This is a genomic window from Streptomyces sp. NPDC022910 (assembly GCF_055561075.1).
This window is the reverse complement of sequence record NZ_JBVHHL010000006.1, coordinates 1-55463: the sequence shown is the minus strand read 5'-3', so window position 1 is coordinate 55463 and position 55463 is coordinate 1. Positions and strand designations below refer to the sequence as shown.

The window sequence follows — 55463 nt, the reverse complement described above, 5'->3', positions numbered from 1 at the left end:
CGCCGTCGTGGTCCGAGGGCTGGAGGCCGTGTTCGAGGCTCGCCGGGAAGCGGGGGCCGGCATCGTGCAGCTGCTGGTCCAGCCGGCCGGTGAGGAACCCGTCCAGCTCGACCACGGCGGCCACCCCGACGGCGGCGCAGCTGAGTGCCAACAGCACGACGAGCCCGGCGGTGAGCCGCGCGCGCAAAGTGCGCGGCCGGGGCAGACGCCGCACCCACCGCACCGCTCGACGCAGCCCCGTCCTCACCGGGCCACCGGCTTGAGCACGTACCCGGCCCCGCGCACCGTGTGGATCATGGGCTCCCGGCCCGCGTCCACCTTCTTGCGCAGATACGAGATGTACAGCTCGACGACGTGGGCCTGGCCGCCGAAGTCGTACGACCACACCCTGTCGAGGATCTGCGCCTTGCTGAGCACGCGCCGGGGGTTGCGCATCAGAAACCGCAGGAGTTCGAACTCGGTGGGCGACAGCTCGACCAGCTCGCCGTCCCGGGTCACCTCGCGGGCCTCCTCGTCCATCACCAGGTCGCCGACGGCCAGCCGCGGCCCCTCCTCCAGCTGCCGCGCCATGCCTGCGCGGCGCAGCAGTCCGCGCAGCCGGGCGACGACCTCCTCCAGGCTGAACGGCTTGGTCACATAGTCGTCGCCGCCCGCCGTGATCCCGGCGATGCGGTCCTCGACGGCGTCCCGTGCGGTGAGGAAGAGCACACACACGTCGGGCTTCACGGCATGCAGGGAGCGCAGCACGGCGAAGCCGTCCGTGTCCGGGAGCATCACGTCCAGGACGACGGCGTCCGGCATCAGGTCCTGGGCCTCGGCGACGGCCGTGGCCCCGTCGCCGGCGGTGCGCACCTCCCAGCCCTCGTAGCGCAGGGCCCCGGACAGCACCTCGGCGAGGTCCGGGTCGTCGTCGACCACGAGGACGCGCAGGGGTGTGCCGTCGGGGCGGGCGAGGGCGGGGCGGCCGGAGCGGGGTGTGTCCATGGCACTTACCAGGATCCCCCGTCCCGGGAGCGCTCGGCGACGCCCGTCCCTCTGAGTTCGCTATGAGTGCCGCGGCACGTCCGTCGCGAGCTCCCTGCGCGGAGTCCCCTTCCTCCGCCTTCTTCAGAACCGGCTCAGATTCCTCAGAGCCGCCTCAGAAGTTCCGCCTGCACAGTTGCGTCCTCGACGCCGGAAAGGAACGGACCATGACCACGGTGTACCAGCAGCAGGCGCCGCCCGTGCCGCCGCTCGTCAGGCGCTCCCCGGCGGTCCCGGTGCTGGCTCTCCTGTGGGCCGGGGCGGCCGCCGTCATCGCCCTGTGGTGGCAGGACACCGGCTCGGTCGTGGGCACGGCCGGCTGGCTCATCGGCGCGGGGCGGATCGCCGGGCTGCTGAGCGGCTACTCCTGCGCCGTGCTGGTCGGGCTGATGGCCCGCGTGCCGATGCTGGAGCGGCGGATCGGCTCCGACCGGGTGTCGCGCTGGCACGCGATGGCCGGGCGGTACACGATCTGCCTGCTGGTCGCGCACATCGTGCTCATCCTGACCGCGTACGCCGCCCAGGACCACGCCTCGGTCGTGCACGAGGCGCTCACGGTGGTCTTTGACTACCCGGAGATGATCAAGGCCTCCCTGGGCACGATCGTCCTGTTCGCCGTCGGGATCACCTCGATGCGCGCCGTCCGCCGACGTACCCGTCACGAGTTCTGGTACTACGTGCACCTCCTCACCTACGCCGCAGTCTTCCTGGCCTTCGGCCACCAGCTCGCGCTGGGCGCGGAGTTCGCCGGGAACGCCGTCGCGAAGGCAGCCTGGTACGTGCTGTACCTGGGCGTCGCCGCCCTGGTGGTGTGGTTCCGGATCCTCACGCCGGTACGGCTCAACCTGCGCCACCGGCTGCGGGTGGAGGCGGTGCACCAGGAGGCCCCGGGGGTGTGGTCCGTCGTCATGCGCGGACGGCGCCTGGACGAGTTGGGGGCCGAGCCCGGCCAGTTCTTCCGCTGGCGGTTCCTGACGGAGGGCCTGCGCTGGACGTCCACGCCGTACTCGCTGTCCGCGCCACCGCGCCGGAAGCAACTGCGCATCACGGTCAAGACGCTCGGCGACCACAGCGCGTCCGTGGCCCTGCTGCGGCCGGGCACCCGGGTCTGGGCGGAGGGGCCCTACGGTTCGCTGACCGCCGACCGACGGAGCTCCGGCAGGTCCCTGCTGATCGCCGGCGGCGTCGGAGTCACCCCGCTGCGGGCCCTGTTCGAGACGCTGCCGGGTGAGGTGACACTGCTGTACCGGGCGCGCTCGGCCGAGGACCTGGCACTGGGCGCCGAACTGGAGGCGATAGCCCGCTGGCGCGGCTCCCGGGTGCTGTACGCCCTCAACGGTGAGGACGGCTCGCGCCCACGCCTCACGCCCGGCGCACTGCACGGCGCCGTGCCCGACCTCGCCGACCACGACGTCTTTCTGTGCGGCCCGCCCGGATTCGCCGAGGACATGTACGAGGCGCTGCGCGCGGCCGGGGTCCTCGACCGCCGTATCCACCACGAGTCTTTCGAGCTGTGAGGCCGTCATGCACGCGTTGAAGAGGAAGAGCCCGCTGCGCCGCATCGTGCTGGCGAGCGCCGCCACCGTCTCCGGGTTGGTGCTGCTGCTGTCGCTGAAGCCGCACACCACACCCGATGTCGCCGTGGCCGCACCCTCGTCCGCACCATCGAGCAGCGCGAGCGTGTCGAGCGGATCAGGTGGATCGAGCGGATCGAGCTCCAGCGGATCCAGCAAGTCCACCGGGACCAAGACCGTCACCGGAGATTCGGTCCAGACCCGCTGGGGGCCCGTCCAGGTCCGGATCACGGTGAAGAACGGCAAGCTCACCGACGTCACGGCGGTGACGTATCCGCAGGAGAACCCGAGGGACCAGGAGATCAACAGCTACGCCATCCCGCAGCTGAACCGGGAGGCGCTCGCCGCGCAGAGCGCGAACATCGACGGCGTCTCCGGAGCCACTTACACAAGCCAGGGTTACCAGCAGTCACTTCAGTCGGCACTGGACTCCGCGAACAGCTGAACGCACCGCGGTTTCGCCACGTACCTCTGGGCCAAGGGGCCACTGGCCTCACCCCGTCCCACGAGGACCACGGAGGAGACCGTGTCCACGATCGCCGGTGGCCGCGCCGCGCGGCGCCAGACGATGCGCGCCATTCGCCCACGCCGCTCCCCTGCCGTCCCGCTGCTGGTCGCCGTATGGGCGGGCGCGGCGGGCGTCATCTGGCTGTGGTGGATGAACACCCCGTCCATCGCCGACAACAACAGCAGGATCCTCAACGCGGGGCGGATCACCGGCCTGCTGGCCGGCTATCTGATGGCACTGGTCGTGCTGCAGATGGCGCGGGTGCCCGCGCTGGAGCGCCGGGTCGGCTCCGACCGGGTCGCGCGCTGGCACGCGATGACCGGCCGGTACACCGTCTGCCTCGTCCTCGCCCATCTCTTCCTGACCATGTGGGGCTACGCCCTCCAGGCGGGCAAGGGGCTCGGCGGCATCGTGCAGCAGACCATCGACTCGGTCAACCAGTTGCCGGACGTGGGCAAGGCCGCCGTCGGCACGGGTCTGCTGGTGCTCATCGCGCTGATCTCGATCGGCCCGATCCGCCGCAGGCTCTCGTACGACCTCTGGTACCACGTCCATCTGCTCACCTACGCGGCCACCTACCTGTCTTTCTGGCACCAACTGTCGACCGGCAACGAGTTCACCGCCCAGCCTGAGGCCAAGACCGCCTGGTACGCGCTGTACGGGTCGGTGACCGCGCTGGTGATCTGGTACCGGATCATCACCCCGATCCGCCTGAACATGCGCCACCGGCTGCGGGTCGAGGCGGTCATCGAGGAGACGCCCGGGATCGTCTCGGTGCTGATGACCGGACGGAAGCTGCACCGGATGGGCGCGGCGGCCGGGCAGTTCTTCCGGTGGCGGTTCCTCGCGCCCGGCATGCGCTTCAGCTCGCACCCGTACTCACTGTCTGCGGCGCCCCGCCCCAACATGCTCCGTATCACGGTCAAGGCGATCGGCGACCACAGCTCCGCGCTGCGTGACCTGGAGCCCGGCACCCGGGTGTGGGCCGAGGGACCGTACGGGGCGCTCACCGCCGACCGGCGCAGCCGCGGCAAGGTGCTGCTGGTGGCCGGGGGCGTCGGTATCACGCCGATGCGGGCGTTGTTCGAGACCCTGCCCGGCGCCGCGGGCGACCTGACGCTGCTGTACCGGGCCAACAGCACCCAGGACCTCGCCCTGTGGGACGAGCTGGCCCAGATCGCCGAGGAACGCGGCGCCCGGCTGATGTACGCGGTCAACAGCCCGGACGGGGAACGCCCGGACATCTCCGCGGACACCCTGCGCCGGAAGCTGCCGGACATCGAGCGCCACGACGTCTTCATGTGCGGGCCGCCCGGCTTCGCGCAGCAGGTGTACGAGGCACTGCGCGGCGCGGGGGTCCCTGCCCGCCGCATCCATCACGAGTCGTTCGAGATGTGAGCGACGGGAAATCAGGAGCTCAGGAACGATGAGGAAGAGCCACCCCATTCGGCGTGCCGTGCTCGCCGGCGCCGCCACCGTGTCCGGGATCGTGCTGCTGCTGACGCTGAAGCCGGCGTCGGACCCGTCCTCGGCCCAGGCGGCGGGCGGGGCCGCGCCACAACAGACCGCGGCAGCCCAGGAGTCGCCGCAGGGCGGCAGCTCGCAGCAGGCGGGCGCGCAGACCGTCACCGGCGACGTGGCCCAGACGCAGTACGGCAACGTCCAGGTCCGCCTGACCCTCGAGGGCAGCAAGATCACCAAAGTCGAAGCCGTCCAGGCACCCAAGGGCGGCGTCAGCGACCAGAAGACCGCCCTGGCCGTACCCAGACTCAACCAGGGGGCCGTGGCCGCGCAGAGCGCGCAGATCGACGCGGTCTCCGGCGCGACGTACACCAGCACCGGGTACAAGCAGTCCCTGCAGTCGGCGATCGACAAGGCGAAGTCCACGTCCGGCGGCAGCGGTTCTTCAGGGTCCGCCGACAGGTCCGGTTCGTCTGGGTCGTCGGGATCGGTGGCCCAGGCACGCACGGTGACGGGTAACGTGACCCAGACGCAGTACGGCCCCGTCCAGGTCCGCCTCACCCTCGAAGGCGGCAAGATCACCAAGGCCGAGGCCGTCCAGGCGCCCGAGGGCGGCGTCAGCGACGAGAAGACCGCCCTGGCCGTACCCAGACTCAACCAGGAGGCGGTGAGTGCTCAGAGTGCGAACATCGACGCGGTCTCCGGCGCGACGTACACCAGCGCCGGGTACAAGGAGTCACTGCAGTCGGCCCTCGACAAGGCCGGTGGCTGAGTGGTCGATCAGGTGACCGACCCCGCCGGGGCACCGCCCGCGCTGCGGCACGCGGAGGAGGTGATGGGCACCGTCGTGTCCTTCGACGTGCGCGGCGGTGAACCCGGAGCCGTGCGGACCGCGCTGGAGGAGGCGATCACGGGGCTCCACCGCGTGAACGAGGTGTTCAGCACGTACCGGGAGGACAGCCAGGTCTCCCGACTGTCCCGCGGCGAGCTGACCGTGCAGGACTGCGACCCGGAGGTCGCGGAGGTGCTCTTTCTGGGCGCCGAGGCGGAGCGGCACAGCGACGGCTGGTTCAGCACGAGGTACCAAGGGCGGATCGACCCGACCGGGATCGTGAAGGGCTGGGCGGTCGAACGGGCGGCCCGGCACCTGGCGGCGTCCGGGGCGAGCGGGGTGAGCGTCAACGGCGGCGGGGATGTGCAGATGTACGGCGTGCCCGGGCCGCACCGCCCCTGGCGGGTCGGCGTGTCGGATCCGCTGCGCCCCGGCGGGCTCGCTGCGGTGATCTCCGCGGCGGGCGCCCACGAGCTGGCCGTTGCCACGTCGGGGACCGCGGAGCGCGGCGCGCACATCGTGGACCCGCGTACCGGCAGGTCGGCGGTCACCGATCTGGTGGCGGTGACCGTGGTGGGCCCCCGGCTGACCTGGGCCGACTGCTGGGCGACGGCCGCGTTCGCGATGGGCTCGCGACAGGCGCTGGACTGGCTGGAGTCCCTGCCGGACGTGGAGGCCCTGCTGATCACGGCCGGCGACGAGGTGCGCTGCACGGGAGGACTGGCGGCGCGCCTGGGGTGACCCCGCGAAGGAGGGGCGTACCGGCTCCGGTACGCCCCTCCTTCGCGTGTCTCAGTGGTTGTTCTGCGCCAGCCGCAGCAGGTGGTCCGCCAGCGCCTGGCCGCCGCTCGGGTCGCGGCTGATCAGCAGCAGGGTGTCGTCGCCCGCGATCGTGCCCAGGATGTCGTGCAGTTCCGCCTGGTCGATCGCCGAGGCCAGGAACTGGGCCGCACCCGGCGGTGTGCGAAGGACCACGAGGTTGGCGGAGGCCTCCGCGGAGATCAGCAGCTCCTGGGACAGACGCCGCATCCGCTCCTCCTTGGCCGACTCGCCCAGCGGTGCGCGCGGGGTGCGGAAGCCGCCCTCGCTCGGGACCGCGTAGATGAGGTCGCCGTCGGTGTTGCGGATCTTCACCGCGTTCAGCTCGTCGAGGTCCCGGGAGAGCGTCGCCTGCGTGACGTTCAGCCCGTCGTCGGCGAGGAGCTTCGCCAACTGGCTCTGGGAGCGCACCGGTTGCCGGTTGAGGATGTCCACGATCCGTCGGTGGCGTGCGGTGCGGGTCTGCGGCACGGAGGGCCCCGCGTGCTCCTGGTCGTGCGCCTCACTCATCGTCGTCTCATTCCCCGGATCGTCCGTCCCCGTTCACTGCGTCGAGGACACCGGGAAGCGCCCGGACAAACGCCTCCACTTCGTCATCGCCGAGGTTCAGCGGCGGCATCAGCCGTACGACGTTCGGGGCGGGCGCGTTCACCAGGAGACCGGCGTCCTGAGCCGCCTGCTGCGCATGCTGCGCGAGCGGCTCGGTGAGCACGATACCGAGGAGCAGGCCGGAGCCCCGGACATGGCGGATGAGGGGGTGCCCCAGCGACTCGATTCCGTCGCGCAGCTTCTCGCTCTGCCGCTTGACGTTCTCCAGGAGGCCCTCGGCCGCGATGGTGTCGAGGACGGCGAGCCCGGCGGCGCACGCGACGGGGTTGCCGCCGAAGGTGGTGCCGTGCTGTCCCGGCTGGAGCAGCTCGGCGGCCCGGCCGAAGGCGACGGTGGCGCCGAGCGGCAGCCCTCCGCCGAGCCCCTTGGCGAGCGTGACCACGTCCGGCAGGACACCCTCATGGGCCTGGTACTCGAACCAGTGCCCGGTGCGGCCGACACCGGTCTGCACCTCGTCGAGGACGAGCAGCGCCCCGGTGGCGGCGGTGATCGCGCGGGCCGCCTTCAGGTAGCCGGCGGGCGGGACGACCACTCCGTTCTCGCCCTGGATGGGCTCGATGACGACGAGGGCGGTCTCCTCGGTGACCGCGGCGGCCAGGGCCTGGGCGTCGCCGTACGGCACATGCGTGACATCACCGGGCAGCGGCAGGAACGGCTCCTGCTTGCCGGGCTGGCCGGTCAGCGCGAGGGCGCCCATGGTGCGGCCGTGGAAGCCGCCCTGAGCGGCGACCATGTGGGTGCGCCCGGTCAGCCGGCCGATCTTGAAGGCTCCCTCGTTGGCCTCGGCGCCGGAATTGCAGAAGAAGACCTTGCCGTCCCGGCCGAAGAGCTCCAGCAGCCGTTCGGCGAGGGCGACGGGGGGCTCGGCGATGAACAGGTTGGAGACGTGGCCGAGGGAGGCGATCTGCTTGCTCACGGCCTCGACGACGGCCGGGTGGGCATGGCCGAGCGCGTTGACCGCGATACCGCCGACGAAGTCGAGGTATTCCTTGCCGTCGGCGTCCCACAGCTTCGTGCCCTCACCGCGGACGAGGGGCAGCCTCGGGGTGCCGTAGTTGTTCATGAGCGCGCCCTGCCACCGCTGGGTGAGCTCCTCGTTGCCCGAGACGGCGGTCATTCCGGTCGTTCCGGTCATTCGGCGGCCCCCTGATCGCATGCATCGGGCACGACCATGGTGCCGATGCCCTCGTCGGTGAAGATCTCCAGCAGGATCGAGTGCTGGACCCGGCCGTCGATGACGCGGGCTGTGTTGACGCCGTTGCGCACGGCGTGCAGGCAGCCCTCCATCTTCGGCACCATGCCGGAGGACAGCTCCGGCAGCAGCTTCTCCAGTTGGGAAGCGGTGAGGCGGCTGATCACCTCGTCGGAGTGGGGCCAGTCCTCGTAGAGGCCCTCGACGTCCGTGAGGACCATGAGGGTTTCGGCGCCCAGTGCCGCAGCAAGTGCCGCAGCCGCCGTATCAGCATTGACGTTGTAGACATGTCCGTCGTCCTGACTGCGGGCGATGGAGGAGACGACCGGGATGCGGCCGTCGGCGAGCAGGGCCTCGATCGCGCCCGTGTCGATCTCGGTGATCTCGCCCACCCGCCCGATGTCGACCAGTTCGCCGTCGATCTCGGGCTGGTGCTTGGTGGCGGTGATGGTGTGCGCGTCCTCACCGGTGAGGCCGACGGCGAGCGGGCCGTGCTGGTTGAGCAGCCCGACCAGCTCGCGCTGCACCTGGCCGGCCAGCACCATGCGGACGACGTCCATGGCGTCCTCGGTCGTCACCCGCAGGCCCGCCTTGAACTCGCTGACGATGCCGTGCCGGTCGAGGGCGGCGCTGATCTGGGGGCCGCCGCCGTGGACGACGACGGGCCTGAGCCCCGCGTGCCGCAGGAAGACGACGTCCTGGGCGAACGCGGCCTTCAGCTCCTCGTTCACCATGGCGTTGCCGCCGAACTTGATGACGACCGTCTTGCCGTGGTGCCGGGTCAGCCAGGGCAGCGCCTCGATGAGGATCTGCGCCTTGGGCAGCGCGGTGTGCTTACGGGTCGTTGCGTTGCTCATGAGGAGTAGGCGCTGTTCTCGTGGACGTAGTCGGCGGTGAGGTCGTTGGTCCAGATGGTGGCGGTCTCGGAGCCGGCGACAAGGTCCGCGACGATGTGCACCTCGCGGTAGCGCATGTCGACGAGCTCCCGGTCCTCGCCCACGGAGCCGTTCTTGCAGACCCACACGCCGTTGATGGCGACGTTGAGCTGCTCGGGCTCGAAGGCGGCCTTCGTGGTGCCGATCGCCGACAGGACGCGGCCCCAGTTGGGGTCCTCGCCGTGGATCGCGCACTTGAGGAGGTTGTTGCGGGCGATGGAGCGGCCCACCTCGACGGCGTCGTCCTCGGTCGCGGCGTTGATCACCTCGACCTTGATGTCCTTGCTCGCACCCTCGGCGTCGCCGATGAGCTGCCGGCCGAGGTCCGCGCAAACCTCGCGTACGGACTCGGCGAAGTCGTCGTAGTCCGGGGTGATCCCGGACGCGCCCGAGGCGAGCAACAGCACGGTGTCGTTGGTGGACATGCAGCCGTCCGAGTCGACCCGGTCGAAGGTGACCTTGGTGGCGGCGCGCAGCGCCTTGTCCAGCGTCTCGCTGTCGACATCGGCGTCCGTGGTGAGGACCACGAGCATGGTGGCCAGGCCCGGCGCGAGCATGCCGGCGCCCTTGGCCATGCCACCGACGGTCCAGCCTCCGCCAGTCACGACGGACGTCTTGTGAACGGTGTCGGTGGTCTTGATGGCGATGGCGGCCTTCTCGCCACCGTGCTCGGACAGCTGGGCGGCGGCCGTCTCGACACCGGGGAGCAGCTTGTCCATCGGGAGCAGGACGCCGATGAGCCCGGTGGAGCAGACGGCGACCTCGATCGCGCCCCGGCCGAGGACGTCGGCCGCCTTTTCGGCGGTGGCGTGCGTGTCCTGGAATCCCTTGGGACCCGTACACGCGTTGGCGCCACCGGAGTTGAGGACGACCGCGGAGAGCTGACCGGCCTTGAGGACCTGTTCGGACCACAGCACCGGCGCGGCCTTCACACGGTTGGAGGTGAAGACGCCCGCGGCGGCACGGCGGGGCCCGTTGTTGACCACGAGGGCCAGGTCCGGGCTGCCGTTCCCCTTGATCCCGGCGGCGATGCCCGCAGCCTGGAACCCTTTTGCTGCCGTGACGCTCACGGTGCGACTCCGATCGTGGAAAGCCCGGTGGTCTCGTCGAGCCCGAGGGCGATGTTCATGCTCTGGACGGCACCGCCCGCGGTGCCCTTGGTCAGGTTGTCGATGGCACTGATCGCGATGATGCGGTGCGCGGCGGCGTCGTACGCGACCTGCAGCTGAACGGCGTTGGAACCGTAGACGGACGCGGTGGCGGGCCACTGCCCCTCGGGGAGGAGGTGGACGAAGGGTTCGTCGGCGAAGGCCTTCTCGTAGGCGGCGCGGACGGACTCGGCCCTCACGCCGGGCTTCGCCTTCGCGCTGCAGGTGGCAAGGATGCCGCGCGGCATCGGCGCGAGGGTCGGCGTGAAGGACACGCAGACCCCCTCTCCGGCGGCCGCGCTCAGGTTCTGGATCATCTCGGGGGTGTGCCGGTGGACTCCGCCGACGCCGTACGGGGACATCGACCCCATGACCTCGCTGCCCAGCAGGTGCGGTTTGGGCGCCTTGCCCGCGCCGGAGGTGCCGGAGGCCGCGACGATCACGGCCTCGTTCTCGGCGAGCCCGGCGGCGTACGCGGGGAAGAGCGCGAGCGAGGCGGCGGTCGGGTAGCAACCGGGCACCGCGATGCGCTTGGACCCCGTAAGCCGAGTGCGGGCACCTGGCAGTTCGGGAAGGCCGTAGGGCCACGTCCCGGCGTGCGGGGAGGAGTAGAACCGCTCCCAGTCGGCCGCGTCCTCCAGCCGGAAGTCGGCACCCATGTCGATCACGAGCACGTCCGGCCCGAGCTGCTCGGCGACGGCGGCGGACTGCCCGTGGGGCAGGGCGAGGAACACGACATCGTGCCCGGCGAGGACGTCGGGCGTGGTCTCCTGGAGTGTCTGGTCGGCCAGCGGCAGAAGGTGCGGCTGGAGCGCGCCGAGCTTCTGACCCGCGTTGGAGTTCCCGGTCAGGGCACCGATCTCGACCTCGGGGTGCGCCAGTAGCAGACGCAGCAGCTCCCCACCCGCGTACCCGCTCGCTCCGGCCACCGCCGCACGTACCGCCATGGAACCCTCCTCTAGATGGCATGACTATACGCTTCGCTGCACGTTTATGCAATCCCGGAGGCCGAACCGGGCGCCGCCGGTTGTGAGCGAGCGTTTGTTCAAGGGCCGCTGCGCAGCTTGCGAAGATCGGAGGGGAGCTGTTCCACCTGCCGCCCCGCAGCCCCGAACACCACGAGATCGAAGGCGTCTGGCGCGCGGCCAAGTACGAGGACTACCCCCACCGCGCTCACACCACCATCGAGGCCACCGGCACCGCCGTGGACCAGGTCCTCAGCCGCCAGCGCACCCGCATCCACCGATCAGCAGCGAGCGTCACCAAAGCCGCTTGGTCGCGGCAGCCTCCTTACCGGAGGATTCTGGGGCTTCGCCCCCAGACCGCGCTTACGGCTGGAAGTACTCCGACATCAGGCGGCTGACCCATTCCGGCTGCTTGATGTTCTCCGGGCGGAATTCCTCCATCGTCGGCTTCAGATCGATGACAGGGGTGCCCGAGACCGCGTCGAGGCCCACCACCGTCAGTTCGCGGCCGTGGACGGACTCGATGGCGCAGCACGTTACCCCGATGCGGTTCGGTCTGCGGGGGCCGCGACCGGCGAAGATGCCGACGGGCGGGAGGTCGGAGCGGCCCCGGTAGGGGCGAGGTTCGCGGTAGTCGTCGCTTTCCGGGAACTGGTCGAAGATGAAGAGGACTTCCACGTGGGAGAAGCCCTCCAGACCCTGGAGGCACGCCTCGCCGAAGCGCTCGTCGATGGTGATCGTGCTGCGGACGGCACCCCAGTTGTCCGTGTGCTGGACGTCCGTCCGGTCGTTCCGGACCGTACCTATCGGTGTGATCTCGAAGCTCGGCATGGCCAGAGGCTATCCCCACCGCGCCGATACCCGCGTCGAGGCGATCGGCACCACCGTGGACCAGGCCCTGACCCGCCAACGAGCCCGCATCCAACGATCAGCAGCAAACTTCACCGACGCCGCTCAGCCCGGTGAACCGACCAGTCACAGGGGTGCGTCGGCGAGCACGTGTGCTTCGGCGTGCTGGGGCAGCGAGCTCGGCCCAGCACTCGCGTGGCGCAACGACCTCCGGGAGATGGCGACGCGCTCGACGGCGTTCGGGCCTCGCCGACAAGGAAAAGAACTTCTGTTTCCGTGGCTGCATCCGTAGACCGATGGGACATCCCCCTGGCCCAACGACGCGTACCGCCGTACGCGGCGCGCCACCGCTTCGCGAGAAGCTTGTCAGTTCCATTGGACGGCGAAAGGCAAAGGCAAGGAGAGCTCTCTCCTTGCCACTCTCAACGTATAGCGCGCTGGGGGGCTTGCGGCAAGACCCGGGTCACGGCGCAGAATCGTCGGCCGATGCCACAACCTGCGGAATTGGGGGGCACGACGTGCGTGTGTTGTCGACGTATGGGGGACGCGGTGACGTCGAACCAGTGGTGGGACCGGCAGTGCGGTCGCCAGCGCTCGGGGCGGTGGTGCGGGTGTGCGCGCCACCCGACTGGGCGGAGCGGTCGGCCCACTTGTCAAAGGGAGGGGAGCCAGAGACGAGGACGTGCCTGACAAGAGGTTCGACAGAGCTGGAGGCGCCGGTGATTCGATCGGCCGCCGCAGTGCAACGGGACACGACTGCCTCGGAGGTATCGCGATGATCGAGCAGTACGTGTGGGGTCTTCAAGAGGTTGACGAGACGCAGGTCGCGGTCGTCGGCGGCAAGGGCGCTCACCTGGGCGGGCTGTCGCGGATCGAAGGCATCCGCGTGCCGGCCGGCTTCTGCGTGACGACGGACGCCTTCCGGCGGACCATGGCGGAAGCGCCGTCGATCGACGATCGGCTCGATCAGCTGTCGCGCCTGCATCCGGACGACCGTGAGGAGATCCGCACGCTCAGCGCGGAGATCCGCCGGACCATCGAAGGGATCGCCATTCCGGGCGATCTCGCGACGGCGATCACCCGCGCGCTCGCCCAGCTCGGCGAACAGGCCGCCTACGCCGTCCGATCCAGCGCGACGGCAGAGGACCTGCCGACGGCCTCCTTCGCCGGCCAGCAGGACACGTACTTGAACGTCGTGGGGCCGGCGGCGATCCTCCAGCACGTCAGCCGGTGCTGGGCCTCGCTGTTCACCGAGCGGGCCGTGACCTACCGCCAGCGGAACGGCATCGACCACCGTACGGTCCACATGGCCGTGGTCGTGCAGCAGATGGTCTTCCCGCATACGGCAGGCATCCTGTTCACGGCCGACCCGGTCACGGGCAACCGGAAGGTCGCCACCGTGGACGCCGGCTTCGGCCTCGGCGATGCCCTGGTCTCCGGCCTGGTGAACCCGGACGTCTTCAAGGTGCGACACGGCGAAGTCGTCGCCAAGGCGATCGCCGCCAAACAGCGTGCCGTTCAGGCCCTGCCGGCTGGCGGTACGCAGGAGGTGGCGATCGACTCGCAGCGGCGGGAGGAGCCGACGCTGACGGATGCGCAGGTCGTGCGGCTCGTGCAGATCGGGCGGCGGATCGAAGCGCACTTCGGCCGCCCGCGGGACATCGAATGGTGCCTGGTCGACGATGACTTCTGGATCGTCCAGAGCCGGCCGATCACGACGCTGTTCCCCATCCCGGAGACCGGCGACCAGGAGAACCACGTCTACGTCTCCGTCGGCCATCAGCAGATGATGACCGACCCCATGAAGCCCCTGGGGTTCTCCATGTGGCAGCTGACGGCCATGGTGCCGATGCACGAGGCCGGCGGGAGGCTGTTCGTCGATGTCACCCGGCGCCTGGCCACGCCCGCGAGCCGCGCCGGCCTCCTGGACGTCATGGGGAGAGGCGATCCGCTGGTCAGGGACGCTCTGGAGACCGTCCTCGACCGCGACGACTTCGTCCCGTCGCTCCCGGACGCGGGTCCCGGCGGGCCGCCGGCCAGCGGTGCGTCCGCCCGGATCGAGACCGATCCGGCCATCGTCACCGAGCTGATCGAGCGCAGCCAGGCGTCCATCGCCGCCCTGGAGCGCGACATCCGGACGAAGACCGGACCGGCGTTGTTCGCCTTCCTGCTGGAGGCCTTCGAGGAGCACAAGCGGGTCCTCGGTGACCCGCTGAACATGCAGGCGATCACGGAGGGGATGGAGGCCACATGGTGGCTCAACGACAAGCTGGAGGAGTGGCTGGGTGAGAAGAACGCGGCTGACACGCTCACGCTGTCCGCCCCCGACAACGTCACGTCGGAGATGGGACTGGCGCTGCTCGACGTCGCGGACGTGATCCGCCCGCATCCGGAGGTGGTGGCGTTCCTGCAGGGCGTCGAGGACGAGGGCTTTCTGGACGAGCTGGCGAAGCTCGCGGGCGGGACCGAAGCGCGCGACGCCATCGAGTCCTACCTCGACCGGTACGGCATGCGCTGCGTCGGCGAGATCGACATCACGAGGCCACGTTGGCGCGAGCGCCCCACCACGCTCGTGCCCGTGATCCTCGACAACGTCAGGAACTTCGAGCCGGGCGCCGCCGAGCGGCGCTTCGAGCAAGGGCGACAGAAGGCGCAGAAGAAGGAACAGGACGTGCTGTCACGCTTGCGGGCCCTGCCGGACGGGGACGAGAAGGCCGACGAGGCCAAGCGGATGATCGACCGGGTCAGAACCTTCATCGGGTACCGGGAGTACCCGAAGTACGGCATCGTCAGCCGCTCCTTCGTCTACAAGCAGGCCCTGCTGCAGGAAGCCGAGCGCCTCGTGCAGGCCAACGTGCTTCCTGAGAAGGAGGACATCTTCTACCTCACGTTCGAGGAACTCCACGACGTCGTGCGCACGAACCAGGTGGATGACCAGCTCATCCAGCAGCGCAAGGACGCGTTCCGGTCGTACCACGCGCTCACACCGCCCCGGGTGCTCACATCGGATGGTGAGGCCGTCACCGGGGCGTACCGGCGCGACGACGTGCCGGCCGGCGCCCTGATCGGCCTACCGGTTTCCGCCGGGACCATCGAGGGAAGGGCCCGCGTCATCCTTGACATGGGGGAGGCCGACCTCGAAGCGGGCGACATCCTGGTCACGACCTTCACGGACCCCAGTTGGTCGCCGCTGTTCGTCGGAATCGCGGGCCTGGTGACGGAGGTGGGCGGCCTGATGACCCATGGCGCAGTGATCGCCCGGGAGTACGGCTTGCCGGCCGTCGTGGGCGTGGAGCAGGCCACCCGGCTGGTCCTGGACGGGCAGCGGATCCGCGTGCACGGAACCGACGGGTACGTCGAGATCCTGCCTTGACCGAGCACACCGAGAAGCCCCATCCGTAGCTTGGACCAAACAACGCCGAGCAGTTGATGACCACCCCACGACCGCCGCCCGCAACGCGGAGGCTGGTTGGCGAGCTGAGCATTGCGGCTGGTGGGCGAGTTGATCTCTGTTGGGCGACGGTGTGGATGTCGTTGCGGAGCGGGTGCATAGGATCGCCGGCATGGCACTGCGACCTGTTCAGGTGAACATAAAGGCTCTTGATGACTCGGAGGTCGGCCGGTTCTGGGCGGAGGCGCTCGCTGGAGTGTTTCCAGCGAGGGCCCCGGCGTGACCAACGTTGAACCCGGCGGCGGCTTCGTCTGGCCGGACCCGGTCGCCGTCTGCATCGACGTCGTTGCCGTCCCGGAACCCAAGACCACAACGAAGAACCGTGTGCACCTCGATCTCGCCACCACCTCTGCGGCCCATCAGGCGGAGTTGGTCGCGCGCCTCGGGGCTCTCGGTGCGACGCCCGCCCACGTGGGCCAGGGCGACGTGCCGTGGACGGTCCTTGCCGACCCGGAGGGCAACGAGTTCTGCGTGCTGCAGCCTCGGGAGATCTACCGGGACACCGGGCCGATCGCCCGGGTGGTGGTCGACTGCGTGGATCCGCGGGCCATGGCCCGGTTCTGGGGTGAGGCGAATGGACTGGACCCTGCATGAGGTGACTGACGATCATGCGGTGTTGCGCTCCGCCAAGGGTGTCGGCCCGTATCTCGAGTTCCTCCGCATGCCCGGCGTGAAGACCGTGCCGGACCGCGTCCATCTTGACCTGCTGCCGTACCCCGGTGACGACAAAGCAGCGGAGGTGAGCCGGCTGCGGGCCCTCGGCGCCACCGACCTCGACCTCGGCCAGGGCGACGTCCCGTGGACGTGCCTGGCCGACCCGGAGGGCCACGAGTTCTGCGTCCTCGGCCCGTCCTGACGCGGAGCCTTGGCCACACCCCGACACGTGTGCCTTGTGTGCTCATGCGCCATGACTCCGGGTGGGTTGGGATGCGGCGTCTCGGTCGATTCGGGCGGCGAGAGCTTGCGTGTCGGGGGCGAGATCAGCTCGCCCGCCAACCACAACACTCAACTCGCCAACTGATTCCTGATGTCGTCTGTCAAGCCGCGAGGGCGACGAGCGGTGTGGGCTTGTTGCATCGGCCGTCACGTAGGAGGCCCCCCAGGACATCGACGCGGCGACGAGCGAGAGCGAGCACGGCCTGGGTGCGGCTCTTTCCCTCGGCGCGCTTGAGGTCGTAAAACCGACGGGATTCTGTGCAGTGCGGGATGCTGAACATCATCGAGGTAGAGAAGACCCGTTGGAGTGGCCGACTGTAGCGCTCGGGGCGGCGGAGGTTGCCGCTGATCTCGCCGGAATCGCGAGGCACCGGCGCAACGCCACCGAAGCCGGCAAGACGGCCAGCGGTACTGAAGGCAGCCATGTCGCCACTGGTTGCGGCCAGGGACTCTACGCCCAGGCAGGACCAGACGCCCGCCGGACCGTCCGAGCCGCGACGTGCGGAGCATCCGTATGCTCCCGGCATGAGACTCTTCCGGCCGCGCGGCCGAGACGACGCCGGGCAGATGGCGAGATCCCCCTTGGCCCAGGCCACGGCCCTGTACCAGGCCGGGCGCTATGCCGAGGCGGAGGCCGAGGCCCGCGCCGTGGCCGCCGCCCGGCCCCGGCTGCGCGACGACTTGTACGCACCGCTGGCGCTGAGCATCGCCGCGCTCGCGACGGGCGCCCAGGGCCGCCACGCCGAGGCGCTCGCCGGATACGACGCACTGCTGCCCGTCTTCGGCAGGATCTTCGGCGCCGAACACCCGCAGACCCTGAAACTGCGCTCGGACCGCGCCCAGACGCTGAGCGCGCTCGCCCGGCACGCCGAATGCGAGGCGGAGTGCGCGGCCGTCGCCCGGGCCGCGACCCGCGGCACCGGGCCGGAGATGCCGCTCATATTGGCGGCCGCCCGCAACGGACTCATCTACGCCCTCAACGCGCAGGGCCGCCACCCGGAGGCCGAGGCACTCGCCTGCGAGGCCCTCGCCGCCCATCGCGTACCGGATCGGCTCACCCTGGTCCTGCGGCTCGGCCTGGCCCGCAGCCTGGGCGGCCAGGCCCGCCACGAGGAGGCTCTCGCCGAGGCGGAGCGCGCCGACGAGCTGCGCCGCAGCCTTCCCGAGGAGCAGCGCCGCCCGGAGACCGGCGCCGTCGGGCTGGCCCTGGCCGGCGCCCTGCTGGGGCTGGGCCGCAGTGCTGAGGCCCGCACCCGGGCCTCGGCCGCCCACGACGCCTGCCTGGCCGCCCTCGGCCCGGACCACCGCCGCACTGCCGAGGCCCGGGCTCTGCTCGACCGCATCGACGGCGCTTGACCCGCTCCCCACCCGCCCACCGCCGAACCCACCGCCGGCTGCTTCACCAGGGTGAATCCGAGTTGCTGGATGACGACGTCAACGACGCCCACCACGGTGCCCTTGAGAACCCCCTCCCGACATCGGGCACGCATTCGTGCGCGCATCAGGGAATGCCGGCGTGGGTTCGCGCACCCGAGGCACGCCGTCGGCGGACGGCGGTGAGAGCGGCGAGCAGGATCAGGGCCTGGAGCGAGGCGCCGCCGACAGCCGCGCCCAGCCGCAGACCAGGCGGGTGGAACGAACACGTGAGGCTGGTCGAGGAGCCGTCGAGGGGGACGGCGATCAGCCCGTGGTACTCCCCCGCGGGCACGGCGGGAGCGTCGCCCGTAGCGCAGCGCCAGCCGGCGATCCGGGGGGCAGCGACGACTGCGGTTCCGGTGCTGCCCGCCGGGAGTTCGGCCCGGATGGTGCCGTCGGAGACGGTCAACTCCTTGGCGCCGGTGGATTTGAGCCGTTGGACGACCGCGCTCAGCCCGGTGGTGTCAAGACAGCCGACCGCGCCGTCCGGGATGAGGCTCGTCCGGTCCGGAGACAGTTCGATCAGGAGGCGGCCGGAAGCCGGAACCCGTCCGAGGCGCTGCATGGCGGCGATCTTGGTGAAGCCGTGGTCGGACCTGAACCGCCCGGTCAGGCCTCGGGCCGCGGCGCCGGTGAGTCGCGCGGTGCCCGAGAAGTTCGGCGCCCACAGGTACACCTCGCTGCCGACCGGGCAATCGGCCGCGATCGTCGGCCTCGGCACGGCGTTCCCGGCGGGAAGGGCGCCGAGGCGCAGGCCCCGTCGCTCGGCGTCACTACGGTCCAGCGGCTTCCCGGCACGGTTGCGCACCGTGAGGCGGGGCACGGTGTACACCCGGCTGCCCAGCAGCAACTCCTGATTGCGGTACGGCGAGGGCCCCCACACGGACATGCTCGTGCGAGCGGGGCCGGACGACCGCACTGTGACCAGGGGCGGTACGTCCTGACTGGTCACGGTCACCTGGCTTCCGTCCTGCGGGAACCAGTTCTGATGCGGGTCGGGCGGGGAGTGCACGCGTGCCCCGACGGAGAAGATCACGTCCGTGACGGCGTTGTCGAGGCTCTGCAGGTTCCGGCCCCGCGAGGTCCAGCCGCCCCCCAGGGCCATGACCATGCGGCTGAGGACGTCTGAGGTGTGGCTGCTGTAGTACTGGGCGCCCTGGCCGCCCACGAGCAGCGGGTCGTTGCCGACCGTCTGCTCCCGTCCCGGATCGGTGCGGTACCGGGGCCAGCCGTCGGCCTTCGCGATCGCCTCCGACTGCAGCTGCTGCCGTGCCCCCCAGGGGGCGTAGTCGTCCATGCGCGCGATCCGCAGCCGGGTGGCCACGGCGGAGGTGGCGGTGGCCTCCCCGAGCTGCGCGCCGACGAGCAGCGCGACGGCGAACCCTGCCAGCGCGGCGCGGTGCCCGCTGCCGGCGAGACGCCCGCCGTCCGTACTGGCGAACAGGGTCAGCCCACCCACTGCGCCCACAGCGGCGAGCAGCAGCACCGGCCATGCGAACGGCCGTACCAGATCGCTGCGGCTCGCCAGGGCTGTGATCAGGGCGAGCAGCGCGCAGGCCGCGAGCAGTGCGCGCCGGTCGGGCGGGCCGTACGAGAGCGCGTGCCAGGCGGCGATCACCAGCAGCGCGCACAGGACGAAGGCCTGGCGGTAAGGACTGCCCTGCGGTGTGGTGAAGGCATGCCAGAACAGGTGGGCCGGCGTCCACTGCATCGACAGCGTCACCCCGACCACCAGCAGCGTCCATCCCGTGCGCACTCGCCGGGGTACCGCGCGGTGGAACGGCAGGGCAAGGGCGAGCAGCAGCGCCGTGATGCCCACGTACACGGCCGGCGTACCGAAGCTGTACGTCGTCGGTAGCAGACGGGCCAGCAGGTCGTCCCCCGTGACCGGGGCGAATCCCGTGAATCTGCCGGGGGAGGCGTGCGTGGTGCCGAAGTACACCACCGTCACCAGCGGTGCGGCCAGGCCCACGCCGAGTGCGACGGTGACGGCGGCGCGGCCCGCCGCCGCGAGCGCCTGTCGGCGCGGAAGGTCGGCGAGCAGCAGTCGGAGCAGCAGCACCAGGCCAGCACCGATGGTGGCCATGTACGCGGTGTAGAAGTTGGCGATCCAGGCGAGGGCCACCACCAGCACACCGAGGAACCGGCGTCGTCCGTTCAGCGTCCACTCGCCGACCAGGCACAGCAGCGGCAGGGCGATGAGGCCGTCGAGCCACATCGGGTTGTACGCGGCGTCCGCCACGCTCCAGCCGCACAGGGCGTAGGAGGCGCCCAGCAGTCCCGCCGCCCACCAGCGACCGGGGCGCAGCACGATCAGCAGCCAGGCCATGGCGGCGCCCGCCGACGCGGCCTTCAGCACGGTGATCACGTACACCGCGAGGTCGATCTCGTCCCGCGGGAACACCACGACCAGCAGGGCGAACGGGCTGGTGAGGTACGTACCGAGGTCGGGCAGGAAGCTGGCGCCGAACCCGGACTGCCAGTTGACGAGAAGACCGCCGTCGGCCCTTCCGTGCAGCAGGTCCCACAGGTGCGCGTGGTAGGGCACGTACTGGTTGCCCAGGTCGTTGATGCTCCGGGGGCGGGGCCCGAAGGGGTAGCTGCGGGCGACGGCACTGGCGGCGCAGAACGCCGCGACCGTGATGACCGCCGCGAGGAGGGCGGCGGCCTGCCTGGGCCCGGTCGGCAGCCGGAGCCACGTACGGCGGTCGTGCGTCCGGCCGGACGGAGGATCGGCAGGCCGGCGCGGCGCGGCTATGGGGGGCGGATTGCCGCCGTGAGTGGTTCCGGTCCTCGGCTCGGGACGCGTTGTCGGTTTCACACCCTGTTCCTGTCCGGACGTCGCCGTGCGTTCCCTTGAGCCGTGCCACTCGGCGCCAAGGGCCCGTCCCCTGAAACGGCCATGGGCAGGGTCGAGCGGTCCATTCTTGGCGAGCCCCCTGAAAAGGTGCGACGCATGGCGTCTCGGTCCGGGGGCGTGACTCCCCGCGCGTCTTCGATTCGTGAGATGAGACGGGCGGTGTTTCGGGATGGTTGTGCCGCACCGGAAAGTGGTGCATTGAATTCCGAATGCACTCGGCTTTACGGATGACTTCCTTTACCGCGAAGGAAATCGGAGTTGTCTCACACATGAATTCCGGGTAAGCGCGCTGCGGCGGCAGCCCGCCCGATCCTGTGGCTGCATGGACACCCTCCACGAGCCTCCACGCGCTTGACCTGGAGCACGCTCCAGGTTCTACGGTCGAGTCATGACCAGCGGACACCCCCTTCCGCAGGAACGGGACCCCTCCCTGACCATCGCCCAGATCGCCGAGCGCACCGGACTCTCGCACGACACGCTGCGCTACTACGAGAAGGCCGGCCTGATCGAGCGGGTCGGCCGGACCAGCGGCAACCAGCGGCGCTACGAGGCGGCGGACCTGGCCTGGCTGGAGTTCCTGCTGCGGCTGCGCGAGACCGGCATGTCGATCGCCGACATGCAGCGGTTCGCGCAGCTGCGGGCGAGAGGAGACGTGACGGTCGCCGACCGGCTGGCGATGCTCCGGCAGCACCGCGCCGAACTGGACGACCGGATCCGGGCGTTGCGCCGCAACGCGATCGCACTGGACGACAAGACCGACCACTACGAACGGCTGCTGCACGAGCAGCAGCCGGGATCGGAAGACCCGACATGAGCGAGAGCACCACCCGTGAAGACCGTTTCGCCCACGGCCTGGACGTCCTGAAGCGCGTCGACGGCGAGGCCGGGCAGCGGGTCGTCGACTCGCTCGCCGACATCAGCCCCGAGCTCGGCCACCAGATCGTCGCCTGGGCCTTCGGTGAGATGTACGACCGTCCCGGACTTGCCGCGCGCGACCGCCAGTTGGTGACGCTGGGGGTACTCACCGCGCTGGGCGGCTGCGAGCTCGAACTCGACGTGCACGTCAACGCGGCCCTCAACGCGGGTCTCACCCCGGAGCAGATCGTCGAGGCCCTGCTGCACTCGGCGGTGTACTGCGGCATACCGCGGGCGCTGAACGCGACCCTCGCCGCGAAGAAAGTCTTCGCCGAGCGGGGGCTGCTCCCGCTCGGTAAGCAGCCCGCGAAGGCCCCGGCTACCTCTGCTTGATCGTGGACGTGAACGGCGCGACGGCCGTGGACGTCTCGGTGTTCACCACGTCCGGCGTGGCCAGCGCGGTCACCCGGGCCTCGGACGCGGCCTTTGGTGACGGCTTCATTGTTCGAAATATCGGCCAGCGATCAGGATTCCGAACGGCGACACGAGAGAGGGCATGAGCGCGTCAATGGTGCGTGCGCGGGGGTGCCGTGCCGGGCACGACGGTTTCGGACGTAGGGTCGACCGCATGGTGGATCGTGGGCTCTGGCCCGTGAAGGACGTGCTGGCCCATCTCGCCGGGCGCTGGCGGGTGGAGCGCACCGTGCGAGACCTCGCGAGCGGTGAGGAAGGGCACTTCCGCGGGACCACCGTGTTCTCGCCCCTCGAGGACGGCGGCGACGGGCTGCTGCACCATGAATCGGGCACCTTCGTCTGGCGGGGCACGCCCCGTCCCGCACAGCGGACGCTCTGGTTCCTGCCCGGGGCGTCCGCCGGCACCTCGGACGTCCGGTTCGGCGACGGCCGCCCGTTCCACGACCTGGATCTCACGAGCGGCCACCACGTCGCCGAGCATCCGTGCGCCGCGGACCTCTACCGGGGCGAGTTCACGGTGCCCGACGAAGACCACTGGCGCACGGTCTGGCGGGTGGGCGGGCCCGCGAAGGACCTCGTCCTGACCACCGACTACACGCGCGAGCGCCTACCGTCAGACACGCTCCCGTGACGCGGCCTCCAGACGCAGGTTCCAGCGCCCGTTGTGGCCGGCGAGTGTGACCGTCGACAGGGGGCGGACGTCGATGTTCCAGTACGACGCCGGCTGCGCCTTCAGCGCGTACACCAACGCGGCCCGCACCACCGACGGTTCCGCCACGGCGACGATGCGACTGCCGTCGTCCACGGGACGCGTGTCCAGCCAGCCGCCCACACGGGAGATGAACGACATCAGCGACTCTCCGCCGTGCGGCGCGGAGCGGGGGTCGGCGAGCCAGGCGTCCACCGCCGAGGGCTCCCGGGCCATCGCCTCGCCCAGCGTGAACCCGCGCCAGCGGCCCATGTCGCAGTCCCGCAGTGCGGGCTGCACCAGTGGGGCGTACCCGAGCGCGTCCCCGGTCGCCCGGCTGCGGGGAGTCGGCGAGCAGTAGCGCAGCTCCGCGGCGGCCAGCGACACCAGGTCCGGGGCGACACGCTGCACCTCGTCCCAGTCGGCCTGGTCCAGCGGCCGGTCGTCCTCGAAGCGCTCCGCGAGCACCGAGGAGCTGCGCGCGGCAGCGACGAATGTGACCCGAAGATGCATGCGGCGATCGTGAGCCGCCCAAAGTGCGCAGGTCAAGAGGGCGTTTCTCAGGAGTTACCAAGGGTATCGGCGTCTTGACGCACGGTGCTCCGACCCGGCCGGTCGAGCCAGAGCACCATCCACTCGTCCGGCTTGTCGAGCGGCTCGAAGCCGTGCTGCGCGTAGACACCGTGCGCGTCGCTCGTGGCCAGCAGGACGCGGCGCAGCCCCAGCGGGGCGAGGTGGTCGCGGACCGCGCCGACCAGCGCGGTTCCGACGCCCTTGCCGCGCGCCGACCGGTCGACGTAGACGTCACACAGCCACGCGAAGAGCGCCTCGTCGGTCACCACTCGGGCATATGCCACCTGCTCGCCCGAGGCCGTCTCGTACACAGCGAAGTTGAGGGACTTGGCGACTGCCCGCTCGTGCTTCTCACGGGGCCGGTCGATCGCCCAGTACGCGTCGGTCGACAGCCAGTGGTGGGTACGGTCGATGTCGATACGGGCGGGGTCGGCGGAGAACTCGTAGCCGTCGGGAAGGCCGGGCGCGTCGGTCATGGCGGGAGCCTCCCAGGCCCGCACACCGCTGTCGAGCCGTTTTCGTCCGCCCGGCAAGGGCGTTGTCAGTGGCAAGTGCGATGCCGCGGGAACGACGGGAACCACGACGGCCGCGTCGGGTGCGCGGGACCGCGGACCCGACCGGGCGGGCGTACGACGCCTGGGACGCGTACGACGGCGACCAGCGGTTCGTGGCGTTGGCGGCGGTCGGCGAATGGGCGCTCATGGTCGAGGTCATCGGCCTTGTGGGCATCACACTCGAGGTCATGCCGCCCTTCTGTCCCTGGAGTTCGTCGGCGGACCGGTGCCGATGGCCTAGCGGGGCGAGAACACCTCCGTGCAGGCCGTGTGCAGGCGGTGTACGCCCTCCGTGATCTCTCCCGTCCCCGCGACCGCCGCGAAACTCAGCCGCAGGTGGGCGGCGGGAGGTTCGGCACTGAAGTACGGGCGCCCCGGGGTGACCGCCACACCCGCGCGCAGGGCGCCCGTGACGAGGGCGGACTCGTCGGTGCCGTCGGGCAGGCGCACCCAGAGGTGGTAGCCCCCGGTGGGGACGTGCGGCAGGGCGAGTTCGGGCAGGCTCAGGCGCAGGGCGGCGGTCATCGTGTCGCGGCGGCGCCTCAACTCGGCGGAGACGGCACGCAGATGGCGCGGCCAGGCAGGGGAGCCGACGAGTTCGAGCGCGGCCTCCTGCAGAGGGCGCGGCACGAAGAAGGTGTCGACGATCTGGATGGCCCGCAGCCGCTCCAGGACCGGACCGCGGGCGGCCAGCGCGGCAACCCGGAAGCTGGGCGAGGTGGCCTTGGTGAGGGAGCAGACGTGCACGACGACGCCGTCGGGATCCTCGGCTGCGAGCGGGTGCAGCAGCGGACCGGAGTCCTCGTGCACCAGCCGTCGCACGAAGTCGTCCTCGATCACGAACGCCCCGGCGTCGCGCGCGATGCGCAGCACCTCGCGCCGGCGCTCGGGCGCCAGGACGGCACCGGTCGGGTTCTGGAACAGCGGCTGGCAGACGAAGACGCGGGCGCCGCTCGCGCGGAACGCGTCGGCGAGCAGGGCGGGCTTGACGCCGTCCGGGTCGACCGGCACGGGCACCGGTCTCAGGCCTGACGCGCGGGCGATCGCCAGCATGCCCGGATAGGTGGGCGACTCGACCAGGACCGGGGCGCCCGGTGGCGCCAGTGCCCGCAGCGCGGTGGTGAGCGCGGACTGGCCGCCCGCCGAGACCAGTACATCGGCCGCGGCGATGGCGCCGCCGATGCCCCGCGCGAACCACTCGCGCAGCTCGGCGATCCCTTCGACGGGCGGGCGCGCCCATGCGCCGGGCCGCCGCCCGGCACGCGACAGGGCCGCGCCCATCGCCCGCTCCGGCTGCAGGGAGGGGTGCAGATAGCCGCCGTTGAACTCGACGACGCCGGCGGGCGGGGCGGCCAGTGAGACCAGCACTCCGGAGGCGTCGACACTGCGCGGTACGAGCTCGGCGGACGTGTCCGCACTCAGCGCCACCTCCTGCCAGGCGGTGTCCCCCAACGCCTGGGACGTGGCACGCGGCTCGGCGCGGAACGCCCCCGCTCCGGGCCGCGTCACCACGAGCCCCTCCACGGCCAACTGCGCCAGTGCCCGCGACACGGTCACCGGGCTCACCCGAAACCGCTCGACGAGCGTACGACTGGACGGCAGCTTCTCACCTGGAGAGTAGCGCTTCAACTCCGACCGCAGCCGAGCGGCCAGCTCACCCACACTGCTACGCTCTTCCATGAGAGTCGAGAATAGCGCTACTACACAAACGTCGATAGCGGTCGGCCCGACCCCCGGGACCACACCCGCGAGCGACTCGGGCACCGGCAGCCGAACCCGAAGCACGGACACCAAGGGCCTTCTCCCTCGGACCGGCATGCTGCAGGCCGCCCTCGGTGTCCTCGCGTTCTCGCTCACGTTCCCCGCCACCGCCTGGGGGCTGGAAGGCTTCGGTCCCTGGACCCTCATAGGGATACGCAGTGTGCTGGCCGCGGCCGTCGCCGGCGCGTGTCTGCTCGCGCTGCGCGTCCCCCCACCCCCACGGCCGCACCGGGCGGGGCTCGCCGTCGTCGCGGCGGGGGTCGTGCTCGGCTTCCCCTTGCTGACCACCCTCGCCCTGCAGACCTCGACGACCGCGCATGCCGCCGTGGTCGTCGGGCTGCTCCCCCTGACCACCGCCCTCTTCTCGGCGCTGCGCGTCGGCACCCGGCCCTCCCGGACCTTCTGGCTGGCCGCCCTCGTCGGCGCAGCCGCCGTGATCGCGTTCACCGTGCGGCAGAGCGGCGGCCGGCTGACCGGCGCGGACGCCTACCTCTTCGGTGCGCTCCTGGTCTGCGCCGCGGGCTACACGGAGGGCGGCAGGCTGGCCCGGGTCATGCCCGGATGGCAGGTCATCGGCTGGGCGCTGGTCCTGTGCCTGCCGCTCACCGTGCCCGGGGCACTCATCGCCCTGACGTACGAACCGGTCCGTCTCACGATGCACAGCGTGACCGGACTGCTGTGGGTGGCGGCCGGATCGCAGTTCCTCGGGCTGGTCGTCTGGTACCGGGGCATGGCCGCCATCGGCATACCGAAGGCCAGCCAGTTGCAGCTGGCACAGCCGCTGCTCACACTGGTGTGGTCGGTACTGCTCCTCGGCGAGCACCTCACTCCGGCCGCACCGCTCACGGCCGCCGCGGTACTGGTCTGTATCGCGGTCACACAGCGGGCGCGGGGCTGACCGGGGCGAGGCGCACGGACCGGGCCGACCGGCGCCACCCGGCCGTAGACTTGCGGCCACGGACCGATACTCCCGCAGCGACGAGGAGGTCCATCAGATGCACGCAACTGTGGGCGACAAGTTGGTGCAGCACGGCAGGATCGTCGGGCAGCACGACAAGGTCGGTGAGATCGTCGAAGTGATGGGCACGGATGGGAACCCGCCGTACCGCGTCCGCTTCCAGGACGGGCACGAAGGCGTGTGCTCACCGGGCCCGGACACCGAGATCCGCCACAAGGACATCAGCCAGCAGATCGGACAGTAGACCGGTCGGACTTCAGCGCGGGGGCTTCGCCGGCTGCGCATAGTGGTCGGCGACCACCCGCGCCATCGTGCCGATCGGGTCCTCGGCCACGTCCTTGGCGGCGAAGAAGACATGCCCGCCCACCTGGGGGTAGCGCGTGGCCAGGGTGAGGTGCCGGGAGAGTTCCGCCGGGTCCTGCCAGGCGGCGGGCTGCGCCGGGTCACCGGCCTTGTACAGCGCCTCACCCACGTACAGTCGCACGGGCGAGCCCTGGGCGACCTGCGCCCACCAGCGCACGAGCTCCGCGTAGTCGGCCGCGGCGTAGCCGATGTTCCAGTAGAGCTGCGGGCAGATGTAGTCCAGCCAGCCGGACCTCACCCATTTCCTGGTGTCCGCGTACAGGTCGTCGAACGTCTGGACCCCGGCCCGGGTGGCCGAGCCGCGGGAGTCGGTCTCGGCGTTGCGCCACACCCCGAAGGGGCTGACCCCGAAGGGGGCGGCGGGACGGACCTGCCGGACGCGGGCCGCGGTCTCCTGCACCAGGAGGTCGATGTTGCTGCGGCGCCAAGCTGCGCGGCTCGCGAAGCCGCCGCCGTGGGCCGCGTACGCCGCGTCGTCGTCGAAGATCTGGTCGGCGACGGGATACGGATAGAAGTAGTCGTCGAAGTGGACGCCGTCGAGCGGGTAGCGGAGTACGGCGTCGAGAATCGCCTCCTCGACGAAGGCGCGGACCTCGGGCAGACCGGGGTTGTAGAAGAGCTTCCCGCCGTAGGCCACGACCCAGTCGGGGTGCCGGCGGGCGGGGTGGGAGGCGACGAGCCGCGAGAGGTCGGTGTGGGTGGCGACCCGGTAGGGATTGAACCAGGCGTGCAGCTGAAGTCCCCGCGCGTGCGCCTCCTCGACGGCCGTACCGAGCGGGTCCCAGCCGGGGTCCTCGCCCTGGGTGCCGGTGAGGTACTGGGACCACGGCTCGTAGGGCGAGGGCCACAGCGCGTCCGCCGAGGGGCGTACCTGGAAGAAGACGGTGTTCAGCCCCCGCCGTACCGCCATGTCGAGACGGTCGCACAGCTGGGCGCGCTGGACGGCGGGCGACAGACCGGTTCGGGAGGGCCAGTCCCGGTTGAAGACGGTGGCCAGCCACATCCCCCGCATCTCGGCGGTGGTACGCCGGTGCTGGGGGGCGGCCGTCGCACCCGTGGTGAGGGCCGACAGTGCGGCCACCGCGAACGCCCGCCGTGACAACCGGCCCATCTGCCCACCCTCGTACGCTTCGGATCCGCACCGTCACGGATCGTCTCCGCGCCCAGCATGCCCCCACCCCCACGATCGATCATCGATACTTGGGAGTAACGTGCACGAACGGAGCAGGCGACCGGAACCCGAATGGACCTGCCACAGCCGTAGATCAGCGAAAGGGACGATGTGACGGACAACCCGGGAGGCATCGCGCGCGTCGGAGTGGTGGGCTGCGGCCAGATGGGAGCGGGCATCGCGGAGGTGTGTGCCCGCTCCGGACTGGACGTGAAGGTCGCCGAGACCACCGGCGAGGCCCTGGAGATCGGGCGGACCCGCCTGTTCAACTCCCTGTCCAAGGCGGCCGAGCGCGGCAAGATCTCCGAGGAGGAGCGGGAGGCGACGCAGGCACGCCTCACCTTCACCACCGACCTCGGCGAGTTCGCCGACCGGGACCTGGTGATCGAGGCGGTCGTCGAGAACGAGCAGGTGAAGACGGAGATCTTCCAGGTGCTCGACCAGGTCGTGACCCGTCCGGACGCCATCCTCGCCTCCAACACGTCCTCGATCCCACTGGTGAAGCTCGCGGTCGCCACTTCGCGTCCGGACCAAGTGGTCGGCATCCACTTCTTCAACCCGGCCCCGGTGCAGAAGCTCGTCGAGCTGATCCCGGCGCTGACCACCTCCGAGGGCACCCTCGGCCGGGCCCAGCTGTTCGCCGAGAAGGTCCTCGGCAAGCACGCGATCCGCGCCCAGGACCGCTCCGGCTTCGTGGTCAACGCGCTGCTCGTGCCCTATCTGCTGTCCGCCATCCGCATGTTCGAGTCGGGCATCGCCGGCCGCGAGGACATCGACAACGGCATGGAGCTGGGCTGCGCCCACCCGATGGGCCCGCTGAGGCTCTCCGACCTGATCGGCCTGGACACGATCGTCTCGATCGCCAACTCCATGTACGAGGAGTACAAGGAGCCCCTGTACGCCGCTCCCCCGCTGCTCCAGCGCATGGTGGAGGCGGGCCGACTCGGCCGCAAGACGGGCTCGGGCTTTTACACCTACCCCTGATGACGGACCGTCAGTCTCGGGCCAGGGCGGGCCCGGCACCGTCTCCGGTGCCGGGCCCGCGCCATTCACACACCGTGTGCACTCCGGACCCGCATATGCCGCTCGCACACTCTCCCCACGCGCCCACCAGGCGAGTTGACTCCTCATGCGCATGCAAGGGATGTGACGACTACGGAAAGGAGCGGACTCGTGACCGCCGACCCCGAGCATCCCGTGGTCCACGGAGAAGTCGCAGAGTTACGCCGTCGCCTCGATGTGGCACACGCCAGGGTCGAGGGAGGGCTGGCCCTGCTCAGTCATCGCGCCGAGCAAACCACCAAGGAGCTCGACGACCTGAGTCTGAGGATCGTCGCGCTGGAACACACGCGCTGGCCGCTGCCCGCGGTCGCCGCCCTCACGGCCGTGGGCGCACTCGTCGTGGCGATCTGGCAGGCTCTCGGGCACTAGCCCGTCGGGACACGGTGGGAATCAGGGCACTGCGTCCTGCCCGAGCCTGAGGTGGTGCAGGAGGAGCAGCGCGGCTGCCATGTTCGCGGCCGGGACCTCTCCGCGGGCGACCATGTCCGGGACGAGCTTGAGGGGAACCCATTCCCGACGGTCCGACTCGAAGTCGTCCACGGGGTGTCCGATGTACTCGCCCTCTTCGGCCCAATAGATGTGGTGCCGGGCGTCGGTGAGCCCGTTGGAGGGCTCGACGCTCATGAGATGGCGCAGAGGTCCCGGCCGCCAGCCGGTCTCCTCCTTGAGCTCGCGGGCCGCCGCCGCTGCGATGTCCTCACCGTCCTCGACGACACCCGCTGCGAGTTCCCACCCCCAACTGTCGGTGATGAAGCGATGCCGCCACAGCAGCAGCACTTCGTTGGCCTCGTTCACGACGGTGGCCACGGCGACAGGCCGCAGCCGTATCAGAAAGTGATCGAGGTGCCGGCCGTCCGGCAGCTCGACATCAGCCAGATTGACGCTGAACCAGCGGTTCTCATACACAGTTTGCTCGTTCTGTTTCGTCCACTGCACGGTTCTGCCACCTTCCGCCGAGTAAGTGGCAATATCGCAGCAGGAGCGTCCACTCAGCAGGCTCACAGCGGAGCACCCCCGGCGCAGCGGCGGGCGCAGTCGTCCGCGCTGACGGGTCGGCGCGGACGTCCGGGGTGGTGGGACCGTGTCTACAGCGGTACGCGCAGTGCCCCGTCGATGAGTTCGGCCGCCTCGGCCGTTCCGGCGCAGCCGTTGCGCACGAGGTGCTCGCGTACCGCCCTCAGTCTGTCTCGCAGGCGCATGGACTCCATTCCCCGTGCCCGCTCCGCCATCTCGACGGCGGTGGCGGCCGCCCTGTCGGCATGGCCCTGGCGCAGTTCGATCTGGCTGAGGATCGCGAGCCGGTGCACCCGGCCGCGGTCGTGTGCGGGCGTGTCGACGGCGGCCGCGGCGTGCTCCCCCGCCGCCACCAGGTCGCCGAGGCTGAGCAGCGCCTCCGCGACCTGGACGTTGACGAGGCCGGGCTGGACATATCCGGTCTCGTCAGGCTCGGAGCCGCGCCGGATGCGTTCGGCGGCCGACTCGGCCCGCCGTATGCAGGACAGCGCGCCCGAGGCGTCGCCGAGGTGCGCGTACGCCTTGGCCTGCATCGCGTACAGGTCGGAGGCGAGTGCCGGGGTGATCTGCTTGCCCGCGGCGCGCAGCGCGGCCTCGGCGAAGGCGACGGACTGCCGGTACTCCTTCATGAACAGCGACTGGTTCACCAGCAGGGCTATCACATAGGCGCCGAGCCCCCGGTCACCGCTCGCCTTCGCCAGGCGCAGGGCCTGGTGGAAGTAGCGCTGGGCCAGGCCGTGGGCGTCCGAGTCGTACGCGCAGATACCGGCGATCGCCACCAGACCGCCGGTGGCACGGTGCAGTTGGCGGCCCATGGCATCGGTGTAGCTGCCGCGCAGCAGGGGCGCCGTCTCGGAGTTGAGGAAGCCGACGATACGGCTGCGGGTCGCGATGCCTCCCGCCTTGCGGTACATCTGCTCGTAGTGGGCGCGGGCGGCGCGCAGCATCTCCACGTCGGCCGGGGTGACCCGGTGTCTGCCGCCGCGTGAGACGTCCACGTCCTCGGGAGGGTTCTCCCACTCCCACACGGGCATCACGGCCGGCGTACCCGTGACGGCGGGCGCGCCCAGGATGTGGGGGCGCTGTTGTTCGTCGGAGCGCCACAGGGCCGTGGCCCGTTCGACGAAACCGGACAGGCCGGAGCCGTGCGGGGTGACCGGTTCGCCGGGCACACCGAGGCCGATGTCGTCGAGGGTCACCGGGCGGTGCAGCCGGGCGGCGAGCACCTCACAGATCAGATCCGGCACCTGACCCCGCGGACGCTGGCCCTTCAACCACCGTGCCACAGCGGTGTGTTCGTATCTGAGCGCGAGTCCGCGCGCCCGCCCCGCCTGGTTGACGTGTGCGGCGAGTCCCGCATGGGAGATCCCGGCCTCGTCGAGGATCGCGTCGAGCAGAGTGTTGGGCTGCATGGGTGCCCTCCGGTGGCTCGGTGCCGACAGGGTAGTGGGTCCGGATTCACACGGGGTGTGAATCGAGTGCGCGAATCCCGGCTGTGCGCGCGCTGTCGCGGAGAGTTTCCGGCCGCTTGACTTGAATCCCTCGTAAGAGGCCGGCCGGGCCGCCGGCTCCCCCTCATACAGTGCGGCGGCTCGATTCGCGCCGTCCGTCCAGCTGCCTGCCCGACACTCCGTGGCGGGGCGGACGGCGTGGCCGGGGGGACACGACGGCACTCCACCGGGAAGGGCGGGCGGGTGACTAGAGGTGGTTGGTGGGGTGCGGGTCCGTCGTGGTCTCCCGTGTCCACGCGGCGGAGCCACTTGTGTCACACTCTCGCGCTCCTGTCGGGGCGCACCCGTGCCTGCGGTCGTTGCGCAGGACCAGAAGGGCCACGTCGTCGGCGAAGTGGCCGCCGGTGTGGTGCAGAAGGCCGGTGAAGACGCTCCGCAGGACCGTCTGTGGTTCAACGGTCCCCGCACGGACGGCCTCGGTGAGTGCGGCGGACAGCGGGAAGAACCGGCCGCGGCCGTCCCGAGCGTCCTGCGCGCCATCGGTGTACAGGAACAGCGCCTGTCCGGGCAGCAGCCGGCCGCATTCGGTGGCGGGCAGGTCGTCGGGGAGCGGGAAGGGCCCGAGCGGAGGCAGCGGATCGGCGCGGGCCAGCGGTTCGAGACGGCCGGGCTCGAGCAGATACGGCCATGGATGACCGCAGTTCAGGGCGCGCAGCCGCCCGTCGCGGCCGAACTCCAGGAACAGGAGGGTCACGAACTCCTCCGCGACCGGGCTGTCCGGCGCCCGGCCGGACGAGGGGTGTTCGGCCCGGGCCCGCTCGCGCAGGTGCCGCGCCAGTGCCCGATCGAGTCGGCGCAGCACCCGGGCGAGTTCGGGCTCGTCGTGGGCGGCCTCGCGGAAGCTGCCGAGTACGGCAGCCACGGTGGCGAGGGCGGCGAGTCCGTGTCCGCGTACATCGCCCATCACGATGCGGACACCGTGCTCGGTGGCGATCACCTCGTACAGATCGCCGCCGACGGTGGCTCCGCGGTCGGCGGAGAGCCGGGCCGCGGCGACGCTCAGACCGTCGACGCGCGGCGGCAGCGGGCGCAGCACCACGCTCTGGGCGACCCCCGCGACCTTGCGAGCCTGTCGCAGCTCCCGCAGGAGGACGTGCCGGACGTGGAGGAGCAACCCGGTACCCACGGCGAAGACCACCGCGCTGCCGGCGATCCGCGCGCCGAGCCCACTCTGCCGGGCGAGCGGACAGGCCAGTTTGTACGTCAGCGCCGTCGCGCCCCAGAAGACGGGCGGACCGATGGCGAGCGCACGCCCGAGGAGCCGGGGGTCCCTGCGGGACCGGCGGGCGGCACGTCGGGCCAGAACGGTCGTGAGTCCGCCGCCGGGCTGTGCCCGGGGGCGTGGCCTGGGGACAGGCCCAGCTTTGAGACGGAACATGCCGGCCCCCCATGAGAGCCCTGAGTACGCAGAAGCGGCCCGCAGGGTCCCTCCTCGCACCCCCTGAGCCGGTCCGATTCTGTCGGCCACATGCCCCGGACAGTCCGGATCGCCCGGACCAGCCACCCGAACGAGTGAGGTGATCGACGGGGGTGTGGGGGTTCGCCCCCCACAAGGAGGGCGGGGAACTGCGCGCCCGGCTGCGAACCACTCGCAGCCGGAGAACAACCCGCAGCTCCCCGCGGCCTCCCGACGTAGGCCACTAACTCCGCAGCGTGGCCCCCGTACGCTCGGCGGCCAGTGCGACCGCCGCGTCGCGGGCCGCGGATGCCTCGTCGACGGTCAGGGTGCGGTCGGGGGCACGGAAGCGCAGCGCGTACGCCAGCGACTTCTTGCCCTCGCCGAGCTGCTCGCTCTCGTACACGTCGAACAGCCGGATGGACTCCAGCAGCTCGCCGGCGCCCTCACGCAGCGCGGTCTCGACGTCCGCGTGCGGGACGGCCCTGTCGACGACCAGCGCGACGTCCTGGGTGGCGACCGGGAAGGTGGAGATCCGCGGCCCCTTCACGGGACCGCTCCCCGCCTGCTCCAGCAGGTCCAGGTTCAGCTCCATCGCGCAGCTGCGGGCGGGCAGACCCAGGCTCTTCAGGACGCCGGGGTGCAGCTCACCGGCGTACCCGACGACCTCCTCGGTCCCGTCGAGCACCACGGCCAGCTCGGCGCAGCGGCCGGGGTGCCACGGGCCGTACTGGCCCGTGCGGACGATGAGGTCGGTGCCGGCCTCGCGGGCGACGATGCGCGCGGCCTCGATCGCGTCCGCCCAGTCGGCCGGGCGGCCCTTGCCCCACCAGCCGACCTGCTCGCGGGCTCCCGCCAGGACGACGGCGGCGTGCCGCGGCTGCTCGGGCAGCGCGGCCGTGAGCGACGCGATCTCCTCGTCGGTCGGGCGGCGGTCGACAGACAGACGCAGGGCGATGCGCTGCTCCTCGCGCGGGTGGAAGACCAGCCCGGTCTCGAACAGCGCCAGGTCGTGCGAACCACGGCCGTCGTTGCGGCGCAGCGCGCCGAGCAGGCCCGGCAGCAGCGTCGTACGAAGCGCGGGCTCCTCGTCGGAGAGCGGGTTGACCAGCTTGACGACCCTGCGGTTCGGGTCGTCGGCGGCCAGGCCGAACTGGTCGAAGATCTGCTCGCCGATGAACGGGTAGCTCGGCGCCTCGACATAGCCGGCGCCGGCCAGCGCGCGGCCGACGCGGCGGTGAAGCCGCTGCCGGTCCGTCAGGCCGCGACCGGCCGGGGGCTTGGGCAGCGTGGAGGGCAGGTTCTCGTAGCCCTCCAGCCGGATGACCTCCTCGGCCAGGTCGTTCGGGTCGGTGAGGTCGGGCCGCCAGGACGGGACGGTGACGATCAGCTCGTCCTGCCCGTAGACGTCACAGCCCACCTCCTGGAGCCGGCGTACGACGATCTCGCGGCCGTAGTCGACGCCCGCCACCTTGTCGGGGTGGTTCGCCGGAATGGTGATGGTGCGCGGCGCGGACGGCGCGATGACCTCGGTGACGCCCGGCTCGGCGGTGCCGCCGGCGAGGAGTACCAGCAGGTCGACCGTGCGCTGCGCGGCGGCGGAGGCGGCCAGCGGGTCGACACCGCGCTCGAAGCGCTTGGACGCCTCGGAGGCCAGCCTGTGGCGGCGGGCCGTGCGCGCGATGGAGATCGCGTCGAAGTGCGCGGCCTCGATCACGACGTCGGTCGTGGGACCGGCCTCGTGGTCGTTGTCGGCGATCTCGGTGTTGGCACCGCCCATGACGCCCGCCAGGCCGATGGGGCCACGGTCGTCGGTGATCACCAGGTCCTCGGCGTCCAGCGTGCGCGTCACGCCGTCGAGGGTCCCGATCTGCTCGCCCTGCTCGGCCCTGCGCACACCGATCGGACCCAGGATGCGGGAGCGGTCGTACGCGTGCAGGGGCTGGCCGAGCTCCAGCATCACGTAGTTGGTGATGTCGACGGCCAGCGAGACCGGGCGCATGCCTGCCTTCTGCAGCCGGCGCTGCAGCCAGATCGGGGAGCGCGCCTCCGGGTCGATGCCGGTGACCGTGCGTGCGGTGAAGCGGTCGCAGCCCGTCGGCTCGGAGATCTTCACCGGGTAGCCGAACGCGTTCGGCGCAGGGACGTCGATCAGCGCCGGGTCGCGCAGCGGCAGACCGTAGGCGATGGCCGTCTCGCGGGCGATGCCGCGCAGCGAGAGCGCGTAGCCGCGGTCGGGGGTGACCGCGATGTCGAGGACCTCGTCGACCAGCTCGAGCAGCTCGATCGCGTCGGTGCCGACCTCGATCTGAGGCGGCAGGACGATGATGCCCTTGCTGCCGTCGTCGCCCATGCCCAGCTCGTCGCTGGAGCAGATCATGCCGTGGGAGGTCTTGCCGTAGGTCTTGCGGGCGGCGATCGCGAAGCCGCCGGGCAGCACGGCCCCCGGCAGCACCACGACGACCTTGTCGCCGACGGAGAAGTTGCGGGCGCCGCAGACGATCTCCTGCGGCTCACCCGTGTCATTGGCCTGGCCGACGTCGACCGTGCAGAACCGGATCGGCTTCTTGAAGCCGTCCAGCTCCTCGATGGACAGCACCTGGCCGACCACCAGCGGCCCCTTGAGGTCGGTGCCGAGCTGTTCGACGGTCTCGACCTCGAGACCGACCGAAATGAGCTTGGCCTGGACGTCGCGCCCGGTCTCTGTCGCCGGCAGGTCGACGTACTCCCGCAGCCAAGAAAGCGGGACCCGCATCAGATCTCCATCCCGAACGGCCGGGTGAACCGGACGTCACCCTCGACCATGTCTCGCATGTCTTCGACGTTGTGGCGGAACATCAGCATCCGCTCGATGCCGAACCCGAAGGCGAATCCGCTGTACTTCTCCGGGTCGACCCCGCAGGCGACCAGCACCCGCGGGTTGACCATGCCGCAGCCGCCGAGCTCGATCCAGCCCTCGCTGGAGCAGGTGCGGCACGGCCGGTCCGGGTTGCCGACGGACTCGCCCTTGCAGACGTAGCAGAGCATGTCCATCTCGGCGGACGGCTCGGTGAAGGGGAAGTAGTTCGGCCGCAGCCGGGTCTTCATCTCCGGTCCGAAGAGCGACTGGACCATGTGATCCATGGTGCCCTTGAGGTCGGCCATGGTCAGGCCCTCGTCGACGGCCAGCAGCTCGATCTGGTGGAAGACCGGGGTGTGCGTGGCGTCCAGCTCGTCGGTGCGGTACACCCGGCCGGGGCAGACGACGTAGACGGGGGGCTCGCGGTCGAGCAGGGAGCGGGCCTGCACCGGCGAGGTGTGCGTACGCAGCACGACGCCGGACTCGCCGTGGTCGCCCTTGGGGCCCTCGACGAAGAAGGTGTCCTGCATCTGCCGGGCCGGGTGGTCGGGGCCGAAGTTCAGGGCGTCGAAGTTGAACCACTCCGCCTCGACCTCGGGGCCCTCGGCGACCTCGTACCCCATGGACACGAAGACGTCCGCGACCCGCTCCATGAACGTGGTCAGCGGGTGCCGGGCGCCGGCCGGTACCCGGTCGTAGGGCAGCGTGACGTCCACCGACTCCTCGACCAGCACGCGGGCGTCACGCTCGGCCTCCAGCTCGGTCTGGCGGGCGGCGAGGGCCTTGTTCACGGCGCCGCGGGCCATGCCGACGCGCTTGCCGGCCTCGGCCTTGGCGTGCGGGGGCAGGGCGCCGATCTCGCGGTTGGCGAGGGACAGCGGCGAGGAGGGGCCGGTGTGGGCGACCTTGGCCTCGTGGAGCGCGTCGAGGGAGTCCGCGGCGGCGAAGGCGCCGAGCGCCTCGTCCCGCATGCGCTCGATCTCTTCCGGTTTCAAGGCCTCGACCTCGACAGGGTCGTACGACTTATTGGGTGCCGACATCTCTTCCCGTGCTTCCGATTGGCTGGCTGAAGGTCCCCGTCACTGGTCCTGACACTGGTCCGATGACAAATCGTCGCCGACTTCGGGACGCAAAGGTGCCAAAGGCCGAGTCTAACGGGGTGGGAGCGGCTACCGGACCGGGTGTCCACGAGCGGCCCGGCGGGGGCTCCCGGGGAATACGGAGGAGCCCGTGGGCCTCGGCGGCGTTACTGGAGATACGCCGGTGCGCCCACGGGCAACATAAATCGGAACTCGGCCCCGCCGCCGCGGGCGCGGCCGACCGTGATGGTGCCGCCGTGGGCCTCGACGATGCCCTTGACGATGTAGAGCCCGAGTCCCGTGCCGCCGCGCTTGCTGCCCCGCCAGAAGCGGGTGAAGACGCGGTTCATGGATTCCTCCGGGATGCCGGGGCCCTCGTCGCTCACCGTGACCGACGTACCGGCGTCCTCCTCTTCGCGCGGGGACACCGAGGGCGTGATGTCGATGGTGACCGTTCCCTCGCCGTGGCGCACCGCATTTTCGAGGAGGTTGCTGAGCACTTGGTCGATCTTGTCGGGGTCGGCCCAGAGCGCGGGCAGCGGCTGCTCCATGCGCAGCAGGAAGCGGTCGGCGGGCTGGCCCGCGGCGACGTACGCCTGGATGTGCCGTCCGACGGCCGCGCCTATGTCGACGAGCTGGCGCCGCACCTCCAGCCGCCCCGAGTCGATCCGTGAGATGTCCAGCAGCTCGGCGATCAGACGCGTGACCCGGTTCGCGTCGGCGTCGACGGTCTCCAGCATCAGCCGCTTCTGGTCGTCGGTGAAGCGTTCCCACTTGGCGAGCAGAGTGGCCGTGAAGCCCTTGACGGAGGTGAGCGGCGAGCGCAGCTCATGGGCCACGGTCGCGATCAGCTCGGCGTGGCTGCGCTCGGTGCGGCGCCGTGCCTCGGTGTCACGGAGGGAGACGACGAGGCGGCGGATGGGTCCGGTGGGACGGGTCCGCACATACCGCGCGGACACGAGTACCTCCCGTCCGCCGGGCAGCAGCAGGTTGCGCTCCGGCTGCCGTACGCGGATCGCGAGCCCGCCGTACGGATCGGTCAGCTGCCACCAGCGCCGCCCCTCGAGGTCCTCCAGCGGCAGCGCCTGTTCGAGGCGCCGGCCGAGGGCCTCGGCGGCGGGGAGAGCGGTGATGCGGGCGGCCGCGGCGTTGAAGCAGATCACCCTGCCGTGTTCGTCGGCGATCACGAGGCCGTCGGGGAGTTCGTCCGGGTCGATGCCGAGCTCGGCGAGATCACCGCGCCGGGACGCGGGCGCGGGGTGCGCGTCCCGTGCTCCCGGTGCCCTGCTCGTGCCGATCATGCCCGTACCCCACCTCTCATCGGGGGAGCGGCCCCGAGCCCGCCACCCTACTAGCCAGAGGTGACGGAACGGCACCCTCCGGCCGCGCGCTGTGCACGGGCGGACGCATAGAGACATACGGCGGCGGCGGTCGCGAGGTTCAGACTCTCGGCCTTTCCGTGGATCGGCACCCGCACCACGGCGTCGGCCAGCGCGCGGGTCTCCTCCGGCAGCCCCCAGGCCTCGTTGCCGAAGACCCAGGCGGTGGGGCCGCGCATGGTGCCCCTGTCGAGCTCGTCGTCGAGGTCCTGCTCCCCCGCGCCGTCGGCTGCCAGGATCCGCACACCGGCGTCCTTGAGCCCGGCGACGGCGCGGTCGACGGGAACGCCGACGGCCACCGGCAGGTGGAACAGCGAGCCGACGGAGGCGCGGACGGCCTTGGGGTTGTAGAGGTCCACGGAGGCGTCGGTGAGGACGACGGCATCGGCGCCGGCGGCATCGGCGCAGCGCAGAACGGTCCCGGCGTTGCCGGGGTCACGGACGTGGGCGAGGACGGCGACGAGCCTGGGGCGGCTCCTCAGGATGTCGTCGAAGGGGGTGTCGAGGAACCGGCAGACGCCGACGATGCCCTGCGGGGTGACGGTGGTGGAGATGTCGGCGATCACCTCCTCCGCCGCGAGGTGGACGCGCGCACCGGCGGCCCGTGCCTCGCCCACGATGTCGGCGTACCGCTCCGAGGCGTCGGGGGTGGCGAACAGTTCGACGAGGGTGGCGGCACCGTCGGCCCGATGCGTCGCCGCCTCGCGCACGGCCTGCGGCCCCTCCGCGAGGAACAGCCGCTCCTTCCCCCGGAAGTTGCGCTTTCCGAGCCGCCGCGCGGCGCTGACTCGGGGCGAGCGGGGGGAGATCAGCTCGGGGGCCGGGGGCATGGAGTCACCTTCTGGAGTGCGGAAGGGTGGTCGGGTGAGTGTGTCTCGGAACGCAGTCGGACCCGCAGGCTCCGTAAGCCTGCGGGTCCGTTTCACCTCCGGCTAGGGCCGGTGCAGCGTCACGCCGCCTTCGGCGCGTTCACGTCCGCCGGCAGCGCCTTCTGCGCGACCTCGACGAGCGCGGCGAACGCGCCCGCGTCGTTGACGGCCAACTCCGCGAGGATCTTGCGGTCGACCTCGACGTTCGCGGCCTTCAGACCCTGGATGAAGCGGTTGTAGGTGATGCCGTTGGCGCGGGCAGCGGCGTTGATGCGCTGGATCCACAGCTGACGGAAGTCGCCCTTGCGCTTCTTGCGGTCGTTGTAGTTGTAGACCAGCGAGTGGGTGACCTGCTCCTTGGCCTTGCGGTACAGGCGCGAACGCTGACCGCGGTAGCCGGAGGCCTGCTCGAGGATCGCCCGGCGCTTCTTGTGGGCGTTGACTGCCCGCTTGACGCGTGCCACTTGTTAACTCCTTGTAGCGGGGCCGCGGGTGGACTCACGCGGCCCGGAATCGATTGGGTCCCGGTCCAGACGTACGGCGCTCACGCGCCGCCGCGTCACTTGCCGAGAAGCTTCTTGATCTTCTTGGCGTCGCCCGGGGCCATCTCGGCGTTGCCGGTGAGGCGACGCGTCAGACGGGACGACTTGTGCTCGAGCAGGTGGCGCTTGCCGGCGCGCTCACGGAGCACCTTGCCGGAGCCGGTGACCTTGAAGCGCTTGCTGGCACCGCTGTGCGACTTGTTCTTCGGCATAGCGCCGTTCTCTCCTCGTCGGTGGCGCTCCGGTGCCCGGTCGCTAAACCGGGCACGAGGGAGCGTCGTCTTGTATCGGTTACATCCTGGGACTGGCGTCCCGGGCTTTCCGGGGTCCGTACGTCCGCCCTGCGGCGGTCGTACGTCCGTACGTCCGGCTCCCCCGGGGCTCACGCCCCGGGATCAGGCCTCGGCGGAAGCCTCGGCCGGGGCCTCGGCGGTCTCGGCGTCGGCGGCGTTCTGCGAGCGACCGGGGTTGGCCTTCGCAGAAGCCTTGCGGGCCTCCTGCGCCTGTCGGGCCTCGGCCATCGCCTCGGTCTTCTTCTTGTGCGGACCGAGAACCATGATCATGTTGCGGCCGTCCTGCTTCGGGTTCGACTCGACGAAACCGAGGTCCTGGACGTCCTCCGCGAGACGCTGCAGCAGTCGGTAGCCCAGTTCGGGACGCGACTGCTCGCGGCCACGGAACATGATCGTGATCTTGACCTTGTCGCCCTGCTTGAGGAACCGAACGACGTGACCCTTCTTGGTGTCATAGTCGTGCGGGTCGATCTTCGGCCGGAGCTTCATCTCCTTGATGACCGTGTGCGCCTGGTTCTTGCGCGCCTCACGGGCCTTCATGGCCGACTCGTACTTGAACTTCCCGTAGTCCATGAGCTTGCACACGGGCGGACGGGCGTTCGCCGCGACCTCGACCAGGTCCAGGTCGTACTCCTGCGCAAGCTCCAGGGCCTTGGCAAGCGGCACGATGCCGACCTGCTCGCCACTGGGACCGACAAGTCGCACCTCGGGAACGCGAATCCGGTCGTTGATGCGGGGCTCGGTGCTGATGGATCCTCCTCGGTAGCACCATACGGCCGCCTGGCGGACAGCCGCGTATGTCTGGTTTGACATAATGACCAACCATCGCGGCGCATCAAAAATGCCCCGGACGGTGCACAGGCGGGACTCCGAACCTTCCGGAGCACCGCCGCGGTGACCGCGGGGCGCGCTTTCGGGCGACTCCACCGTCCGTACGGAACGGTGGTGGCCGCCTGACCGGTGACCCGCCGCCCCGGGGGGCAGCCAGGTGGGAGATCGGAGCCTCCACTTGTGGGCCGAGCACGCCGCTTTTCTCTTGGCGCGTCCGGCCGGTCGTCACACAAGGCTAGCAGCTCCCCGGGAGAGGTGCGAACCCGCGTGCACCGGGCATCCCCGCGCCGGTCCACGGCCCGCGCCGGGCCTCCCGTGCGCGGGAGCGGGTGCGCCGGGGCCTATCGTGTGGGGCATGAGTGACACCTCCCCCGACGGATCCCCGGCTTCCGCAGAATCCCCGGCCGCCGCCGAGAATCCCGACTTCGACGCCATGGCCCGTGACATCGCGGAGGTCCCCGCGGTCGAGGTGATCGTGACGGTCGCCGTCAACCTGATGAGCGCCGCCGCCGTGAAACTCGGTCTGACCGAGGAGGGTGACAAGTACAAGGACCTGGACGAGGCCCGCAAGCTGGTGCAGGCCCTCGCCGGTCTGCTCGACGCGAGCGCGACGGAGATCAGCTCCTTCCACGCGGCCCCCCTCCGCGACGGTCTGAAGTCGCTCCAGCTGGCGTTCCGCGAGGCGTCCATCGTCCCGGACGAGCCGGGCCAGGGGCCGGGAGAGAAGTACACCGGCCCCGTCTACGGCTAGGTCAGGGACTTCGACCGGTTCACCCGCGACCGGTTCACCGACGTACGAACAGGGGCTCGCCCGGCGGCGTCGTCCCGGCCGGCAGCACTGCCAGGTCGAGGCCGCGCACCAGGCGGGCCCTCAGCGTTTCGTCGGCGGCCATCCGCTGCGCCACCGTGCGGGCGGCCTCGGCGGGCTCGGCGGCCGGGTCCAGGACGAGTGCCAGGATGCCGTCCGCCTGTCCCCGGCCCAGGTAGGCGCGCAGCACCGCGGGCTCGGCGGCCACGGCGCTCCGTACGGCTTCGGTCACAGCCGGGTCGGTGAGCGGATCGGTCGTCGTGCGGCCCTCCGCGAGGGCCAGCAGCGCGGGACCCGTCAGCTCGAACGACACCGGCCCGGACATGTCCAGCACGATCGTGTCGGCCTTCTCGTGCACGGCAGCCTGGAGGGCCTGGTGCAGGGGAACGGCGACAGGACGGGCGGCGGGGTCCCAGCGGGCCAGCGCGTCCGTGGAGGTGAATGCGGGCAGCGCGGTGCGGCCCCCGGCCTTCAGAGTCGGTACGGCCATCTCGCTCGTCTTCTCGCGACGCAGTCCCTTCTCGTCTTCCTCGACCTCGCCGAGGACCGCGACGACGGGAACGAGGAGCCGCGCGCCCCTGAGCGCCTCGAGGACCGGGCCCACGGAGGTGCGGTCCTCGGCCCATGCGGCGAGCGCCGCGCTCAGCCGCGGGTCGGCGCGGCCGTCGTCGCCGGAGAAGCCGGAGTCGGGAATGTTCTTGTTCGCCACGGTCACCGACCCTATCGGGGGGTCTTTGCTGTGCTTGTGCCGACCCTGAAACACGACGGTCACGCGGTTCACGGGTTTCTCAGATTTTGCTGACACGGATCTCACGTCCGTCTAACGCCCCGCACAGCAGTAGCCCCGAGCATCGCGGCCATGGAGTCCCGCAGAGCCCACAGTCGCCGCCGCGCCCGCTCCTCCCGACGCCGCCCCGTCCTCTACACGGTGCTGGCGTCGGCCGTCATCGTCGGCGGTACGGCGGCCGGGACTGCGTATCTGAGGGCTCAGGCGCACGCCGACGCCGGCGCCGTATCGTCGCAGTCGTCGGCGACGCCCTCGGCGTCGGCAACGGCGAGCCAGGAGGAATCGGTGGAACCTGCGGCGGAACCCTCGGTGGACCGGGACGCGCTGCTGGAGAAGGCGATGAGGGCGGTGACCGTCGAGGAGGGCGCGGACGTAGCCGTGGCGGTGCTCGACGTGGACTCCGGTGACAGCGCCACGTTCGGCAACGGCACCTTCGACACGGCGAGCATCGTGAAAGTCGACATCCTGGCGACCCTGCTGCTCCAGGCGCAGGACGCGGACCGGCGCCTGACCGCGCGGGAGAAGACGTATGCCACCGCGATGATCGAGAACAGCGACAACGCCTCCGCGTCGGCGCTGTGGACCGCGATCGGGCGGGCGGACGGTCTCGACAGGGCCAACAAGCGCTTGGGTCTGACGGACACCGCGGGCGGCGACGGCGCGTTGTGGGGACTGACGCAGACCACGGCCGCCGACCAGCTCACCCTGCTCCAGCAGGTGTTCGGGGACGACTCCAAGCTGAGCGACACCTCGCAGAGGTATCTGCAGGGGCTCATGGGGAACATCGCCGCCGACCAGCACTGGGGCGTGTCCGCGGCCGCCGACGGCTCCCGGTGGGCGCTGAAGAACGGCTGGCTGGCGCGCAGTACGACCGGGCTGTGGGACATCAACAGCATCGGGCTGGTCACGGCCGACGGCCACGACTATCTGCTGGCGACGCTGTCGAACGGCAACTCCACGAAGGCCAGGGGGATTTCTCTGGTGGAGGCGGCCGCGCAGGCCGCGGTGTCCGCGTTCGCTTGAGTGGCCGGCGGCGCACCCTGCCGGGCGCGCTCTGCCAGGCGCCCTCAAAAGCCCCAAAGGCCCCTCGTACGCGCCCTGTTGCGGCCCCGCCACAGCACCACCGAAACCACCAGCAGCATCACGCCCAGGCCACCCGCCAGCGGGGCCGCCCAACTCAAGGAGCTCGCCTTGTCGCCCGCCGTGTCGGGGCCCGAGCCGAAGTACTTCCTGCCGTACGCCGCCGCGTGCAGGTCCTGCGGCTTGAGCTTGGCGGCCGCCTTGATGGCCGCCGCGGGGTCGACGAAGCCGAAGCCGCGGGAGTCGTCGCGCCCGCCGGTCGGGGCGTTGCGGGCCGTCTTCTCCAGGAGTTGCTTGATCTGGGGCGGGGTGAGGCCCGGACGGGCCGCCTTGATCAGCGCGACGGCGCCCGAGACGAACGCGGACGCCGCGCTGGTGCCCCAGCCCTCGTAGTACTTGCGGTCGGGGTCGGCGATGACGACGTCCACTCCGGGCGCGCTGACGGTGGCGTACCAGCGGCGGGTGGAGAAGGAGGCGCGGGTGCCGTAGCGGTCGACGGCGGTCGCGGCGATGACGCCCGGGTAGGCCGCCGGATACGAGATGTGGTCGCCCTTCTCTCCGCCGTTGCCGGCCGAGGCGACGACGACGGCGCCCTTCCCCAGCGCGTACTGCACCGCCTCGTCCTCGGCCGCTTCCGGGTGCGCCGAGTTGGAGTCGTCGCCGAGGGAGAGGTTGATGACGTCGGCGCCGTGGTCCGCGGCCCAGCGGATGCCCTCGGCGAGGGCGTTGCCGCGGGTGTTGCGCGCCCTGGTGCGGGCCTGGTCACCGTCCTCGAGGATGACGCGGACGGGCAGGATCTTCGCCTCGGGGGCGACGCCGATGACGCCGTCGGCGTCGCCGACGCCATGGCCGTGTCCGGCGATGATGCCGGCCATGGCGGTGCCGTGCCGGGCCCAGGCGCGGTCGCCGCGCTGGGCGCCGAAGCCGACCATGTCCTTGCCGGCCAGGACGTTGCCGGCCAGGTCGGGGTGGCTGCCGTCGACCCCGGTGTCGAGGACGGCGACGGTGATCCCCTTGCCCTCGGTCGTCTGCCAGGCCTCCTGGGTGTGCAGGGCCTCCAGGGCCCACTCCTGGGCGCGTATGCCGTCGGCGTGCGCCGCGGTGGCGGGCAGCAGGGCGAGGGAGCCGGCGAGGAGGACGGTGAGGAGCCGGACGCCGGTCCTGCGGGCGCTCATGACGGCTTCTCCGTGGCCGAGGTGACGGTCTTGTGGAGGGCGGCCTCGACACGGTCGGCGAGTCCGATCGCCTCGTTGCCGAGACCCGCCTGGGCGGGGGCCGTGGTGGCACCGGTCTCCATGGCTTCCTCGGCGGACTGCGGTTCGCTGACGGTGCGGCCGTCGGCGAAGCCGGAGACGGCGTAGACGACGACCGGGACGTCGGTGAGGACCGAGATCGTCCAGGAGGCGCGCTGTGCGTCACCGAAGCCCTCGGCGACGGTGCCCTTCGCGGCGTACGGGCGGGGCATGAGGTCGGTGCGCCGACCGAGGCCCTCCTTCTTGAAGCGGCTGTTCAGGGCAGTCGTGGCGGCGGCGTCGGCCCGGGTGAACAGCAGGCCGACGGTGGTGACATGGCTGCGCGTCGCGTCCGTGTAGGTGGCGCGCAGCAGCCGCAGACAGCCGGCGGGCGCGAGGGCCTTGCGCAGCAGGGGGTCGAAGGCGTCCTTGCAGCTGCCGTCCGGGGCGACGGCTATACGCGTCCAGGTGCGGTCGGCGCCGCCCGGGCCCGCGCCCGGTCCTTGGACGGTGCGCGGGAAGAGCTGGTCGACGGGGACGCTGTGCCACAGGCTCCCGGCTACGGTGAACGCGCCCCGGTCTCCGTCCGCCGAGCCGTCCCCGGTGAGCCAACTCCCGGTCGCCGCACCGCCGATGAGCCCGAGACCGAGCACCAGACAGGCGGCGGCCGCGGTGGCACGGGGGTGCATGCGGGCGCCGAAGGGGCGCCGTCGCGTGGTGCCGGCGTCGCGTGTGTCGGGCTCGGCGAAGGTCACGAAGGGACGCGTGGGGGCGGCGGGCCCGGTCTCGTCCCGCGGGGGCAGCAGGCGCGCGGTGGTCTCCACGATGCCTTCCGCGGTACGCGCGGGAACACCGGCCGACGGTGGCGCGTCCGGGAAGCGCGCGGAAGCCGCCGGCGGGGGCGGGCCGGCCGACTGGGCGTTCCGGTCGAGACGGAGGTTCGGGAACCGGGGAGACTCGGGCTTGTGCCGCGGCGAGGCGTCCGGGATGTCGCCGGAGACGACCGAGGGACGCTTGGGGTCAAAGGAGCCGATCCGGAAGGGACGCGCGGCCCCACCGGAACGCTCGGCGCCGGGCGGTCCGGGCGCATCGGCACCACCGGGCCGCTCAGCGGCTTCGCCCACACCGGGCTGGGTGGATGCGCCGACCGCACCGAAGTTCACCGAGGGACCGCCCGTGCCGGACCCGACCGGAGAACCGGCCGCCCCCGCACGGCCGGGAGCGTCGGCCGAACTCCACCGCCCCGAGGAGTCGTTCGCGCCGTGGCGCGGTGACGATCCGGGCGTGCCGGGCCGTGCCGGCGTGCCCTCGGCGCCGGGTTCTTGCGGGGAACCGTTCGCTGCCGACCGGTCCGGCGAACCGTTCGCCCCTTCTGCCGGCGGCATTCCCCTCCCGGTCGTCGGGGGCTGCTCGGGGCGGGACGCCACCGTGCGTGCGGGCGTCCTGCGGGGCGGGCCGCTGGGCCGGGGCGGTGTGGCGGCCGGCTGCGGCTGGGTCCCCACCCTCGTGGACTGCTCGGGGAGCGTCGGGAACGAGGACGCGCGGGCGGACGGTGCCTGAGGTGGCGCGGGGACCTCGGGCCGGGGCGCGTTCCCCGCTGTGGGCGGATGCTCGGGGCGGGGCGGAATCCGTTCCGCGGGCGGCTCGTCCGGCTGGGCCTGTGGGCGGGGCGGAGTCGTGGGGCGCGCAGGGATGGAGGCGCGGCGCGCTTCCGTGCTCATGCACCCCCCGTTTCGTTGTGGCCGGGCCGCCCCGGGCGCTGCCGGGGTGTTCGACCGCCCATGGGGAGCGGCCGGTCTGCGTGGTGCGGGACGGCCACCCCGTCCTGGGCAGGCATACCCGCGCGGGCGGACACCCACCCCAGGCGTACGCGCCCGGGCGGAGCCGCCGCTTCCCCGCGTGCGCGTCACTCTACGGGTTGAACCGCCCCGAACGGGAACCAGTCCGCAGCACCGGGGCATCTGCCCGGATCGTCCCCCTACCCTGCGGTAATCGCATCTGGCAGGCTTCGTTCATGACTGCCCGCGCCGCAGACCGGGCCCGCTACGACCGGGCCACCGCTCACCTCGACGCCCCTGTCGCGATCGTGGACCTGGAGGCGTTCGACGCGAACGCCGACGACCTCCTGCGCAGGGCCGGCGGCAAGCCGATCCGCGTCGCCAGCAAGTCCGTCCGCTGCCGTGCCCTCCTCGAACGCGTCCTGGCCCGGGACGGTTTCGCGGGCATCATGTCCTTCACGCTCGCCGAGTCCCTGTGGCTGGCCCGGTCCGGTTTCGACGACGTCCTGCTCGCCTACCCGTCGGCCGACCGGCACGCCTTCGCCGAACTGGCCGCCGACCCCAAGCTCGCCGCCGCCGTCACGGTGATGATCGACGACCCGGCCCAGCTGCGCCTCATCGACGACGCCCGCCAGGGCGGCACCGAAGAGGTGTGCGTCTGCCTGGAGTTGGACACCTCGCTCAAGCTGCTCGGCGGGCGCGTCCGGGTCGGCGCGCGGCGCTCACCTCTGCACTCCCCCGCCCAGGTCGCGGAGATGGCCCGCATGGTGGCGCGCACGCCGGGTTTCCGGCTGGTGGGGATCATGGCGTACGAGGGCCACATAGCCGGTGTCGGCGACGCGGTGGCCGGGCGGCCGGTGCGGTCACGGGCCATCCGGCTGATGCAGTCCGCGGCGCGCAGGGAGCTCGCCCAGCGGCGCGCCGATGTGGTGCGCGCGGTCCGCGCCGTGACACCGGACCTGGAGTTCGTCAACGGCGGCGGTACGGGCAGCGTGCAGCACACGGCCGCCGAGGACGCGGTGACCGAGATCGCGGCGGGCTCGGGGCTGTACGTGCCGCGGCTGTTCGACAACTACACCTCGTTCCAGGGGCGTCCGGCCGCGCTGTTCGCCCAGCCGGTCGTCCGCAGGCCGGGCGTCGGGGTGGTGACGGCGCTCGGCGGCGGCTATCCCGCGTCGGGCGCCGCGGGCCGCGACCGGCTGCCGGTCCCGTATCTGCCCGAGGGGCTGAGGTACGACCCCCAGGAGGGCCCCGGCGAGGTGCAGACACCGCTGCTGGGCGCCCCCGCCGATGACCTCCTCATCGGTGACAAGGTGTGGTTCCGGCACGCGAAGGCGGGCGAGCTGTGCGAGCGTTTCGACGTGCTGCACCTGGTGGAGGGCGACGAGGTCACGGCGACCGTGCCGACGTACCGCGGCGAGGGGCACACTTTCCTCTGAGCCCTCTGAGCCTTCGGTGCCGGCCCTTCAGCGCGTCGGGCCCAGGCTGCTGCCCACTCCCCCGCCCGTCACCGCGTCGCCGACCGGCCTGATCCCCTTGGTGATCCAGTCCATGTCGGACAGCGGCGGCCCGTCCGGGCCCGCGTCGAAGGCGAAGCGGACGATGACCGGAGCCTGCGAGCCCACACTGGACGGGAAGGCCAGCGACTGGACGTAAGCCCCGGGCCCTTTCGCGGTGGTGACGTGCCAGCGCACGAAGTACCCGGCGCGGCCGGCGACGGCGATCTGGCCCTCTTGGACGAGCCGATGGGACGTGACGCCGCCGAAGGGACGGCTGCCTGTCCCGTCGCGGTCGTACTCCGCGTTCGCGGCGTCCGCGATGTCGCCCTCGGCGAGCGCCTTGGGGGAGGCGTCCGCGCCGGCCGTGGCGGTGCGTGAAAGGACCCGCCCGTGACGACAGAAGCCGGGGTCGCCCGGGCAGTCGTACGTGCCCGGAGTGGTCAGCACGACGTCGTCCTCGGCGACGTTCTCGGGCCTCGCCCACCCCTGGAGCACCGGGAAGGTGATGCCGTTGAGGTCGTCCACGACGACGTTCGGGTCCCCGGTGGCGGAGGCGGACGGGGTGGGCGACGGCTCCTGGCCGGTGGGCGTGGAAGCCGCCGGCGTGGGCGAGGACCTGGCCTGCGCGGCACCCCCGCCGGCACGGCCGAGGACGACCGCGCCGGTGACGATCGCCGCGACCAGGACCGCCCCGGCCGCGACGAGCGCGACCGCCTTGGCACGCCGGGAACCCCGGCCGTCCGGCGGCTGCGGGGGCAGCAGGGTCGGCACGGGCTCCTCGGGCTGACGCCGGTGGTCCGTCCACGCGGCTCCGTCCCACCAGCGTTCGGTGAGGGGGTACGACGGGTCGCGGTACCAGCCGGGCGGAGGCGTACTGCTCATCCCGGCAACTCTAGGCCGTGCCGGCAGGCGTCATACAGGGCCTGCCTCAACTCGCCCCGTACACCGTGTCCTTCTGGTCGGGCACCACCGAACCGTCCTCCCGCAGCACCGGCCCCCGGCTGCCGTCCGGCTCGTTGTATGCCGTCGTCGAGCATGGGTACGGGTCGGGTTTGCGCGGCAGCGGCTCGATGAACATGGGGTTGACCAGCCAGCGCCCGTCGGCGTCGTCGTACGCCCTGCACATCAGCTCGCTCTTGTTCCGGTTGATCACCAGGTGGGCGCCGGTGGCGTCGCCGACGAAGGTGACGTCGGTGTCGGCGTCGCCCGCCGCGAGCACGGGCCGATGCGCCGCGTCCTGCTTCCGCCAGGCTGCGGAACCCCGGATGCGGTAGATCTCCTCGTTGATCCAGCAGCGCTTGCCGTCGACGTACGGGATGGCCTCGCCCCGGCTCGGGGGGACGTCCCCGCAGCCCTCGGTGCGGGTGGTGATGCGGCCGCGGCGGTCGAGGACCGAACGGATGGCGATGGTGTGCGCGGCATCCACGCCGACACCGCGCGACCACACCTCGGTGACGGGTTCGAAGCCGGCGGAGACGATGTAGACGTCGAACCGGGCCTGGTGGAGCGTACGGATCAGATCGCGCTGCTGGGCGTAGTAGCGGACGTACGCCGGGACCGTGTGGGTGCCGAGGACCCGGGTCGCGCCGACGGGTGCCGCGAGGGACTCCGCGCGGGCTTCGCGGGCGTACGAGGACACTTCGGCGACGGTGTGGCCCGCGAGGAGCTGGGGCACCCAGGCGTACTGCGGGACGGTGCGCCGGTGGTTCCAGCGGCCGGCGAAGGCCGCGGCACCGCTCATGGTCCTGCCGTCGTCGTGGATCTCGAGAATCTCGTCGGTGCAGCGGGGTTCCGTGGAGGTCGGCAGGGGCGCGCCGACGGGAGTGCCGGTACCGCACGCCTCGGTGAGGGCCCGGTCGGCGTCGTCGGTGAGCCACTCGCTGGTGTCCTTCCAGCGGGCGGGGCGCAGGATCTTGTCGTGTTCGAGAGCCCAGTAGAGGGTGGTGTCGGTGACGTCGTTCTTGGTGACCGTGTTGTCCCAGTCGAAGACGGCGACGGGATGGCCGGCGGACTCGGAGCAGGTTCCCCGCTCGTCGATCAGCCGCTGCAGGCGCTCCCGGTTGTCGCCGTACCAACTTCCCGTGAGGCGGGGGCACTTGGTGCGCGGGGCCGCGGCGGCTGATGAGGGCGGTGCGGCCGCCAGGGCGGCGGCCGCGACCAGGGTCCACGCGAGGAGGTGTCTCATATGACGTGGACCGTACCCTTTTGCCCCCTACAGGGGCGTGACGTACGCGCCCGAGATTCCGCCGTCCACCAGGAAGTCGGTGGCGTTCACGAAGGAGGAGTCGTCGCTGGCGAGGAAGGCGACCGCCGCGGCGATCTCCTCGGCCTCCGCGAACCGGCCAACCGGGATGTGCACCAGGCGGCGCGCGGCCCGTTCGGGGTCCTTGGCGAACAGCTCCTGCAGCAGCGGGGTGTTGACCGGCCCGGGGCACAGGGCGTTGACCCGGATGCCCTCCCGGGCGAACTGCACGCCGAGTTCCCGGGACATGGCGAGCACACCGCCCTTGGAGGCCGTGTACGAGATCTGCGAGGTGGCCGCGCCCATGCGGGCGACGAACGACGCCGTGTTGATGATGGAGCCCTTGCCCTGGCGCCGCATATAGGGGATGGCGGCCTTGCAGCACAGGTAGACGGAGGTCAGGTTGACCTCCTGGACCCGCTTCCACGCCTCCAGGCCGGTCTCCAGGATCGAGTCGTCGTCGGGCGGCGAGATGCCCGCGTTGTTGAAGGCGATGTCGACGGAGCCGTAGCTGTCGTACGCGGCCTTGAAGAGAGCCTCGACCTGCTCGGCGTCGGTGACGTCGACCCTCACGAACAGTCCGCCGACCTCCTCGGCGGCCGCCTTGCCGCGGGTCTCGTCGACGTCGCCGCAGACCACGTGGGCTCCCTCGGAGGCGAGCCGGCGGGCGGTGGCGAGGCCGATGCCGCTGCCGGCACCGGTGATGACGGCGGTACGGCCGACCAGGCGTCGGCAGATGGTGTCCGGTGTCTGAGAGGTCACTGTGCGGGGCCCTCCGTGCTGATGAAGACGTTCTTGGTTTCGGTGAAGGCGGTCAGGGCGTCCGGGCCGAGTTCGCGGCCGATCCCCGACTGCTTGAAGCCGCCGAACGGGGTCCAGTAGCGGACGCTGGAGTGCGAGTTGACGGACAGGTTGCCGGCGCGGACGGCCTGGGAGACGCGCAGCGCCCGGCCGACGTCCCGGGTCCAGATGGAGCCGGAGAGCCCGTACGACGTCTCGTTGGCGAGGCGGATCGCGTCGGCCTCGTCCTCGAAGGGCAGGACGACGGCCACGGGGCCGAAGACCTCCTCGACGGCCACGCGCGCGTGCGGGTCGACGCCGGTGAGCACGGTGGGCGGGAACCAGAAGCCGGGGCCCTCAGGGGCCTTGCCGCGGATGCCGGGTGCGTCGGCGGCGACGTACGAACGCACCCGTTCCAGCTGCACCTTGGAGATCAGCGGGCCCATTTGGGTGCTCTCCTTTGCCGGGTCGCCGACCAGGACCGACTCGACGGCGGGGGCGAGGAGGCCGAGGAAGCGGTCGTATGCGGAGCGCTGGACGAGAATGCGGGTACGGGCGCAGCAGTCCTGCCCGGAGTTGTCGAGGAAGGACATGGGGGCGGCGGCCGCGGCGGCGTCGAGGTCGGCGTCCGCGAAGACGATGTTGGGGCTCTTGCCGCCGAGTTCGAGGGTGACGCGCTTGAGGAGGGCGGAGCCCTTCGCCAGCACCTGCTTGCCCACGGTCGTGGACCCGGTGAAGACGATCTTTGCGACGCCCGGGTGCTCGACGAGCGCATTGCCCGCGATGGGGCCGGCGCCCGGCACCACCTGGAACAGACCCTCCGGCAGCCCGGCCTCCAGAGCCAGCTCGGCCAGCCGCAGGGCGGTGAGCGGGGTCGTCTCGGCGGGCTTCAGGATCACCGCGTTGCCCGCCGCGAGCGCGGGGGCCGTGCCCCACGCCGCGATCGGCATCGGGAAGTTCCAGGGCGCGATGACGCCCACGACACCGAGCGGTTCGAGGATCGTGACGTCGAGCCCGCCCGGGACCGGGATCTGACGGCCGGTGAGCCGCTCCACGCCACCGGCCGCGTAGTCGAGCAGGTCGCGGACGTTGCCCGCCTCCCAGCGGGCGTTGCCGATCGTGTGTCCGGCCTCACGGACCTCCAGCCGGGCCAGTTCCTCCAGGTGTTCGTCGACGGTCACGGCGAACCGGCGCAGCAGCCTGGCCCGGTCGCCGGGCGGCAGGGCGGCCCACCGGGACTGCGCCTGCGCGGCCCGTACGACGGCGGCGTCCACGTCGGCCGCGGTGGCGGCGGGGACGGTGGCGACGACCTCCTCGGTGGCCGGGTTGAGTACCTGCAGATCGAGCTCGTGCGACACGAAAGAACCTTTCACATGCGTTCGAAGGAGCGGCGCAGCTCCCAGTCGGTCACCGCGGCATCGAAGGCGGCCAGCTCGACGCGGGCCATGTTGAGGTAGTGCGCGACCACCTCGTCGCCGAAGGCGGCCTTGGCGATGGCGCTGTTCTCCCAGAGTTCGGCGGCCTCGCGCAGGGTGGTGGGCACATGCTCGTAGTCGGCGGTGTAGGCGTTGCCCGGGCACGGCTCGGGAAGCTCCAGCTTCTGCTCGACGCCGTACAGCCCGGCCGCGACCATCCCGGCGACCGCGAGGTGCGGGTTGACGTCGCCGCCGGGCACCCGGTTCTCGAACCGCAGCGAGCGGCCGTGGCCGACGACCCGCAGGGCGCAGGTGCGGTTGTCGTACCCCCAGGCGACCGCGGTCGGGGCGAAGGATCCGGGTTGGAACCGCTTGTAGGAGTTGATGCCCGGCGCGTAGAGGAGCGAGAAGTCACGCAGGGCGGCGAGCTGTCCGGCGAGGAAGTGCCGCATGGTCGGCGACATCCCGCCGGGATCACCGGCCGAACCGGCCATGACGTTACGGCCGTGCTCGTCGGCGAGCGAGAGATGGATATGACAGGAGTTGCCCTCGCGCTCGTTGTACTTGGCCATGAAGGTGATCGAGACGCCTTCCTGGGCCGCGATCTCCTTGGCGCCGGTCTTGTAGATCGCGTGCTGGTCGCAGGTGACCAGCGCCTCGTCGTACCGGAACGCGATCTCGTGCTGGCCGGGGTTGCACTCGCCCTTGGCGGACTCGACGGTCAGGCCGGCGCCCGCCATCTCGTTGCGGATACGGCGCAGCAGGGGCTCGATCCGTCCCGTGCCGAGCACGGAGTAGTCGATGTTGTACTGGTTGGCCGGGGTCAGGCCCCGGTAGTTCGCGTCCCAGGCCTGCTCGTAGGTGTCCTTGAAGACGATGAACTCCAGCTCGGTGCCGACCTGGGCGGTGTACCCGAGGGCGGCAAGGCGCTCCAGCTGCCGGCGGAGGATCTGGCGGGGAGCGGCGACCACGGGCGAACCGTCGTTCCATGCGAGGTCGGCGATGAGCATGGCCGTACCCTCGTTCCACGGCACCCGGCGCAGTGTGCTCAGGTCCGCGTGCAGAGCGAAGTCGCCGTAGCCGCGGTCCCAGGAGGACATGTCGTAGCCGTCGACCGTGTTCATCTCGGTGTCGACGGCGAGAAGGTAGTTGCAGCCCTCCGTGCCGTGCTCCAGGACCTCATCGAGGAAGAAGCGCGCGGCGAACCGCTTGCCCTGCAGACGCCCTTGCATGTCGGGAAAGGCCAGGACGACAGTGTCGATCTCGCCGCCCGCGACGAGGGCGTGCAGCTCCTCGACACCGAGCGGGGGTGTGCGGTGTGCCACGGGAGGTCTCCTTCGGTCCGCCGAGAGCCATAAGGTATTTCCGAGAACCATTGCTTGGGAAGGGGGCGCGGCCAGATGTCGCAGGCGGAACCCGGCGGCGGCTTCCGCGGCCCGCAGGACCGGTTGACGCCGGTACTGCGGCCCGTACGGGCCGGCAACGGCTTCGAGGAGGCTTTGGAGCAGATCCTCCAGGTCGTCCGCCTCGGGCTGGTGCCCGGGGGCGAGCGACTGCCCGCGGAGCGGGAGCTGGCGGAGCGGCTGGGCATCAGCCGGGTGACGCTGCGCGAGGTGCTGAAGGTGCTCCAGGACCAGGGGCTCGTGGAGTCGCGGCGCGGCCGGTACGGCGGCACGTTCGTGCGTCCGAGGGTCGACGCCGGCGGCGAGGACGAGCTGCGTCGGCGCATCGAGAAGGTCGACATCGAGGACGTGCTGCGGTTCCGCGAGGTACTGGAGGTGGGGGCGGCGGGCCTGTGCGCGACCCACGGCCTCACGGGGGAGCAGGCCGGCCGGCTGCGGGAGGGGCTGGCGCGCACACAGGACGCACCGCTCGCGGAGTACCGGCGTCTGGACACCCTGCTGCACCTGACGCTGGCCGAACTGTGCGGGTCGCCTTCGCTGACGGCGCAGTACGCGGCCGTACGGGCCACGGTGAACGATCTGCTGGACTGCATCCCCCTGCTGGTGCGGAACCTGGAGCACTCGCAGCGGCAGCACGAGGCGCTGGTGGAGGCGGTGCTCGACGGGGACGCGGACGGCGCGCGGGAGATGATGCGGGAGCACTGCGCGGGGACGGCGGCGCTGCTGCGGGGGTTTCTGGCGTGAGGAGCCCTTGCGACGTGCTCTTGCCGCGGCACCCGGCACCCCGTAAAGGTATGAACGTGTGCCATTGTAAGCCTGGGAGGCCCGTATGACCGGACGGCCGCTGATCGGTGTGAGCACGTATCTGGAGGCCGGTGTGCGCTGGGGTTTCTGGGAGCTGGACGCGGCACTGCTGCCGGTGGGCTACCCGCGGCTGGTGCAGCGGGCCGGCGGCCTGGCCGCGATGCTGCCGCCCGACGATCCGGCGCACGCGGCGGCGACGGTGGCCCGGCTGGACGGCCTGGTGATCGCGGGCGGCCCGGATGTCGAGCCGTCCCGCTACGGAGCGGAGCGCTCCCCGCGGACGGGGCCGCCCGCGCCCGCGCGTGATGCCTGGGAACTCGCCCTGATCGAGGCGGCGTTGGCGTCCGGAACACCGCTGCTCGGCATCTGCCGCGGGATGCAGCTGCTGAACGTCGCCGTGGGCGGCACGCTCGTACAGCACATCGACGGGCACGCGGAGGTCGTCGGCGTCTTCGGCCACCACCCGGTCAAGCCGGTGCCCGGCACGCTGTACGCCGAGGCCGTCCCGGAGGAGATCTCCGTGCCGACCTACCACCACCAGGCCGTGGACCGCCTCGGCGAGGGTCTCGTCGCGTCGGCGCACGCGGCGGACGGCACGGTGGAGGCCGTCGAACTCCCGTCCGCCGACTGGGTGTTGGGCGTCCAGTGGCATCCGGAGATGGACGAGGACCTACGGGTGATGCGGGCGCTCGTACGAGCCGCGTCCTAGTACTACAGGGATAGATCTCTGTGGGTGGTTGCGGCAAGATGGTCTTCCGTGAGTGCGCAAGATCTGGTCGAGGACGAGTTGGCGGCGGAGGACCTCCAGGCCCTGGATACGGAGTTCGAGGCAGTGTGCGCCCGGA

53 protein-coding genes and 2 pseudogenes (1 of these 55 running past the window's edge) are annotated in these 55463 nt (G+C 71.3%); 22 read left to right on the top strand and 33 right to left on the bottom strand.

The features are described from left to right. Both ACZ3TS_RS07990 and ACZ3TS_RS07985 read right to left on the bottom strand, forming a co-directional pair. Positions 1-214: the 5' end (the start) of a sensor histidine kinase gene (locus ACZ3TS_RS07990; protein WP_467614693.1), read on the bottom strand. It extends 1253 nt beyond the left edge of the window; only the first 214 of its 1467 coding nucleotides appear in the window; it begins with the start codon at positions 212-214; the stop codon falls past the left edge of the window. A 29-nt stretch (positions 215-243) separates the two neighbouring features. Then, positions 244-984 carry a response regulator transcription factor gene (locus tag ACZ3TS_RS07985; RefSeq protein ID WP_467614691.1) on the bottom strand — a complete coding sequence of 247 codons (741 nt, stop codon included), beginning with the start codon at positions 982-984 and terminating at the stop codon, positions 244-246. Between the two features lie 206 nt (positions 985-1190). Between ACZ3TS_RS07985 and ACZ3TS_RS07980 the strand changes: the two genes are divergently transcribed. The 5 genes from ACZ3TS_RS07980 to ACZ3TS_RS07960 all read left to right on the top strand — a co-directional run bounded on the left by ACZ3TS_RS07980 (position 1191) and on the right by ACZ3TS_RS07960 (position 6139). Next, positions 1191-2540, top strand: a complete 1350-nt coding sequence (locus ACZ3TS_RS07980) for a ferredoxin reductase family protein (RefSeq protein WP_467614688.1) — start codon at positions 1191-1193, stop codon at positions 2538-2540. A 7-nt stretch (positions 2541-2547) separates the two neighbouring features. Then, complete coding sequence (locus tag ACZ3TS_RS07975) at positions 2548-3042, top strand: FMN-binding protein (RefSeq protein WP_467614685.1); 495 nt, start codon at positions 2548-2550, stop codon at positions 3040-3042. Between the two features lie 123 nt (positions 3043-3165). Further along, positions 3166-4503 (top strand): ferredoxin reductase family protein, encoded by a 1338-nt coding sequence (locus ACZ3TS_RS07970; RefSeq protein ID WP_467615142.1) that lies wholly within the window; start codon positions 3166-3168, stop codon positions 4501-4503. Positions 4504-4531: 28 nt separating this feature from the next. Next, positions 4532-5338, top strand: coding sequence for an FMN-binding protein (locus ACZ3TS_RS07965; protein ID WP_467614682.1), 807 nt, complete (start codon positions 4532-4534; stop codon positions 5336-5338). Positions 5339-5401: 63 nt separating this feature from the next. Continuing rightward, positions 5402-6139 carry an FAD:protein FMN transferase gene (locus tag ACZ3TS_RS07960; protein WP_467615139.1) on the top strand — a complete coding sequence of 246 codons (738 nt, stop codon included), beginning with the start codon at positions 5402-5404 and terminating at the stop codon, positions 6137-6139. Positions 6140-6190: 51 nt separating this feature from the next. Here ACZ3TS_RS07960 and ACZ3TS_RS07955 read toward each other — a convergent pair whose 3' ends face one another. The 6 genes from ACZ3TS_RS07955 to ACZ3TS_RS07930 form a co-directional block, all read right to left on the bottom strand. Then, the gene (locus ACZ3TS_RS07955; RefSeq protein WP_467614679.1) at positions 6191-6727 is read right to left on the bottom strand and encodes an arginine repressor; all 537 of its coding nucleotides are present in this window, start codon (positions 6725-6727) and stop codon (positions 6191-6193) included. Between the two features lie 7 nt (positions 6728-6734). After that, entirely contained in the window at positions 6735-7961 is a 1227-nt protein-coding gene (locus ACZ3TS_RS07950) for an acetylornithine transaminase (protein ID WP_467614677.1), read from the bottom strand. Continuing rightward, complete coding sequence (gene argB / locus ACZ3TS_RS07945) at positions 7958-8875, bottom strand: acetylglutamate kinase (protein WP_467614675.1); 918 nt, start codon at positions 8873-8875, stop codon at positions 7958-7960. The genes ACZ3TS_RS07950 and argB overlap by 4 nt, the downstream gene beginning before the upstream one ends. After that, positions 8872-10023: a bifunctional glutamate N-acetyltransferase/amino-acid acetyltransferase ArgJ gene (argJ, locus tag ACZ3TS_RS07940; protein WP_467614672.1), complete on the bottom strand. Its 1152-nt coding sequence runs from the start codon at positions 10021-10023 to the stop codon at positions 8872-8874. The genes argB and argJ overlap by 4 nt, the downstream gene beginning before the upstream one ends. Further along, positions 10020-11048 carry an N-acetyl-gamma-glutamyl-phosphate reductase gene (gene argC / locus ACZ3TS_RS07935; protein WP_467614670.1) on the bottom strand — a complete coding sequence of 343 codons (1029 nt, stop codon included), beginning with the start codon at positions 11046-11048 and terminating at the stop codon, positions 10020-10022. The genes argJ and argC overlap by 4 nt, the downstream gene beginning before the upstream one ends. A gap of 381 nt (positions 11049-11429) precedes the next feature. Then, positions 11430-11897: an SAM-dependent methyltransferase gene (locus ACZ3TS_RS07930; protein ID WP_467614668.1), complete on the bottom strand. Its 468-nt coding sequence runs from the start codon at positions 11895-11897 to the stop codon at positions 11430-11432. A gap of 793 nt (positions 11898-12690) precedes the next feature. Here ACZ3TS_RS07930 and rph point away from each other — a divergent pair. Together rph and ACZ3TS_RS07920 are read left to right on the top strand one after the other, a co-directional pair. Further along, positions 12691-15288 (top strand): rifamycin-inactivating phosphotransferase, encoded by a 2598-nt coding sequence (gene rph, locus ACZ3TS_RS07925; protein WP_467614666.1) that lies wholly within the window; start codon positions 12691-12693, stop codon positions 15286-15288. Positions 15289-15478: 190 nt separating this feature from the next. Then, positions 15479-16222 (top strand): annotated as a pseudogene (locus ACZ3TS_RS07920) (VOC family protein). 181 nt (positions 16223-16403) lie between these two features. On the opposite strand, the pseudogene ACZ3TS_RS07915 reads toward ACZ3TS_RS07920, so the two are convergent. Further along, positions 16404-16778, bottom strand: a pseudogene (locus tag ACZ3TS_RS07915) (transposase); the annotation flags it as partial. 49 nt (positions 16779-16827) lie between these two features. Here ACZ3TS_RS07915 and ACZ3TS_RS07910 point away from each other — a divergent pair. After that, the gene (locus ACZ3TS_RS07910; RefSeq protein ID WP_467614663.1) at positions 16828-17658 is read left to right on the top strand and encodes a tetratricopeptide repeat protein; all 831 of its coding nucleotides are present in this window, start codon (positions 16828-16830) and stop codon (positions 17656-17658) included. A 145-nt stretch (positions 17659-17803) separates the two neighbouring features. On the opposite strand, the gene ACZ3TS_RS07905 is transcribed toward ACZ3TS_RS07910, so the two are convergent. Beyond that, positions 17804-20407, bottom strand: coding sequence for a YfhO family protein (locus ACZ3TS_RS07905; RefSeq protein WP_467615137.1), 2604 nt, complete (start codon positions 20405-20407; stop codon positions 17804-17806). Between the two features lie 559 nt (positions 20408-20966). Between ACZ3TS_RS07905 and ACZ3TS_RS07900 the strand changes: the two genes are divergently transcribed. Both ACZ3TS_RS07900 and ACZ3TS_RS07895 read left to right on the top strand, forming a co-directional pair. After that, positions 20967-21392 carry a MerR family transcriptional regulator gene (locus ACZ3TS_RS07900; protein WP_467614661.1) on the top strand — a complete coding sequence of 142 codons (426 nt, stop codon included), beginning with the start codon at positions 20967-20969 and terminating at the stop codon, positions 21390-21392. Beyond that, positions 21389-21826, top strand: a complete 438-nt coding sequence (locus tag ACZ3TS_RS07895; RefSeq protein ID WP_467614658.1) for a carboxymuconolactone decarboxylase family protein — start codon at positions 21389-21391, stop codon at positions 21824-21826. Before ACZ3TS_RS07900 ends, ACZ3TS_RS07895 begins: the two co-directional genes overlap by 4 nt. Here the strand turns inward: ACZ3TS_RS07895 and ACZ3TS_RS07890 are convergent. Further along, entirely contained in the window at positions 21813-21935 is a 123-nt protein-coding gene (locus ACZ3TS_RS07890) for a hypothetical protein (RefSeq protein WP_467614655.1), read from the bottom strand. The two genes, ACZ3TS_RS07895 and ACZ3TS_RS07890, sit on opposite strands and share 14 nt — an antisense overlap. Before the next feature lie 126 nt (positions 21936-22061). Between ACZ3TS_RS07890 and ACZ3TS_RS07885 the strand changes: the two genes are divergently transcribed. After that, complete coding sequence (locus ACZ3TS_RS07885; RefSeq protein ID WP_467614652.1) at positions 22062-22538, top strand: DUF6314 family protein; 477 nt, start codon at positions 22062-22064, stop codon at positions 22536-22538. Here the strand turns inward: ACZ3TS_RS07885 and ACZ3TS_RS07880 are convergent. Together ACZ3TS_RS07880 and ACZ3TS_RS07875 are read right to left on the bottom strand one after the other, a co-directional pair. Continuing rightward, on the bottom strand, positions 22521-23108 hold the full coding sequence (locus ACZ3TS_RS07880; RefSeq protein ID WP_467614650.1) for a histidine phosphatase family protein: 588 nt from the start codon (positions 23106-23108) through the stop codon (positions 22521-22523). The genes ACZ3TS_RS07885 and ACZ3TS_RS07880 overlap by 18 nt on opposite strands. A gap of 47 nt (positions 23109-23155) precedes the next feature. Beyond that, on the bottom strand, positions 23156-23644 hold the full coding sequence (locus ACZ3TS_RS07875; protein ID WP_467614647.1) for a GNAT family N-acetyltransferase: 489 nt from the start codon (positions 23642-23644) through the stop codon (positions 23156-23158). Between the two features lie 80 nt (positions 23645-23724). Between ACZ3TS_RS07875 and ACZ3TS_RS07870 the strand changes: the two genes are divergently transcribed. Beyond that, a complete protein-coding gene (locus ACZ3TS_RS07870; protein WP_467615134.1) occupies positions 23725-24018 on the top strand; it encodes a DUF6461 domain-containing protein in 294 nt (97 codons plus the stop codon). On the opposite strand, the gene ACZ3TS_RS07865 is transcribed toward ACZ3TS_RS07870, so the two are convergent. After that, positions 23960-25402 carry an aminotransferase-like domain-containing protein gene (locus ACZ3TS_RS07865; protein ID WP_467614645.1) on the bottom strand — a complete coding sequence of 481 codons (1443 nt, stop codon included), beginning with the start codon at positions 25400-25402 and terminating at the stop codon, positions 23960-23962. The two genes, ACZ3TS_RS07870 and ACZ3TS_RS07865, sit on opposite strands and share 59 nt — an antisense overlap. Between ACZ3TS_RS07865 and ACZ3TS_RS07860 the strand changes: the two genes are divergently transcribed. Next, the gene (locus tag ACZ3TS_RS07860) at positions 25401-26381 is read left to right on the top strand and encodes a DMT family transporter (protein WP_467614643.1); all 981 of its coding nucleotides are present in this window, start codon (positions 25401-25403) and stop codon (positions 26379-26381) included. The two genes, ACZ3TS_RS07865 and ACZ3TS_RS07860, sit on opposite strands and share 2 nt — an antisense overlap. Positions 26382-26478: 97 nt before the next feature. Next, positions 26479-26685: a DUF1918 domain-containing protein gene (locus ACZ3TS_RS07855; protein WP_467614640.1), complete on the top strand. Its 207-nt coding sequence runs from the start codon at positions 26479-26481 to the stop codon at positions 26683-26685. A 12-nt stretch (positions 26686-26697) separates the two neighbouring features. On the opposite strand, the gene ACZ3TS_RS07850 is transcribed toward ACZ3TS_RS07855, so the two are convergent. Beyond that, a complete protein-coding gene (locus ACZ3TS_RS07850) occupies positions 26698-27915 on the bottom strand; it encodes a glycoside hydrolase family 10-like protein (protein WP_467614637.1) in 1218 nt (405 codons plus the stop codon). 171 nt (positions 27916-28086) lie between these two features. Between ACZ3TS_RS07850 and ACZ3TS_RS07845 the strand changes: the two genes are divergently transcribed. Both ACZ3TS_RS07845 and ACZ3TS_RS07840 read left to right on the top strand, forming a co-directional pair. Then, the gene (locus ACZ3TS_RS07845; protein WP_467614634.1) at positions 28087-28959 is read left to right on the top strand and encodes a 3-hydroxybutyryl-CoA dehydrogenase; all 873 of its coding nucleotides are present in this window, start codon (positions 28087-28089) and stop codon (positions 28957-28959) included. A 189-nt stretch (positions 28960-29148) separates the two neighbouring features. Beyond that, positions 29149-29406: a hypothetical protein gene (locus ACZ3TS_RS07840; protein WP_467614631.1), complete on the top strand. Its 258-nt coding sequence runs from the start codon at positions 29149-29151 to the stop codon at positions 29404-29406. Positions 29407-29427: 21 nt separating this feature from the next. Here ACZ3TS_RS07840 and ACZ3TS_RS07835 read toward each other — a convergent pair whose 3' ends face one another. From ACZ3TS_RS07835 to infC, 10 genes are all read right to left on the bottom strand, one after another. After that, positions 29428-29973 carry an NUDIX hydrolase gene (locus tag ACZ3TS_RS07835; protein ID WP_467614629.1) on the bottom strand — a complete coding sequence of 182 codons (546 nt, stop codon included), beginning with the start codon at positions 29971-29973 and terminating at the stop codon, positions 29428-29430. 149 nt (positions 29974-30122) lie between these two features. Then, positions 30123-31463 (bottom strand): transcriptional regulator, encoded by a 1341-nt coding sequence (locus ACZ3TS_RS07830; RefSeq protein ID WP_467614626.1) that lies wholly within the window; start codon positions 31461-31463, stop codon positions 30123-30125. A 286-nt stretch (positions 31464-31749) separates the two neighbouring features. Then, positions 31750-32940: a PP2C family protein-serine/threonine phosphatase gene (locus ACZ3TS_RS07825; RefSeq protein WP_467614623.1), complete on the bottom strand. Its 1191-nt coding sequence runs from the start codon at positions 32938-32940 to the stop codon at positions 31750-31752. 262 nt (positions 32941-33202) lie between these two features. Further along, positions 33203-35713 (bottom strand): phenylalanine--tRNA ligase subunit beta, encoded by a 2511-nt coding sequence (gene pheT / locus ACZ3TS_RS07820; RefSeq protein WP_467614620.1) that lies wholly within the window; start codon positions 35711-35713, stop codon positions 33203-33205. Then, positions 35713-36837 (bottom strand): phenylalanine--tRNA ligase subunit alpha, encoded by a 1125-nt coding sequence (gene pheS, locus ACZ3TS_RS07815; protein ID WP_467614617.1) that lies wholly within the window; start codon positions 36835-36837, stop codon positions 35713-35715. The genes pheT and pheS overlap by 1 nt, the downstream gene beginning before the upstream one ends. Positions 36838-37043: 206 nt before the next feature. Then, positions 37044-38177: a sensor histidine kinase gene (locus ACZ3TS_RS07810; protein ID WP_467614614.1), complete on the bottom strand. Its 1134-nt coding sequence runs from the start codon at positions 38175-38177 to the stop codon at positions 37044-37046. 50 nt (positions 38178-38227) lie between these two features. Next, a complete protein-coding gene (locus ACZ3TS_RS07805) occupies positions 38228-39085 on the bottom strand; it encodes a TrmH family RNA methyltransferase (protein WP_467614612.1) in 858 nt (285 codons plus the stop codon). 119 nt (positions 39086-39204) lie between these two features. Continuing rightward, positions 39205-39588 (bottom strand): 50S ribosomal protein L20, encoded by a 384-nt coding sequence (gene rplT, locus ACZ3TS_RS07800; RefSeq protein WP_055492778.1) that lies wholly within the window; start codon positions 39586-39588, stop codon positions 39205-39207. A gap of 95 nt (positions 39589-39683) precedes the next feature. Continuing rightward, on the bottom strand, positions 39684-39878 hold the full coding sequence (gene rpmI, locus ACZ3TS_RS07795; protein WP_007829094.1) for a 50S ribosomal protein L35: 195 nt from the start codon (positions 39876-39878) through the stop codon (positions 39684-39686). Positions 39879-40061: 183 nt separating this feature from the next. Further along, positions 40062-40772, bottom strand: coding sequence for a translation initiation factor IF-3 (gene infC / locus ACZ3TS_RS07790; RefSeq protein ID WP_467614609.1), 711 nt, complete (start codon positions 40770-40772; stop codon positions 40062-40064). A 373-nt stretch (positions 40773-41145) separates the two neighbouring features. Here infC and ACZ3TS_RS07785 point away from each other — a divergent pair, with 373 nt between their 5' ends. Next, the gene (locus ACZ3TS_RS07785) at positions 41146-41541 is read left to right on the top strand and encodes a DUF1844 domain-containing protein (protein WP_467614607.1); all 396 of its coding nucleotides are present in this window, start codon (positions 41146-41148) and stop codon (positions 41539-41541) included. A 34-nt stretch (positions 41542-41575) separates the two neighbouring features. On the opposite strand, the gene ACZ3TS_RS07780 is transcribed toward ACZ3TS_RS07785, so the two are convergent. Then, on the bottom strand, positions 41576-42307 hold the full coding sequence (locus ACZ3TS_RS07780) for an SseB family protein (RefSeq protein ID WP_467614604.1): 732 nt from the start codon (positions 42305-42307) through the stop codon (positions 41576-41578). 150 nt (positions 42308-42457) lie between these two features. Here ACZ3TS_RS07780 and ACZ3TS_RS07775 point away from each other — a divergent pair, with 150 nt between their 5' ends. Next, positions 42458-43408, top strand: a complete 951-nt coding sequence (locus ACZ3TS_RS07775; RefSeq protein WP_467614601.1) for a serine hydrolase — start codon at positions 42458-42460, stop codon at positions 43406-43408. 44 nt (positions 43409-43452) lie between these two features. On the opposite strand, the gene mycP is transcribed toward ACZ3TS_RS07775, so the two are convergent. Together mycP and ACZ3TS_RS07765 are read right to left on the bottom strand one after the other, a co-directional pair. Continuing rightward, the gene (gene mycP, locus ACZ3TS_RS07770; RefSeq protein WP_467614599.1) at positions 43453-44640 is read right to left on the bottom strand and encodes a type VII secretion-associated serine protease mycosin; all 1188 of its coding nucleotides are present in this window, start codon (positions 44638-44640) and stop codon (positions 43453-43455) included. After that, entirely contained in the window at positions 44637-45821 is a 1185-nt protein-coding gene (locus ACZ3TS_RS07765) for a hypothetical protein (RefSeq protein WP_467614596.1), read from the bottom strand. Before ACZ3TS_RS07765 ends, mycP begins: the two co-directional genes overlap by 4 nt. 10 nt (positions 45822-45831) lie before the next feature. Between ACZ3TS_RS07765 and ACZ3TS_RS07760 the strand changes: the two genes are divergently transcribed. Both ACZ3TS_RS07760 and ACZ3TS_RS07755 read left to right on the top strand, forming a co-directional pair. Continuing rightward, on the top strand, positions 45832-46257 hold the full coding sequence (locus ACZ3TS_RS07760; protein WP_467614593.1) for a hypothetical protein: 426 nt from the start codon (positions 45832-45834) through the stop codon (positions 46255-46257). Between the two features lie 454 nt (positions 46258-46711). Next, the gene (locus tag ACZ3TS_RS07755) at positions 46712-47914 is read left to right on the top strand and encodes an amino acid deaminase/aldolase (RefSeq protein ID WP_467614591.1); all 1203 of its coding nucleotides are present in this window, start codon (positions 46712-46714) and stop codon (positions 47912-47914) included. 27 nt (positions 47915-47941) lie between these two features. Here the strand turns inward: ACZ3TS_RS07755 and ACZ3TS_RS07750 are convergent, their stop codons facing one another. The 5 genes from ACZ3TS_RS07750 to ACZ3TS_RS07730 are packed head-to-tail and all read right to left on the bottom strand — an operon-like array spanning position 47942 to position 53736. After that, the gene (locus tag ACZ3TS_RS07750; RefSeq protein WP_467614588.1) at positions 47942-48856 is read right to left on the bottom strand and encodes a DUF2510 domain-containing protein; all 915 of its coding nucleotides are present in this window, start codon (positions 48854-48856) and stop codon (positions 47942-47944) included. Between the two features lie 46 nt (positions 48857-48902). Then, the gene (locus ACZ3TS_RS07745) at positions 48903-50159 is read right to left on the bottom strand and encodes an HAD family hydrolase (protein ID WP_467614586.1); all 1257 of its coding nucleotides are present in this window, start codon (positions 50157-50159) and stop codon (positions 48903-48905) included. A 27-nt stretch (positions 50160-50186) separates the two neighbouring features. Next, positions 50187-50978, bottom strand: coding sequence for a 3-oxoacyl-ACP reductase (locus tag ACZ3TS_RS07740; RefSeq protein ID WP_467614584.1), 792 nt, complete (start codon positions 50976-50978; stop codon positions 50187-50189). Next, complete coding sequence (locus tag ACZ3TS_RS07735; RefSeq protein ID WP_467614581.1) at positions 50975-52354, bottom strand: aldehyde dehydrogenase family protein; 1380 nt, start codon at positions 52352-52354, stop codon at positions 50975-50977. Before ACZ3TS_RS07735 ends, ACZ3TS_RS07740 begins: the two co-directional genes overlap by 4 nt. 11 nt (positions 52355-52365) lie before the next feature. Further along, positions 52366-53736, bottom strand: a complete 1371-nt coding sequence (locus ACZ3TS_RS07730; RefSeq protein WP_467614579.1) for a glutamine synthetase family protein — start codon at positions 53734-53736, stop codon at positions 52366-52368. A 75-nt stretch (positions 53737-53811) separates the two neighbouring features. Here ACZ3TS_RS07730 and ACZ3TS_RS07725 point away from each other — a divergent pair, with 75 nt between their 5' ends. Both ACZ3TS_RS07725 and ACZ3TS_RS07720 read left to right on the top strand, forming a co-directional pair. Continuing rightward, positions 53812-54558 carry a FadR/GntR family transcriptional regulator gene (locus tag ACZ3TS_RS07725; RefSeq protein ID WP_467614577.1) on the top strand — a complete coding sequence of 249 codons (747 nt, stop codon included), beginning with the start codon at positions 53812-53814 and terminating at the stop codon, positions 54556-54558. A gap of 85 nt (positions 54559-54643) precedes the next feature. Then, positions 54644-55327, top strand: a complete 684-nt coding sequence (locus tag ACZ3TS_RS07720; RefSeq protein ID WP_467614574.1) for a gamma-glutamyl-gamma-aminobutyrate hydrolase family protein — start codon at positions 54644-54646, stop codon at positions 55325-55327. The last annotated feature ends 136 nt before the right edge of the window (positions 55328-55463 follow it).

Bases quoted from the DNA above. Each gene is read 5' to 3' on its own strand.
- ACZ3TS_RS07985 (WP_467614691.1), bottom strand. From the start codon at position 984: ATGGACACACCCCGCTCCGGCCGCCCCGCCCTCGCCCGCCCCGACGGC.
- ACZ3TS_RS07980 (WP_467614688.1), top strand. From the start codon at position 1,191: ATGACCACGGTGTACCAGCAGCAGGCGCCGCCCGTGCCGCCGCTCGTC.
- ACZ3TS_RS07975 (WP_467614685.1), top strand. From the start codon at position 2,548: ATGCACGCGTTGAAGAGGAAGAGCCCGCTGCGCCGCATCGTGCTGGCG.
- ACZ3TS_RS07970 (WP_467615142.1), top strand. From the start codon at position 3,166: ATGCGCGCCATTCGCCCACGCCGCTCCCCTGCCGTCCCGCTGCTGGTC.
- ACZ3TS_RS07965 (WP_467614682.1), top strand. From the start codon at position 4,532: ATGAGGAAGAGCCACCCCATTCGGCGTGCCGTGCTCGCCGGCGCCGCC.
- ACZ3TS_RS07960 (WP_467615139.1), top strand. From the start codon at position 5,402: ATGGGCACCGTCGTGTCCTTCGACGTGCGCGGCGGTGAACCCGGAGCC.
- ACZ3TS_RS07955 (WP_467614679.1), bottom strand. From the start codon at position 6,727: ATGAGTGAGGCGCACGACCAGGAGCACGCGGGGCCCTCCGTGCCGCAG.
- ACZ3TS_RS07950 (WP_467614677.1), bottom strand. From the start codon at position 7,961: ATGACCGGAACGACCGGAATGACCGCCGTCTCGGGCAACGAGGAGCTC.
- argB (WP_467614675.1), bottom strand. From the start codon at position 8,875: ATGAGCAACGCAACGACCCGTAAGCACACCGCGCTGCCCAAGGCGCAG.
- argC (WP_467614670.1), bottom strand. From the start codon at position 11,048: ATGGCGGTACGTGCGGCGGTGGCCGGAGCGAGCGGGTACGCGGGTGGG.
- ACZ3TS_RS07930 (WP_467614668.1), bottom strand. From the start codon at position 11,897: ATGCCGAGCTTCGAGATCACACCGATAGGTACGGTCCGGAACGACCGG.
- rph (WP_467614666.1), top strand. From the start codon at position 12,691: ATGATCGAGCAGTACGTGTGGGGTCTTCAAGAGGTTGACGAGACGCAG.
- ACZ3TS_RS07910 (WP_467614663.1), top strand. From the start codon at position 16,828: ATGAGACTCTTCCGGCCGCGCGGCCGAGACGACGCCGGGCAGATGGCG.
- ACZ3TS_RS07900 (WP_467614661.1), top strand. From the start codon at position 20,967: ATGACCAGCGGACACCCCCTTCCGCAGGAACGGGACCCCTCCCTGACC.
- ACZ3TS_RS07895 (WP_467614658.1), top strand. From the start codon at position 21,389: ATGAGCGAGAGCACCACCCGTGAAGACCGTTTCGCCCACGGCCTGGAC.
- ACZ3TS_RS07890 (WP_467614655.1), bottom strand. From the start codon at position 21,935: ATGAAGCCGTCACCAAAGGCCGCGTCCGAGGCCCGGGTGACCGCGCTG.
- ACZ3TS_RS07885 (WP_467614652.1), top strand. From the start codon at position 22,062: ATGGTGGATCGTGGGCTCTGGCCCGTGAAGGACGTGCTGGCCCATCTC.
- ACZ3TS_RS07880 (WP_467614650.1), bottom strand. From the start codon at position 23,108: ATGCATCTTCGGGTCACATTCGTCGCTGCCGCGCGCAGCTCCTCGGTG.
- ACZ3TS_RS07875 (WP_467614647.1), bottom strand. From the start codon at position 23,644: ATGACCGACGCGCCCGGCCTTCCCGACGGCTACGAGTTCTCCGCCGAC.
- ACZ3TS_RS07870 (WP_467615134.1), top strand. From the start codon at position 23,725: ATGCCGCGGGAACGACGGGAACCACGACGGCCGCGTCGGGTGCGCGGG.
- ACZ3TS_RS07860 (WP_467614643.1), top strand. From the start codon at position 25,401: ATGAGAGTCGAGAATAGCGCTACTACACAAACGTCGATAGCGGTCGGC.
- ACZ3TS_RS07865 (WP_467614645.1), bottom strand. From the start codon at position 25,402: ATGGAAGAGCGTAGCAGTGTGGGTGAGCTGGCCGCTCGGCTGCGGTCG.
- ACZ3TS_RS07855 (WP_467614640.1), top strand. From the start codon at position 26,479: ATGCACGCAACTGTGGGCGACAAGTTGGTGCAGCACGGCAGGATCGTC.
- ACZ3TS_RS07850 (WP_467614637.1), bottom strand. From the start codon at position 27,915: ATGGGCCGGTTGTCACGGCGGGCGTTCGCGGTGGCCGCACTGTCGGCC.
- ACZ3TS_RS07830 (WP_467614626.1), bottom strand. From the start codon at position 31,463: ATGCAGCCCAACACTCTGCTCGACGCGATCCTCGACGAGGCCGGGATC.
- ACZ3TS_RS07825 (WP_467614623.1), bottom strand. From the start codon at position 32,940: ATGTTCCGTCTCAAAGCTGGGCCTGTCCCCAGGCCACGCCCCCGGGCA.
- pheT (WP_467614620.1), bottom strand. From the start codon at position 35,713: ATGCGGGTCCCGCTTTCTTGGCTGCGGGAGTACGTCGACCTGCCGGCG.
- pheS (WP_467614617.1), bottom strand. From the start codon at position 36,837: ATGTCGGCACCCAATAAGTCGTACGACCCTGTCGAGGTCGAGGCCTTG.
- ACZ3TS_RS07810 (WP_467614614.1), bottom strand. From the start codon at position 38,177: ATGATCGGCACGAGCAGGGCACCGGGAGCACGGGACGCGCACCCCGCG.
- ACZ3TS_RS07805 (WP_467614612.1), bottom strand. From the start codon at position 39,085: ATGCCCCCGGCCCCCGAGCTGATCTCCCCCCGCTCGCCCCGAGTCAGC.
- rpmI (WP_007829094.1), bottom strand. From the start codon at position 39,878: ATGCCGAAGAACAAGTCGCACAGCGGTGCCAGCAAGCGCTTCAAGGTC.
- infC (WP_467614609.1), bottom strand. From the start codon at position 40,772: ATGTCAAACCAGACATACGCGGCTGTCCGCCAGGCGGCCGTATGGTGC.
- ACZ3TS_RS07785 (WP_467614607.1), top strand. From the start codon at position 41,146: ATGAGTGACACCTCCCCCGACGGATCCCCGGCTTCCGCAGAATCCCCG.
- ACZ3TS_RS07775 (WP_467614601.1), top strand. From the start codon at position 42,458: ATGGAGTCCCGCAGAGCCCACAGTCGCCGCCGCGCCCGCTCCTCCCGA.
- mycP (WP_467614599.1), bottom strand. From the start codon at position 44,640: ATGAGCGCCCGCAGGACCGGCGTCCGGCTCCTCACCGTCCTCCTCGCC.
- ACZ3TS_RS07755 (WP_467614591.1), top strand. From the start codon at position 46,712: ATGACTGCCCGCGCCGCAGACCGGGCCCGCTACGACCGGGCCACCGCT.
- ACZ3TS_RS07750 (WP_467614588.1), bottom strand. From the start codon at position 48,856: ATGAGCAGTACGCCTCCGCCCGGCTGGTACCGCGACCCGTCGTACCCC.
- ACZ3TS_RS07745 (WP_467614586.1), bottom strand. From the start codon at position 50,159: ATGAGACACCTCCTCGCGTGGACCCTGGTCGCGGCCGCCGCCCTGGCG.
- ACZ3TS_RS07725 (WP_467614577.1), top strand. From the start codon at position 53,812: ATGTCGCAGGCGGAACCCGGCGGCGGCTTCCGCGGCCCGCAGGACCGG.
- ACZ3TS_RS07720 (WP_467614574.1), top strand. From the start codon at position 54,644: ATGACCGGACGGCCGCTGATCGGTGTGAGCACGTATCTGGAGGCCGGT.